This is a genomic window from Massilia sp. CCM 8734, assembly GCF_011682155.1.
Taxonomy (GTDB): Bacteria; Pseudomonadota; Gammaproteobacteria; order Burkholderiales; family Burkholderiaceae_D; genus Telluria_A; species Telluria_A rubra.
Genome location: NZ_WHJI01000016.1, coordinates 1 through 57,671, shown reverse-complemented (window position 1 = coordinate 57,671; position 57,671 = coordinate 1). Strand labels below are relative to the sequence as shown.

Annotated in this window: 32 protein-coding genes (1 of these 32 running past the window's edge); 15 read left to right on the top strand and 17 right to left on the bottom strand. The window is 66.9% G+C overall.

Features of this window, described 5'->3' with window-relative positions; translation table 11 throughout:
• The 9 genes in view from F2P46_RS16495 to F2P46_RS16455 are tightly spaced (at most 51 nt apart) and all read right to left on the bottom strand, a layout consistent with a single transcriptional unit that may run on beyond the window.
• A protein-coding gene (locus F2P46_RS16495) for a DUF4132 domain-containing protein (protein ID WP_166891690.1) crosses the window boundary here: on the bottom strand, positions 1–3,299 show its 5' portion. Its footprint begins 385 nt before the window's first position; only the first 3,299 of its 3,684 coding nucleotides appear in the window; it begins with the start codon at positions 3,297–3,299; the stop codon falls past the left edge of the window.
• A gap of 35 nt (positions 3,300–3,334) precedes the next feature.
• Positions 3,335–7,012, bottom strand: a complete 3,678-nt coding sequence (locus F2P46_RS16490) for a DUF4132 domain-containing protein (protein ID WP_166891688.1) — start codon at positions 7,010–7,012, stop codon at positions 3,335–3,337.
• Between the two features lie 35 nt (positions 7,013–7,047).
• Entirely contained in the window at positions 7,048–10,812 is a 3,765-nt protein-coding gene (locus F2P46_RS16485) for a WGR and DUF4132 domain-containing protein (RefSeq protein WP_166891686.1), read from the bottom strand.
• Positions 10,813–10,849: 37 nt separating this feature from the next.
• Positions 10,850–14,551 (bottom strand): WGR and DUF4132 domain-containing protein, encoded by a 3,702-nt coding sequence (locus F2P46_RS16480; protein ID WP_166891683.1) that lies wholly within the window; start codon positions 14,549–14,551, stop codon positions 10,850–10,852.
• Between the two features lie 36 nt (positions 14,552–14,587).
• Positions 14,588–18,001 carry a DUF4132 domain-containing protein gene (locus tag F2P46_RS16475; RefSeq protein WP_166891681.1) on the bottom strand — a complete coding sequence of 1,138 codons (3,414 nt, stop codon included), beginning with the start codon at positions 17,999–18,001 and terminating at the stop codon, positions 14,588–14,590.
• A 30-nt stretch (positions 18,002–18,031) separates the two neighbouring features.
• On the bottom strand, positions 18,032–21,664 hold the full coding sequence (locus F2P46_RS16470) for a DUF4132 domain-containing protein (protein ID WP_166891679.1): 3,633 nt from the start codon (positions 21,662–21,664) through the stop codon (positions 18,032–18,034).
• A gap of 51 nt (positions 21,665–21,715) precedes the next feature.
• Positions 21,716–25,141 (bottom strand): DUF4132 domain-containing protein, encoded by a 3,426-nt coding sequence (locus tag F2P46_RS16465; protein WP_166891677.1) that lies wholly within the window; start codon positions 25,139–25,141, stop codon positions 21,716–21,718.
• Positions 25,142–25,168: 27 nt separating this feature from the next.
• A complete protein-coding gene (locus tag F2P46_RS16460) occupies positions 25,169–27,877 on the bottom strand; it encodes a DUF4132 domain-containing protein (protein ID WP_166891675.1) in 2,709 nt (902 codons plus the stop codon).
• Entirely contained in the window at positions 27,868–31,566 is a 3,699-nt protein-coding gene (locus F2P46_RS16455) for a WGR and DUF4132 domain-containing protein (protein ID WP_166891673.1), read from the bottom strand. The genes F2P46_RS16460 and F2P46_RS16455 overlap by 10 nt, the downstream gene beginning before the upstream one ends.
• Positions 31,567–31,755: 189 nt before the next feature.
• On the opposite strand from F2P46_RS16455, the gene F2P46_RS16450 reads away from it, so the two are divergent.
• Positions 31,756–32,481: a sel1 repeat family protein gene (locus tag F2P46_RS16450; protein ID WP_166891671.1), complete on the top strand. Its 726-nt coding sequence runs from the start codon at positions 31,756–31,758 to the stop codon at positions 32,479–32,481.
• 34 nt (positions 32,482–32,515) lie between these two features.
• Here the strand turns inward: F2P46_RS16450 and lexA are convergent, their stop codons facing one another.
• A complete protein-coding gene (lexA, locus tag F2P46_RS16445) occupies positions 32,516–33,151 on the bottom strand; it encodes a transcriptional repressor LexA (RefSeq protein WP_166891669.1) in 636 nt (211 codons plus the stop codon).
• 241 nt (positions 33,152–33,392) lie between these two features.
• Here lexA and F2P46_RS16440 point away from each other — a divergent pair, with 241 nt between their 5' ends.
• The 8 genes from F2P46_RS16440 to F2P46_RS16405 all read left to right on the top strand — a co-directional run bounded on the left by F2P46_RS16440 (position 33,393) and on the right by F2P46_RS16405 (position 38,932).
• Positions 33,393–33,839, top strand: a complete 447-nt coding sequence (locus F2P46_RS16440; RefSeq protein WP_166891667.1) for a DUF29 domain-containing protein — start codon at positions 33,393–33,395, stop codon at positions 33,837–33,839.
• Positions 33,840–34,128: 289 nt separating this feature from the next.
• A complete protein-coding gene (gene rpsF / locus F2P46_RS16435) occupies positions 34,129–34,533 on the top strand; it encodes a 30S ribosomal protein S6 (protein ID WP_166891664.1) in 405 nt (134 codons plus the stop codon).
• 40 nt (positions 34,534–34,573) lie between these two features.
• On the top strand, positions 34,574–34,867 hold the full coding sequence (priB, locus tag F2P46_RS16430) for a primosomal replication protein N (RefSeq protein WP_166891660.1): 294 nt from the start codon (positions 34,574–34,576) through the stop codon (positions 34,865–34,867).
• A 34-nt stretch (positions 34,868–34,901) separates the two neighbouring features.
• On the top strand, positions 34,902–35,192 hold the full coding sequence (rpsR, locus tag F2P46_RS16425) for a 30S ribosomal protein S18 (protein WP_008450941.1): 291 nt from the start codon (positions 34,902–34,904) through the stop codon (positions 35,190–35,192).
• Between the two features lie 26 nt (positions 35,193–35,218).
• Positions 35,219–35,671, top strand: a complete 453-nt coding sequence (gene rplI / locus F2P46_RS16420) for a 50S ribosomal protein L9 (RefSeq protein WP_166891657.1) — start codon at positions 35,219–35,221, stop codon at positions 35,669–35,671.
• 141 nt (positions 35,672–35,812) lie between these two features.
• Positions 35,813–37,198 carry a replicative DNA helicase gene (locus F2P46_RS16415; protein ID WP_166891655.1) on the top strand — a complete coding sequence of 462 codons (1,386 nt, stop codon included), beginning with the start codon at positions 35,813–35,815 and terminating at the stop codon, positions 37,196–37,198.
• A gap of 85 nt (positions 37,199–37,283) precedes the next feature.
• Complete coding sequence (locus F2P46_RS16410) at positions 37,284–37,910, top strand: DUF47 domain-containing protein (RefSeq protein ID WP_054263945.1); 627 nt, start codon at positions 37,284–37,286, stop codon at positions 37,908–37,910.
• Positions 37,911–37,921: 11 nt separating this feature from the next.
• A complete protein-coding gene (locus F2P46_RS16405; RefSeq protein ID WP_166891652.1) occupies positions 37,922–38,932 on the top strand; it encodes an inorganic phosphate transporter in 1,011 nt (336 codons plus the stop codon).
• 81 nt (positions 38,933–39,013) lie between these two features.
• Here the strand turns inward: F2P46_RS16405 and F2P46_RS16400 are convergent, their stop codons facing one another.
• Both F2P46_RS16400 and F2P46_RS16395 read right to left on the bottom strand, forming a co-directional pair.
• The gene (locus F2P46_RS16400) at positions 39,014–40,780 is read right to left on the bottom strand and encodes a GspE/PulE family protein (RefSeq protein WP_229509323.1); all 1,767 of its coding nucleotides are present in this window, start codon (positions 40,778–40,780) and stop codon (positions 39,014–39,016) included.
• Between the two features lie 106 nt (positions 40,781–40,886).
• Complete coding sequence (locus tag F2P46_RS16395; protein ID WP_166891648.1) at positions 40,887–41,294, bottom strand: hypothetical protein; 408 nt, start codon at positions 41,292–41,294, stop codon at positions 40,887–40,889.
• Positions 41,295–41,668: 374 nt separating this feature from the next.
• On the opposite strand from F2P46_RS16395, the gene F2P46_RS16390 reads away from it, so the two are divergent.
• On the top strand, positions 41,669–41,833 hold the full coding sequence (locus tag F2P46_RS16390; RefSeq protein ID WP_166891646.1) for a hypothetical protein: 165 nt from the start codon (positions 41,669–41,671) through the stop codon (positions 41,831–41,833).
• 169 nt (positions 41,834–42,002) lie between these two features.
• Here the strand turns inward: F2P46_RS16390 and F2P46_RS16385 are convergent, their stop codons facing one another.
• Entirely contained in the window at positions 42,003–42,359 is a 357-nt protein-coding gene (locus F2P46_RS16385) for an antibiotic biosynthesis monooxygenase (RefSeq protein WP_166891644.1), read from the bottom strand.
• 107 nt (positions 42,360–42,466) lie between these two features.
• Here F2P46_RS16385 and lepB point away from each other — a divergent pair, with 107 nt between their 5' ends.
• On the top strand, positions 42,467–43,378 hold the full coding sequence (lepB, locus tag F2P46_RS16380; RefSeq protein ID WP_166891642.1) for a signal peptidase I: 912 nt from the start codon (positions 42,467–42,469) through the stop codon (positions 43,376–43,378).
• A gap of 18 nt (positions 43,379–43,396) precedes the next feature.
• Here the strand turns inward: lepB and F2P46_RS16375 are convergent, their stop codons facing one another.
• Together F2P46_RS16375 and F2P46_RS16370 are read right to left on the bottom strand one after the other, a co-directional pair.
• Complete coding sequence (locus F2P46_RS16375; RefSeq protein WP_166891639.1) at positions 43,397–45,763, bottom strand: GspE/PulE family protein; 2,367 nt, start codon at positions 45,761–45,763, stop codon at positions 43,397–43,399.
• Between the two features lie 22 nt (positions 45,764–45,785).
• On the bottom strand, positions 45,786–46,676 hold the full coding sequence (locus F2P46_RS16370) for an MBL fold metallo-hydrolase (RefSeq protein ID WP_166891839.1): 891 nt from the start codon (positions 46,674–46,676) through the stop codon (positions 45,786–45,788).
• A gap of 241 nt (positions 46,677–46,917) precedes the next feature.
• Here F2P46_RS16370 and F2P46_RS16365 point away from each other — a divergent pair, with 241 nt between their 5' ends.
• The 4 genes from F2P46_RS16365 (at position 46,918) to F2P46_RS16350 (ending at position 56,270) form a co-directional block, all read left to right on the top strand.
• On the top strand, positions 46,918–49,185 hold the full coding sequence (locus F2P46_RS16365; protein WP_166891637.1) for an adenylate/guanylate cyclase domain-containing protein: 2,268 nt from the start codon (positions 46,918–46,920) through the stop codon (positions 49,183–49,185).
• 236 nt (positions 49,186–49,421) lie between these two features.
• Positions 49,422–50,996, top strand: coding sequence for a ShlB/FhaC/HecB family hemolysin secretion/activation protein (locus tag F2P46_RS16360; protein ID WP_166891635.1), 1,575 nt, complete (start codon positions 49,422–49,424; stop codon positions 50,994–50,996).
• Between the two features lie 11 nt (positions 50,997–51,007).
• Complete coding sequence (locus tag F2P46_RS16355; protein WP_166891632.1) at positions 51,008–55,546, top strand: filamentous hemagglutinin N-terminal domain-containing protein; 4,539 nt, start codon at positions 51,008–51,010, stop codon at positions 55,544–55,546.
• A gap of 28 nt (positions 55,547–55,574) precedes the next feature.
• A complete protein-coding gene (locus F2P46_RS16350; RefSeq protein WP_166891629.1) occupies positions 55,575–56,270 on the top strand; it encodes a FecR family protein in 696 nt (231 codons plus the stop codon).
• A gap of 19 nt (positions 56,271–56,289) precedes the next feature.
• Here F2P46_RS16350 and F2P46_RS16345 read toward each other — a convergent pair whose 3' ends face one another.
• The gene (locus F2P46_RS16345; protein ID WP_166891627.1) at positions 56,290–57,192 is read right to left on the bottom strand and encodes a lipase secretion chaperone; all 903 of its coding nucleotides are present in this window, start codon (positions 57,190–57,192) and stop codon (positions 56,290–56,292) included.
• The gene (locus tag F2P46_RS16340; protein ID WP_166891625.1) at positions 57,189–57,461 is read right to left on the bottom strand and encodes a hypothetical protein; all 273 of its coding nucleotides are present in this window, start codon (positions 57,459–57,461) and stop codon (positions 57,189–57,191) included. The genes F2P46_RS16345 and F2P46_RS16340 overlap by 4 nt, the downstream gene beginning before the upstream one ends.
• Positions 57,462–57,671 lie beyond the last annotated feature (210 nt).

The following is a 57,671-nucleotide window of genomic DNA, read 5'->3' as shown; positions in this document are numbered from 1 at the left end:
GGTTGCACCAGCTCGTAGTCGGCCAGTAGCTGGCCGAAGGCGGCTGCATCCTGCGCCGGCAGGTCGAGCGCATGCGGAATGCCGATGCGGATGTTCTCGCCCTGCGGCAGTTGCCAGGTGTCGTCGGCGGCGTCGGTCCATTCGCTGTCCGGGCCGACCCGGAAGCTGCCCCGCAAACGGCCACCGTGGCTGGCGCCCGGTTCCATGTCATAAGCGCCCCACACCAGCCGCTGCACCAGATGGCGCAGCAGCGGGTGTCCGGCCAGGAAGCATTGGAAGACGACCGGCTCCCAGCGTCGCTGCGAACACATGGCCACCTCCAGGCGCATCAACTGCTGTTCGGCGATGCTGCGCGCATCCTTCTTGAGCCTCTTGAAACGCTCGGTCGCCGCCGCCGACAGGGCGGCGTCGTCGCTCTTGTTCGGCTTGGGCAGGTCCGCCAGGCGCATGCCGCTCGCGTCACGCACGCAGGGCTTGAGCGCTTCGTCGAAGCCGACGCGGAACTGGCGCGGGCCAAAATCGAGCAGCAGGGCGCCGTCGTCATCGAGGCCCAGGTCGGGCGTCAGCCGGTCTTCCAGTTCATCGGTGCTGAGATTGCGCGCTTCGGCGATCTGGCCGATCTTGTCGCGGGCGTTTTCCTGAAGCGCCTTGAACTTGACCTTCTGCGCAATCCCATTGAGCAGCATCAAGGCCAGGTCGGTGCCGATCGCCGCCAGGACATCGAGACCGGCAATGGCCCGCGCGTTCTGGCTTTCGCCCGGCCAGGCGCGGATCAGCGGCGTGAGCTTGCGCGCGCAATCGTCGCCGCCGAACAGGCCCAAGGCCGTGAAGGCCCAGTTGTTTTTGGCGTCGCCACCGGCGTCGGCCCAGGCGCTGAACAAATCCCACGCGAACCGGCTCAGGGAGTCCGGCGTGCACGCTTGCCGCACTTGATCAATACCGGTATAGACACCATCGGCCTGGGGAAAGCGCAGCATGACGCCGATCAGGTCGAGCACCTCGTCGGGAAGTGGCTTGCCGTTGGCGGCCAGGTGCGGGCGCGCCCAGCTGCGCGGCATCCAGAACGCCGGCAGAGCGGCGATGTTGGACGGGAAGCGGTCGAGCGGATCTTCGTGCAGCATGGCGCGCATGGCGGCGTTGACGGCCTCCTGGTCGTAGCGGCCGGCCACCCCGACCAATATGGCTTCGTGGCCGTGCGCTGCCAGCAGGCGCAGTGCGCTGGCGGCGGCGTCGCGCGCGGCGCCGGCCTTGCCGAGTGCCGGGGCGATCAGGCCGCAGGCGGCATGCTCCGGATTGGCCAGCAGCCAGTTGCGCGCGATGTCGCGCGCCGGTTTGGACTTGAGCACCGCCAGCGCGCGCGCCACCGGCGCCGCCAGTTCGACAGCGCCGAAGTACATCGCATACTTCAATTCCTCGGCAGGGCGGCGCTCGCACATCACCACCAGGCCGCCAAGGGCGTCGATCCCCATGCTGCCGATGGCGTGGCCGGGCGAGTTGATATCGTACTTCGCCATGGCGCTCCACACGGCTGCATTAAACGGCGGCGGCAGCTTTGCGATGGCATGTACGCTGTTTGCCATATCGTGACCGGTTTGCCGGTAAGCTTCCCAACGCGCCACCACGCCCGCCACATCGCCGGCGGCGATCGCGCTGGCGTCGTTCGGCGTTGTGAATCCTGTTCCCCCGTATGTATAGATAATGAGGCGCCGTTCGCGCAGCACGCGCTGGCGTTCGGCGTCGCTCCAGCGTTCGACCGGTGCCAGCGGCAGTGGCGCGAGCAGCAGTGCCTTGCTTGCGCTTTTCGCGCGCGCCAGCCACGGCGGGTTGGCCAGCACCGAGGGCAAGTCGCTGGTGTCAGCCGTGTCGGCGGGCGCTTCCAGGCGCCCGGCAAGGCCGTCCAGCACCTTGACCGCCGCTGCCGACAGCCATGGCGTCAACGCGGGCAATGCAGCCAGGTGTTGCGGAACCAGTACGGCCAGCACCGAGCGCGCGGCGCCGGGGGCGCGCTTGTCGGTGGCGATCAATTCGGCCAGGCCGGCGATGGCGGCCAGCGGCCAGCGCGCCGACGCCGACGTCAGGCGCTTGATCGCCTTTTTTGTGGTGATCGACGTCAGTGCGCGGATCGCTTCCGGCGTGCCGATGCTGGCGATGGCGTCAGCGGCGAGGTCGACGCCGGCCCCGTCGCGCAGCGCGGCCACCGCGTCGGCGCCACGGTCCTGGATCGCGGTCGCAATCATCTCCGGCTTGTCGTACCACGTGAACAGGTAGAAGTCGTCGCACGCCTTGATCGTATCGAGCGCGCGCATGCTGGCGGCGTTGCGCACCGTCAGGCGCAACCACGCCATCGAAGTCGGGTAGTGGGGACCGGCGGCGGCGACGATGGCCTCCGACAGGCCCACGGCATCGGGCAGCAGCACGCCGAACAGCGCCCGCCGGTGCTCGGCGAGCGAGGGCAGGGCATCATGGACACGCTGCACGCAGGCGTCCCACACATCCTGTGGCGCACGGGCCAGGTGGGCGCGCAGCGCCAGTTCGGTTTTGCCGAACACGTTTTCGGTCGGCGCAAACCATTGCTCGGCATTGTCGTCGATGCAGATGCCGGGGTTGCGCAGGCCCTGCTGGCGCACGCTGATGCGTTCCATTTGCAGCATGGCGTCGAGGGCGTGCGCGACGCCTTCGCGGGCCACCAAAAAGTCGATGAAGGGCACGCCATCGGACGGCGCCAGCAGGTCGTCGAAGGTGCTCGATAGCGCCAGCAGGACGATGTTCGAGGCGGCGGAACCATCGCGCTGCCCGTGTTCGATGCGCTGCGCCGCTTCCTCCATCGCCGGGCGCCAGCCGGATGAGGAGAGCGCGGGACTGAGCGGAGCGCATTTTCGCGCGTACGCCAGGAATAGGTTCCAGCTGGCGCCAGCGTCGATTGCCCGCGCGGCGCCCGGAAAGCGGCGTGAGGGCAGGGCCAGCGCCATCACCGTGGCCGGCATGTCGATCAACGGCGAGACGGCCAGCCAGGGCGCCATTTCCGACCCGGGCGCAGGTGCAGCCGCCAGTGGCAGTGCCATTAGCACTGGCACCGCCGCCACTGGCGCGCCGGTCGAGGTTTCGGCATAGCCCTTGCCGGTTTTTTCGCGTATCAATTTAGCCATCGCCGCGCCGGCTGTGGCGGCATCAGGATGGTTCTTGGTCTGGACCTTGCCCGCCGTGCCGATCTTGCCGAAGCAGACCGTGACGTCGCCGTTTTCCTGGCTCACTTCCCAGAATTTACTGGAAACGCCATCGCTCAATTCAAATCGCCGCATCGTTCTTCCTGAATGTAAAAGTGTGGTCGCGCCGCTCAGGCGCACAATTCCTGCATGTCGCGTATCAGTTCACTGGCGACGATGGAGCCCAGCGTCGACAAGGGGTAACAAGCCGCTTTGCCGTTGACTGCCTGGCCGTGCGTGACACGCACTTCCTTCAAGCGCTGTTCCGGATCATGCTCCGGCATGCCGACGATCAGGCCGGGATCGAGGTGCAGTTCCAGCAGGCGGCCATCGCCGAGTGGTTTGTAAAACTCGCCGATCCAGCCGCCGTCCTGCGGGTCGCCGCGACGCCAGCCTTTGCTTGTCAGGCCAAGCACGCGTCCCGTTGGCGCCTTCATCGCGTCCCAGCGCGTCAACGCGAGCGCGCCCGCTTCCGCCTCGGTGAGGGTGTACGTGTCGCGCCCGATCTGGGCAAACGGTTGCAGTAGTTCGTAGTCGGAAAACAGCTGGCTGAACGCGCCTGCCTCGGCGGCCGGCAGGTCGAGCGCATGCGGAATGCCGATCATTGCATCCTGCGGCAGGTCGAATGCTTCGTCGGCGGCGCTGGTCAGCGCGCCATCGGGGCCGACACGGAAGCACCCGAGCAGGCGCTCGTCCGGACCCGCCGCGTACACGCCCCACACCAGCCGCTGCACCAGATGGCGCACCAGCGAATGGCCCGCGAGGAATGTGAAGAAGACCTGCGGCTGCCAGCGCCGCTGCGTGCACATCGCCTGCTCCAGGCGCAGCACCTGCTGCGCGGCGATGGTGCGCGCATCCTTCTTGAGCAGCTTGAAGCGCTCTTGCGCCGCGCCGGACAATGCGGCGTCATCGGTTTTCTTCGGCTTGGGCAGGTCGGCCAAGCGCGCGCCGTCGGCGTCGCGTACATACGGTTTAAGCGTTTCGTCGAAGTCGACGCGGAACTGGCGTGGGCCGAAGTCGAGCAGCAAGGCGCCGTCATCGTCCAGGCCCAGGTCGGGCGCGAGGCGGTCTTCCAGTTCGTCGATGCCCAGCTTGCGGGCCTCGGCGATCTGGCCGATCTTCTCGCGTGCGTTGTCCTGCAGGGCCTTGAACTTGACCTTTTGGGCGATCCCGTTGAGCAGCATCAGCGCGGTGTCGGTACCGATTTCGCAGAGAATATCGAGGCCGAGAATGGCGCGCTGGTGCTGGCTCTGGCCCGGCCAGGCGCGGATCAGCGGCGTGAGCTTGCGCGCAATGTCGTCGTTGCCGAACAGGCGCAGGGCGCTGAACGCCCAATTCTCTTTGGCGTCGGCGCCGGCGTCAGTCCACGCGGTGAACAGGTCCCAGGCAAAATCGGCCAGCGAGGCGCTCGTGCAGGCTTGCCGCAAGTGCTCGATGCCGGGGTACACCCCGTCGGTCTGCGGAAAGCGCAGCATCACGCCGATGGGGTCAAGCGCGGCGTCGGGCAAGGCCTTGCCGTTGCAGGTCAGGCGTGGACGGGTCCAGTTGCGTGGCATCCAGAAGGCCGGCAGCGGGCCGATTTTGGCGGGCAGGCGGTCGAGCGGATCTTCGTCGAGCAGGGCGCGCAAGGCCGCGCCGACGTCACCGCGCTGGTAGCGGCTGGCCACATCGGCCAGCACAGCTTCGTGGCCGCCGTCGGCCAGCAGGCGCAGGGCGCGTGCAGCGGCGTCGCGTGCGCCGCCGGCTTTGCCGAGGGCCGGCGCAATCAGGCCGCAGGCGGCGTGCTCCGGATTGGCCAGCAGCCATGTGCGCGCCAGCTCGCGCGCCGTTTTGCTTTTAAGGGTCGCGTAGGCGCGCGCAACCGGCGCCGCCAGTGCGACCGCGCCGAAGTAGCCGGCGTACGGCAGTTCGTCGGCCGGCCGCCGCTCGCACATGCCGACCAGCGCCGGCAGGCCGGCCAGGCCCAACGTGGCAATGGCGTAGCCGGGCGAGTTGATCTCGTATTTGGACATGGCGGCCCACACGGCCGCGTTGAACGGCGCCGGCATGTCGGCAATCGCATGCACGCAGCCTCCGATTTCGTAGCCGCCGATCGAATAGGCTTCCCACAGGGCGACGACTCGGGCCACATCTCCTGCCGCGATGGCTGCAGCCGCGTCGGCGGGGCCGGGATAGCGTTTCCAGTTGTACGGCCAGGCGTTGTAGCGCTTTTGCTTGAGCAGATCCTCGCGCTCGTCCTCGGTCCAGCGTACCAGCGGCGCCAGCTCCAGCGGCGCGAGCGTGAATACGTTGGCGTGCGGCTTGGGCGGCACCAGCCACGGTGGACTTGTCAGTACCGCCGGCAGCTCGGCCAGGTCGGCCAGGTCGGCCGGGGCGGCGACGCGCGCGCCAACGAGATCGAGCAGCAAGGCCGCCGGCGGCGAAAGCCAGGGCTTGACGGCGACGACCGCTTCCGCATGGTCCAGCACCAGGTCGGCCAGCACCGCGCTGGCGGCGGCCGGCGCCTGCTTCGCGGCGGCCAGCTCGGACAGGGCGGCCAGCGCCGCATAAGGCCAGCGCTTCGCCGCCGTCGCCAGGCGCTTGAGCGACTTCTTGCTCGCCTCGCAGGCCAGCGCCAGGGCACGCAGCGCGTCGGGCGTGCTGATATGGGCCAGCGCCTCGCCGGTCGCATCGATGCCGGCGCCGTCCCTCAGCAAGTCGACCGCCTTGACGCCGCGCTCCTGCACCAAGGTGGCCACGGCGGCGGGAAGGTTGTAAAAGAAGTGAACCGCATAGGTGCCGGTGGAAGGCACGAACGGATCGAGCGCCTGCAAGGCTGCCGGCGCGTTCGCGCTCAGGCGCAGCCAGGCGGCCGTGTCGACTTCCTGCTGCGCGAGCGCGAGGGCCAGCGCGTCCGACAGGTCGGGAAGGTCGGGCAGCAGCACGCCGAACAGCGGCTGGCGGCGCACGGGCAATGTCGGCAGCGCCGCGCGGATCATGCCGACGCACTGCTCCCATACCTTCTGCGGCGCGTGCGCCAGGTGCGCGCGCATTGCCAGCTCGGTCGACCCGAAGTCGTCATTCGATGGTGAATACGAGCCAATGCCTTGTTCGCACATGTACCAGCACATGCCGTACTGGTTATTGCGCTCTTCGATACTCACGCGTTCCATGTCGATCAATACCTGCAGCGCATACGGCAAGCCTTTGTCGGCCACCAGGAAGTCGAGGAACGGCGCGCCATCCGACGCCGCCAGCTTGTCTTCGACCAGGGTGGAGATAGCCAGCAGCACCAGGTCGGATGCGGCGGAGCCGCTGCGCACATTGCCGCTGATGCGGGCGACGGCCTCGCGCACGGCGTCCTGGAAGCTTGTGGGTGAGTTGTCTGGGTCGACGTCGGCATAGCGCTGCACGCGCGAGGCGAACAGCGTCCAGCAGGCCGCCGCGTCTGCGTTTGGCGGTGCACCGGGAAAGCGGCGCGAGGCCATGGCCCTGGTCGCGAGGGTGCGCGGCAGGTCGATCAGCGGGGCGACGGCCAGCCATGGCGCCACCGCGCCCGTTGGTGGCGGTGCGGCCGGCAGCGCTGCGGCCAGGGCAACCGGCTCCGGCGTCGGGCGCGCGCCCGGAGTGGTTTCGGCGTAACCCTTGGCGGTCTTTTCGCGAATGAGTTTTTCCATCGCCGCCGCCGCTTTGCCTGCATCGGCGTGTTGCTTGGTCTGGCTGGTGCCGGCGCTGCCGATCCTGCCGTAGCAGACGTTGACGTCTCGGTCGTCCTGGCCTATCTGCCAGAATTTGTCGGACGTCCCATCGCTCAATTCAAATCGCCGCATTCTGTCTCCACAAAGTTCAAGCGCCACCGTACGGTTCACGCGCACAGCGCCTGCATGTCGCGAATCAGTTCACTGGCGGCGATCGCATCGAGCGTCGACAAGGGTTCCGGTTCGTCCACGCCGCCCCAGCTGCCGGGCAAGCCGATAGTGAGCTGCTCGAGGGTCTGCTCAGGAAATTCGTCCACCAGGCCGGCGACGATGCCGGGTTCGAAGCGCAGGTTGACCACGCGGCCGGCGCCGAGCGTCTTGGTAAAGTCCAGGATGCTGCCACCGTCGAGCGGACGGCCGCGTCGCCATCCCTTGTTGACCATGCCCAGCATGCGCCCGGTCGGCACCACCATGTCTTTCCAGCGCATCAGCGCGGTGGCGCCCAGTTCCGCGCCGCTCAGCGCGTAGGTGTCGCGCCCGATCTGGGCGAATGGCTGCATCAGCTCATAGTCGGCGAACAGCTGCGCAAAGGCGGCGGCGTCGCCGGCCGGCAGGTCGATCGCATGCGGGATGCCGATGCGGATGTTCTCACCTTGCGGCAGCGCGAGTGCGTCGTCGGCGGCATCAGTCATGTCGCCTTCGGCGCCGACGCGCAGGCAGGCGAGCAAGCGTCCGCCGTGACTGGCGCCGGTGTCGACTTCATACACGCCCCACACCAGCCGCTGCACCAGGTGGCGCAGCAGCGGATGGCGCACCAGGAAGTCGAGGAACACTTGCGGCTCCCAGCGGCGCTGGGCGCACATGGCCACTTCCAGCCGTACCACCTGCTGGGCGGCGATCGTGCGCGCATCCTTCTTGAGCAGCTTGTAGCGTTCGACCGCCGCCCCGGCCAGTTCGGCGTCGTCGGATTTTTTCGGCTTGGGCAGGTCGGCCAGGCGCGCGCCATCCTCGTCGCGCACGAATGGCTTGAGCGCTTCGTCGAAACCGACCAGGAAGCGGCGCGGCCCGAAGTCGAGCAGCAGCGTGCCTTGTTCGTCCAGGCCCAGGTCGGGCGCGAGCCGGTCTTCCAGTTCTTCGGTGGTCAGCTTGCGCGCTTCGGCGATCTGGCCGATCTTTTCGCGCGCGTTGTCCTGCAAACCCTTGAACTTGACCTTTTGCGCAATGCCATTGAGGAGCATGAGGGCGGTGTCGGTGCCGATCGCGGCCAGCACGTCGAGCCCGGCGACCGCGCGCGCATGCTGGCTTTCGCCAGGCCAGGCGCGGATCATCGGGGTCAACTTGCGCGCCACGTCGTCGTTGCCGAACACGCGCAGCGCGCCGTAGGCCCAGTTTTCTTTCGGGTCGGCGCCGGCGTCGAGCCAGGCGCGGAACAGGTCCCACGCAAAATCGGCCAGCGAGTCCTGCGTGCAGGCCGCGCGCACCAGGTGCAGTCCGGCGTAGACGCCGTCTTCCTGCGGAAAGCGCAGCATGGCGCCGAGCGGATCGAGTGCGCTGTCGGGCAGTACCTTGCCGCTGCCCGCCAGGCGCGGACGGCTCCAGTTGCGCGGCAACCAGAATGCCGGCAGGGGGTCGACCTTGGCCGGATGGCGCTCGAGCGGGTCTTCATCAAGCACGGCCATCACGGCGGCGTCGACCGCATCCTGCTGGTAGCGGCTTGCCGTCTCGAGCACGATCGCGCGGTGTCCGCGCGCCGCCAGCAGTTGCAGGAGGCCGACGGCGGCGGTGCGCGCCGCGCCGGGTTTGCCCAGCGCCGGCGCAATCAGGGCGCAGGCTGCGTACTCCGGATTGGCCAGCAGCCAGCCGCGCGCGATGGCGCGCACGGCTTTGTTCTTGCCGCTGGCGCAGATGCGCGCCATGAGCTGCGCCAGTTCGACGGCGCCGAAGTACATTGCATACGGTAGCTCGTCGACCGGATTGCGATCGCACATGAGCAGCAGCGCCGGCAGGCTCTCTACACCCAGCGTGGCGAAGGCGTAGCCGGGCGAGTTGATCTCGTGCGCGGACATGGCGGTCCACACCGCCGCGTTGAACGGCGCGGGCAGGTCGGCGATGGCATGTACGCAGCCACCGATGTCGTGATTCTCGTCGGCGTATTGCTCCCACAGCGCGACCACGGCCTCCACATCGCCCGCCGCGATGGCGGCGGCCGTGCCTTGCGGGCCGTCGAAGCGCTCGGCGTCGTATGGCCAGGCGTTGTAGCGCTGGTCGGCGAGCAGGCGCTGACGCTGCTGTTCGGTCCAGCGCATGCAGGGCGCGAGCGGCAGCGCTGCCAGCACCAGCGGTTTCGGGGCCGGCTTGGGTGGTGTCATCCACGGCGGGTTGGCCAGCACCGCTGGCAGTTCGTCCGCAGCGGCGCTGTCGAGCGACGCCGCGAATTTGCCGGCCATCTCGGCCAGTAGCCGGGCGGCCGGCGCGGATACCCAGGGCGTCAGCGCGGGCAGCGCGTCGGCATGGTCCAGCACCAGGCTGGCGAGGGTGGCGCGCAAGGCCGGCGGCAAGGCCGGCTCGCTCGAGACCAGCTCCGACAGGGCTGCCAGGGCGGCCAGCGGCCAGCGCTGGGTCGCCAGCGTCAGGCGCTTCAGCGACTTTTTGGTGACGTTGCAGACCCTCGCCAACGCGCGCAGCGCCTCCGGCGTGCCGATGCATGCCAGCGCATCGCCCGCCGCATCGACACCGGCGGCATCCTCGAGCAGCGCGACCGCGTCGACCCCATGTTCGAGCACCATTGCGGCCACCACGGACGGGTTGTCGTAAAACAGGTTGTGCGCGTACTCGTCATATTTTGGCTCGAACGGCTGCACCGCCTGCAGGCTGGCCGGATCGCGCGCGGTCAGGCGCAGCCACCCGCTCGGGTTGTAGGGATGCTGCGCCAGCGTGAGGATCAGCGCGTCCGACAGGGCCGGTTGCTCCGGCAGCAGCAGGGCGCACAGCGGCTGGCGGAATACCGAGAGGGTGGGCAGGCCGTCGCGCAGCAGTTGCGCGCACTGCTGCCACACGTCTTCCGGCGCCCATGCCAGGTGCGAGCGATATGCCAGTTCGGTCGCGCCGAAACCGCCGCGCGACGATCCGTACGAAAGGTCGGTCTCGTCGGATATATACCAATGATTAGTAAAACGGTTGCGCTCCTCGCGGATACTCATGCGCTCCATCCGCAGCAACGCCCCGATGGCGTACGCAAGGCCCTTGTCGGCGACCAGGAAGTCGAGGAAGGGCGCGCCTTGCGCCGGCGCCAGCGTGCTTTCGAAGCGCGTCGACAGCGCCAGCAGGACCGCGTCCGACAGCGCCGAGCCGCTGCGCAGGTCTTGCTCGATCCGCTGCATCGCTTCGGTTACGGCGGCGCGGTATTGTTTATGCGAGTGCTTGGGGTCGGCCGGAACGTAGGCGCGCGCCAGCGACAGGAACAGCGTCCAGCAGGCGTTGGCGTCGGGGTTCGGTTGGCGCCCGGGGAAGCGGCGCGAGGGCAAGGCCTGGGCCGCGAATGCGGCCGGCATGTCGATCAACGCGGCGGCTGCCAGCCACGGTGCGCTGTCGCCCGCTGGTGTTGGCGCAGGCGACGGCGCTTGCGATAGCGGCGGCGCGGCAGGTGCGCGAGCGGGCGCCGTGGCGACCTTGACCACTTTGACCGCCTTCGGCGTTGCCGCGACCGCGATGATGGCGGGCGCACCGGTGTTGACTTCGGCGTAGCCCTTGCCCGTTTTTTCGCGTATCAGCTTGTCCATCGCGGCGCCGGCTTTGGTCGCATCGGCGTGGTTCTTGCACTGGGTTGTGCCGCCGGTGCCGATTTTGCCGTAGCAAACAGTCAGGTCGCTGCCGTCCTGGCTGATTTCCCAAAACTTATTCGAAGTCCCGTCGCTCAATTCAAATCGCCGCATTCTCAGTCCTGTTGTGATGGTGTGCGCGTGCGCCGTCTCAGGCGCGCAAGTGTTCGATGTCGCGTATCAGTTCACTGGCGTCGACCGGGTCGAGCTGCGCCAGCGCTACCGGGTCGCGTGGATAATATCCGAGCTGGTCGCTGCTTCCGACCAGCACCAGCCTGAGGATTTGTTCAGGATGTTCCTCGGTTGCGGCGATCATGATGCCCGGCTCGAAGCTCAATAGCGCCACCCGCCCGTCGGCCATGGCCTTGCTGAAGTCGTGCACGTTGCTGCGTTCTTGCGTGCGGCCGCGCCGCCAGCCCCACTTGCCCAGCCCCAGGATGCCGCCGCTCGCCGCCGGCACGCCATCCCAGCGAAGCAAGCGGTCCGACGTCATCTCGGCGTCGGCAAGTGCATAAGTGTCGCGATCGAGCTGGGAAAACGGCTGCATCAGCTCATAGTCGGTCAACAGCTGCGTAAATGCCGCCAGGTCGGCAGCCGTCATGTCGAGCGGGTGGGGGATGCCGATGCGGATGCCGTCGTCCTGTGGCAGCGCGTATGTGTCGTCGGCGCTATCGGCGAAGGAGCCGTCGGACGCGAGCCGGAAGCACGCTTCGACGCATTCGTCGCGATACGCGGCCCATACCACGCGTTGCGCAAGGTGGCGCACCAGCGCATGGCCGGCCATGAAGGTCATGAAATTTTCCGGCGTCCAGCGACGCCGCGCGCGCATCGCCATTTCCAGCCGCGTCACCTGCTGCGAGGCGATGGCGCGCGCATCTTTCTTGAGCTGCTTGTAGCGCTCTGTGGCCGCGCGCGCCAGTTCGGTGTCGTCGTCCTGGCGCGGCTTGGGCAGGTCGGCCAGGTGCGCGCCGTGTGGGTCGAGCACATAAGGACGCAGCGCTTCGTCGAAGCCGACGAGGAACTGGCGCGCGCCAAAGTCGAGCAGCAGCGTGCCTTGTTCGTCCAACCCCAGTTCGGGCGTGAGGTGGTCTTCCAGTTCGTCGGCGCTCATGCCGCGCGCCTCGGCAATCTGCGCGATTTTTGCGCGCGCGCTCTCTTTCAGCGTTCCGGAATTGAAGCGCTTGACAATGGCGCGCAACTCCAGCAGGGCCACATCGGTGCCGATCGCGCCGAGTACGTCGACCCCGAATGCCGCGCGCGAATGCAGGGCGTCGGCCGGCCACTCGCGCACCAGCGGTCCGAGCTTCCTGGCGATGTCGTCGTCGCCCAGCACGCCCAGGGCGGTGAAGGCCCAGTTCTCGCGGGCGCTGCCGCCATCGTTCTGCCAGGCGATGAACAGATCCCAGGCAAAGGCGGCCAGCGAATCGGGCGTGCATGCCGCGCGAACCTGGGCCAGGCCGGCGTATACGCGCTCCCCTTGCGCAAAGCGCAGCATGGCGCCAAGGGCGTCGATGGCGGCGTCGGGCAGCGCCTTGCCATTGCTGGCCAGGCGCGGACGGGGCCAGCTGCGCGGCGCCCAGAAATCCGGTACGACTGCCAGTTTTGCCGGATACAGGTCGAGCGGATCCTGGTCGAGAAGCGCGCGCAGGGCGGCGCCGACCGCAGGCTGCTGGTAGCGCGCGGCGACCTCCATCAGCAGGGTGTCGTGGCCGGCGGCGGCGAGCATGCGCAAGACGTCGGCCGCTTGCTCGCGCACGCTGCCCGCCTTGCCCAGGGCCGGCGCGATCAGCGCGCAGGCGGTGTGTTCCGGGTACGCCAGCAGCCAGCGCCGGGCTGCGGCGCGCACCGCTCTCGTTTTCAGGGTCGCATAGGCGCGTGCGATAGGCGCCGCCAGTTCGACCGCGGCGATATGGCGGGCGTACACCAGGTCGTCGCCAGGACGCTGCTCGCACATCGTCACCAGGGCCGGCAAGCCGCTCAGGCCCAGGGTTGCCACCGCGTAGCCGGGCGAATTGATCGGGTGCCCGGCCGTGGCGTTCCATACCGCCGCGTTGCAAGGAGCCGGCAGGTCGGCGATGAGATGCACGCAGGCCGCGAAGAACTTGTTGTCTTGCGCCGCTTCCTGCCACATGGCGATCAGGCCGGCGGTGTCGCCGGCAGCGATGGCCGCCGCGCTGTGCGCTGGCGCCGTGGCCCGGGTGGCGTAAGTAAACAGCGTCTCGCGCTCTTCCATGCGCATCGCTTCGCATTCCTCGTCGCTCCAGTGCGCGACGCTCGCCAGAGGCAGCGGCGCCAGCGACATCGCCGCGACCGCCTTTTTGCGCGGCGCCAGCCAGGGTGGATTGGCCAGCACCGGCGGCAGGTCGGCATCGGCGGCAAGCGTGTCGTCGGTGAAGCTGGCGCTGAGCGCATCGAGTACCGCCGCCGCCTGCGCCGTTATCCACGGCCTGAAAGCGGGAAGAACTGCGAGGTGTTCGTAGGCCAGCGTGGCCAGCATCTCGTGGACAGCATGCGGAACCTGCTCCTCGGTGGCGATCAGCTGTGCCAGGCCCGCGATCGCCGCCAGTGGCCAGCGCCGCACGACTTCGCGCAAGCGCTGGCGCGCGTCGACGGCGGGCTGGCGGAAAAATCCGCGGCTGGCCTCCACCAGTTCGCGCCCGAGCGTGTGGATGGCCAGCGGCGTGCCGATCCAGGTGAGCGCCTCGGTGCCCAGCTCAATGGTGGGTGCGGCATGCAACAGCGTGGCGACATCGGCGCCGTGTTCCCGGATCAAGGTGGCCATGACCGTGAGCGCGCTGTCACGATACAGCTCGGTGTCGCGACCGGCGCCCATCACCAGTGCCCTGGCGTTGGCAAGGGTGGCGTACATCTGCGAAAGAGACGCGGGAGGGCGGCAGGTCTCGTTTCCTTGCTCTGGTAAGGGCCGCAGCGCGATAAGTGGCGCGTCGGGTTGGAAGGGCGCCAGATTCACGCGGTAGGCTGCTGGCAAACGCGCCAGACGCTCACCAATCGTTTGCATGCACTGATTCCACGTCTCCTCGTTAGCGTGAACGAGGTGCTGGTGAAGCGCCCGTTTTGTCCTGATACGGTAGTACGTATCGGTCAGCGTCTCATCGCGCCCGATTGCGCGCACCTGCCAGCGCTCGTTGGGCATGGCGGCGCTCGCGCGTATTGAATTGGCGCTCAGTTGTTGCGTGGCGGTTAACATCACGTCGACCGCATAAGGCAGTCCTTTTTCAGCCGCGAGAAAATCGAGGAAAGGAAAGGCGCCATTGAATTCTTTTGGTGACCAGAACTGGGCGGCGATGGCGAACATGATCGTATCCGACAGCATGCTGCCGCTGCGCGTGCCTTGCCGGATGCGCTGCATGGCCTCGTTCAGGCCAGCGTGCAGATGCGTGTCGCAGATGGACATGGCCGGGTCGCCGTACGCGCGCGCGACCTGCAGGTACATGTCCCAGGCGCGGCCGGCGTCGGTAATCGGCGCCGGACCGGGTGCCTGACGCGAGGGCAGGGCCAGCGCGGCCAGGCCGGCCGGCAGGTCGAGCACCGGTCCGCAGGCGAGCCATGGGGCGATGTCGCCGGCCGCAACCGGCGTTGCCGGCGCGGCAGCTGGATTGCCCACCACGGCGATGCCGGCCCCGGCGCCTGCCTCCACATAGCCCTTGGCGGTCTTTTCGCGCACCAGTTTGCCCAGCGCGGCGGCCGCCGTGGCCTCGTCCGCGAAGGTTTTCGGTTTGCTTTGTCCTGCGGTGCCGATCCTGCCGAAGCGGATATGCAGTTCGCAACCGGCTTGCCCGACTTCCCAGAATTTACTGGAAACGCCATCGTCTAATTCAAATCGCCGCATCATGAATGTCCTGGAAAATGGATTTCTGCCGGTGCCGTTTCAGACGCACAGTTGTTGCAGGTCGCGTATCAGTTCACTGGCGGCGACCGGATCGGGCGCCGCCAGCGGCGCACGCTGCTTGCCGGGGCCGGTGAGCAGCACCTGCTTCAAGGTTTGTTCGGGATGCTGGTCGACCATTGCGGCCATGAAGCCCGGTTCGAAGGTCAGTTCGGCCAGCAGGCCGCCCGCCATGGCCTTGCTGGCGTCGCGCACGTAGCTGCGCTCTTGCGTGCGGCCGCGCCGCCAGCTTCGCTTCGTCAGTCCGATCAGGTGCCCGGTCGGCACCACCAGGTCGTCCCAGCGCAGCAAACGGCCCGATGCCATTTCGGCCGCGCTCAGCGCGTACGTATCGCGGCCCATCTGCTGAAACGGCTGCACCAGCTCATAGTCGCCAAACAGCTGGCCGAAGGCCGCCGTGTCGCTGGCCGACATCTGCAGCGCATGTACGATGCCGATGCGGATATCGTCGCCTTGCGCCAGCACGTACGCGTCATCGGCGCCGTCGGTGACGCCGCCATCCTGGCCGACCCGGAAGCAGCTTTCCAGCCGGCCGTCGCGATACACGCCCCAGACAAGACGCCTTACCAGGTGGCGCACCAGCGCATGGCCGGCCAGGCAGGCCAGGAAGATCTCGGGCGTCCAGCGCCGCTGCGTGCACATTGCCATCTCCAGCCGCTGCACCTGGTGCGAGGCGATGCCGCGCACGTCTTTCTTAAGTGTCTTGTAGCGCTCCGTGGCGGCGCGCGCCAGTTCGGCGTCGTCGCCTTGCCTGGGTTTGGGCAGGTCGGCCAGCGGCGCGCCATCCTGGTCGCGTACGTATGGCCTGAGCGCTTCATCGAAGCCGACCGGGAACTGGCGCGGGCCGAAGTCGAGCAGCAGGGCGCCTTGCTCGTCGAGACCGAGTTCGGGCGTCAGGCGGTCTTCCAGTTCGTCGGCGGTCATGTTGCGCGCCGCCGCGACCTGCGTTATCGCCTCGCGCGCTTTTTCGCGCAGGCTCGCCGTGCCGCCGCGTTGCGCGATCGCGCAAAGTAGCATCATGGGGGTCTCGGTGCCGATTGCGGCCAGCACATCGAGGCCGTATCCGGCCCGCGCATGCAAGCCTTCGCCGGGCCAGTCCCGGATCATCGGCGCCAGCTTGCGCGCCAGGTCGTCGTCGCCGAGCACCCCGATGACGGCAAAGGCCCAGTTTTCCTTTGGGTTGCCGAAATCGAGCTCCCAGGCGCTGAACAGGTCCCATGCAAACGCGGCCAGCGAGGCCGGCGTGCAGGCCTGCCGCACCTGGGTGATGCCGGCGTAGACCCGCACGCCCTGGGGAAAACGCAGCATGTCGCCGAGCAGGTCGAGCGCATGGTCGGACAGCGCCTTGCCGTTGCTGGCAAGGCGCGGACGGGTAAACGTGTCCACTCGCCAGAACGCGGGCGCGACGGGGATTTTTGCCGGGACCATCTCGAGCGGGTCCTGGTTCAGCAGCGCGCGCAGGGCGGCGCTTACCGCCGCCTGCTGGTAGCGCCCCGCCACCGCCATCAGCAGGGCGTCGTGGCCAGCCGCCGCCAGCATGCGCAAGACGTCGGCCGCCTGGTCGCAGCCGGCGCCCGGCTTGCCGAGAGCGGGCGCGATCAGGCCGCAGGCGGCGTGTTCGGGATACGCCAGCAACCAGCGGCGCGCGGTGGCGCGTACTTCTTTCGCTTTCAGGACCACGTAGGCGCGCGCCATGGGCGCGGCCAGTTCGACGGCGACGATGTGCCGCATGTAGCCAAGGTCTGCGCCCGGGCGCCGTTCGCACATCGTGACATAACCGGGCAGGCCGTGCAGGCCAAGCGTGGCCACCGCGTAGCCGGGCGATTCGATCTTATGCCCGGCCAGCGCGTTCCACACCGCCGCGTTGTACGGCGCCGGCAGGTCGATAAAGGCGTGAACGCAACTTCCCACGGCGCTGTCGCCCGGCCTCGCATACGCCTGCCACACCGCAAGCACTCCTGCCATGTCGCCTGCGGCGGCGGCTTGAGCGGCATCGCGCGGCACCGTGAACACATCGCTGAAAACGGTAGGGACGCCGTCGCGATCTTCCTGGCGCATCTGCTCGCGTTCCTGGTCGCTCCAGTGTGCGGCCGGCGCCAGTGCGAGCGGTTCCAGCGACAGCGCCTTCGCCTTCTTGCGCGCTTTCAGCCAGGGCGGATTGACCAGCACCGGCGGCAGATCGGCGACGTCGGCGATCTCGCCGGCGCTGGCGATCCTGGCGATGATCGTGTCCAACAGCGCCGCCGCGCTCTCCGACAGCCATGGCTTGAATGCCGGCAGGGCGTCGAGATGGGCCGCCACCAGACCGGCAAGGAGGTCACGCAGCGTGAGCGGCATGTAGCGTTCCGGTGCGACCAACTCGGCCAATGCGGCCAGTGCGGCGTACGGCCAGCGCAGTACCGCCGTGGTGAGCAATTCGAGCGCCCTGCCGCTGTCGCTCGCGAGCACCCGGCACGCCAGGATCTCCACCGCTTCGGGTGTGCCGATCCAGGTCAGGCCCTCGGCGGCGAGATCGATCTGGACCCCGCTGCGCAGCAGCGCCACGGCCTCGGTCCCCAGTTCCAGCACCACCGCCGCCACGGCGGCGGGGACCTCGTAAAATCCATTCGTGCCTTCGTGCGGATTGCCCGATTCGAGCGCCTGCATGCGCACGGATGCACTGGCGGTCGTGTTGAGCCACGAGTCGTTCGAGCGCAGCACGAAGCCGCGTGCGCGCACCAGTGCGTCCGACACGTCGGGCAGGTCCGGCAGCAGGGCGCCCAGCAGCGCCTGGCGCTGTTCGGGCATGCGCGGCACCGCCTCGCGCAGCGTCTGCGCGCATTGCTCCCAGAGCGCCGGGTCGGCGTGACTGAGGTGAGCGCGCAGCGCCAGTTCAGTCGGGGAGAACAACAATGGATGCTGCGAAAACTGCAAGTCGCGGTCGGCCGCGATGTGCCACGTGAGTACGCCGTCCGTATACGTGCGCTTGATCCTCATCTTTTCCAGGCAGGTCAGCAGCACATCGAGTGCGTAGGGCAGTCCTTTTTCCGCCACCAGAAAATCGACGAAGGGCGCGCCTTCCGATGCGTCCAGCTTATCGTAAAACAAGGTGGATACCGCAAGCAGGATCGCGTCGGACATCGGTGTGCCAGCGCGCACGCCCTGCGCAATGCGCCCGGTGGCCTCGATCACGCTATCCTGGAACGGCGCGTCGGACCTGGCGACGTCCAGCGGGCTTTCGTTGCGCGCATGGCTGAGGAACAGCTTCCACGCCTGATCGGCATCGGTGCGCGGCGGCGCACCAGGGAAACGGCGCGAGGAAAGGGCGATTGCGGCCATCGCCGCCGGCACATCGACCAACGGCCCGCAGGAGAGCCAGGGCGCGGTGTCGCCCGAGTTCGAAACGTCATCGCTCAATTCAAATTGCCGCATCATCTGTCCTTCAATTCACATCGCACGCGCGCCTTCGGCGGCGCATAACCGTTCCATATCGCTGATCAACTCACTGAGCATGGCCGCGTCGAGCGAGGACAGTGGCACGCTGCCGCCCATGCGGCCCGGCCCGTCGCCATGCCGCACCACCAGTTGCTCTAGCCTTTGTTCCGCGCTTTCGTTAGCCATGCCCGCAATGATACCCGGCGAAATGCATAGTTCGGCAATGTAGCCGCCGCCGAGCATCTTGGTAAATTCACCGATCGCGCCGCCGTCCCATGCTTCCCCGCGCCGCCAGCCCTGGATGACCAGTCCAAGCACGCTGCCCGTCGGTACGATTTTGCGCCAGCGCTCCAGGGCGTGCAGGCCCTCTTCATCGGCGTCCAGCCGATATGTGTCGCGCCCGAGCTGCGCGAACGGCTGCAGCAGCTGGTAGTCGGCGAGCAGCTGGCCGAAGGCGGCGGCCATGGCCGGCGGCAGGTCCACCGCATGCGGGATGCCGACCAGCGTGTCGTCGCCGTCCGGCAGCGTAAAGCTGTCGTCGGTGGCGTCGCTGAAGGCGCCGTCCACGTCGACCCGGAAGCAGGCCAGCAAAGCGCCGTCGGCGCCATACACGCCCCACACCAGGCGCTGCACCAGATGGCGCAGCAGTGGGTGGCCGGCCAGGAAATCGAGGAACACCCGGCGCGGCCAGCGGCGCTGGGCGCACATCGCGCTCTCCAAGCGCCGCACCTGCTGCGCGGCGAGGGTGCGCGCGTCTTTCTTTAGCAGTTTGTAGCGCTCAACCGCCGCCGCCGACAGATCGGGATCGTCATTCTGCTTCGGTTTGGGCAGGTCGGCCAGGCGCGCGCCGCGCTCGTCGCGCACGAAAGGCTTGAGCGCTTCATCGAAGCCGACCCGGAACTGGCGCGGCCCGAAGTCGAGCAGCAGCGTACCCCGGTCATCGAGGCCCAGATCGGGCGCGAGGCGGTCTTCCAGTTCTTCGGCGCTCAAGCCGCGGACCTCGGCAATGGCGGCGATCTTTTCCTGTGCGCGGTCCTGCAAGGCCTTGAACTTGAGCTTTTGCGCGATGCCGTTGAGATGCAGCAGGGCCGCATCGGTGCCGATCATCGCCAGGATGTCCAGCCCGGCGACGGCGCGGGTGTGCAGTTTTTCTCCGGGCCAGGCGCGCAGCAACGGCGTGAGCTTGCGCGCGCTATCGTCGTTGCCGAGCAGGCCAAGCGCATAAAAGGCCCAGTCCTCCTTCGGTTTGGCGCCGTCCTCGATCCAGGCGCGGAAAAGCTCCCACGCAAAGTCGGCCAGCGAGGCGGGGGTGCAGGCCTGTTTGAGCTCGGTCACGCCGACATACACGCCGTCGCTGTGCGGAAAACGCAGCATGATGCCGATCGCATCGAGCGCCGCGTCGGGCAAGGCCTTGCCGCTGCCGGCCAGCAGGGGACGGGCCCAGACCAGCGGTGTCCAGAACGGCGGCAGTTTGCCGATTTTGGCGGGAAACAGCTGCAGTGGGCTTTCATCGAGCATGCTACCTAGCGCCGCGCAGACCTCAACCTGATCGTAGCGGCGTGCGACCGTCATCAGCAACTCGCGCTGGCCGGCGCCGGCCAGCAGGCGCAGGGCGCGCTGCGCATGGTCGCGGTGCGGGCCGCTCTGGCCCAAGGCCACGGCAATCAGGCCGCACCCCGCATGTTCGGGATGGCGCAGCAGCCAGGCGCGCGCCGTGGCGACCAGGCCGCGCGCCTTGAGCGTGGCGTAGGCACGCGCCACCGGCAGCGCCAGTTCGACGGCGCCGAAGTACAGCGCATAGCCTATGTGCTGGCCCGGGGTGCGGATGCAGGTCTCGACCAGTCCTGGCAGGGTGGCCAGGCCGAGCGTGGCGATGGCCTGTCCGGGGTGGTCCATGCCCATGGCGGCCAGCGCGTTCCACACCCTGGCGTTGACCGGTGCGGGCAGTGCGAGGATCTCCAGCGTGCGTCCCTGGAACGCGCGCTCCGGTAACAGGCAGTCGACCCAGCGCGCCAGGCTGCCGTCGGTATCGGCCGCCGCTACCGCGTCCACCGCCTGCGCCAGCGCCTCCGGCGAAGTAGTCATGTAACCGAGAAAACTGCGCCATTCATCGCGCAACCGCTGGCGTTCTTCCTCGCTCCAGGTTTCGACCGGCGCCAGCGGCAAGGGCGCCAGCGCGAACGGCGGCGCTTCCTTGCGTGCGGGCGCGTGCCATGGCGGGTCGACCAGCACCGCGGGTAGTTCGCTCGCGGCGGCGTAGTCGCGCGCAGTGATGAACTGCGCGGCGGCTACCGACAGCACCTTCCATGCCGGCGCGGGCAGCAGCGCCTTCAAGCCGCTAACGCGGCCGGCATGGACCGGCATGATGCTGGCCAGCACCTGGCGTGCGCGGGCGGGGCCGCAGTGGTCCTTCGCGATCAGTTGGCTCAGCACCGTCATTGCCACATCCGGCCAGCGCTGGCCGGCGGCGCACAGTTGCGTGAACGGTGTCTGGCCCTGGTCGCAGCCCAGTGCCAGCACGGTCATCGATGGCGCGCTGCCGATGCAGGCCAACCCGTGGGCCGCCGCTTCCTTGCCGACGCCATCCTGGAGCGCCTCCAACGCGCCGTCCCCGCGATCCTGGATCGCGCAGGCCACGGCGGTGAGCGACTCGTGAAAAGGTCCCATCGGCCGATACGGCCACGCGCGCAGCGCCTCAAGCGCCTCGGGCGCGGTGGCGTACACCATCAGCCAGGCATCGTTGGCGGACCAGTACATGGACTGGTTATCCCGATACGGCGGCAACATCAAGGCCATTTCGTTGGCCAGCTCGGGTACATCCGGCAGCAGCGCCGCCAGCAAGGGGCGGCGGCGCCTGTCCAGGCCTTGCGCGGCGTTGCGCGCCATCTGCACGCATTGTTCCCAGACGTCTTGCGACGCATGCGCGAGGTGGGTGCGCAGGGCCAGTTCGGTATCGCCGGAAAACTCATCGTCGTAGGTGTCGGGATCGTGAATTTGGTAGAAGCCCTTGCCGTCAATGCTGTCGTACGAGATGACAAAGCGCTGCCTGCGCAGCACGATCTCCATGGCGTACAGCAGGCCCTTGTCGGCCACCAGTACGTCGATGAGCGCATTGTCGCGCGCGAGGTCGAGTCGGGCAGCGATAATGCTTTCGGTCGCCAGCAAAATAGCGTCGGACGCTTCCGAGCCGCGCCGACCGCCGTTGGCAATACGCTCGATGGCTTCGTTGACGGCGGCGAAGTAAATCGACCCCCTCGATCGTGGACGCAGCTCGCAGTGCTGGCGCACGCGTTCCAGGTACAGATTCCATCTGGCGTCGGCGTCCGCGCTCGGAGGCGGCCCGGGGTGACGGCGCGAGGGCAGGGCGTGCGCGGCCAGTTCCGGCGACAGGATGGCCGGTCCGGCGGCACTGGCCACCAGCGGCGCGCTCACCGCCACCGCCAGCACCTCGCCGGCTGCGATTTCGGCATAGCCCTTGGCGGTTTTTTCGCGGATCAGCTTTTCCATCGCGGCGCTGGCCATGGCCTCGTCGGCGTAGTTTTTGCACTGGCGCTGGCCGGCGCTACCGATTTTGCCGAAGCCGATATGAAGATCGTTGCCTTCCTGGTCGACCTGCCAGAATTTGCTCGAAACGTCATCACTCAATTCAAATCGCCGCATCATGTGTCCTGAAAGTTTACTGGTGTCCGCGCCGTCTCAGGCGCACAGATTGTGCATGTCGCGTATCAGCTCACTGGCCGTCACGGGATCTAGCGAGGACAGCGCCACCGGCTGGCCGATGCAGCCCCAGTTGTCGCCTCGCCCGACCCGTACCTCGCCCAGGGTCTGCTGCGGATATTCGCCGGTGAGTCCGGCGATCAGGCCCGGCGTGATGTGCAGTTCGGCCAGGTGGGCCGCGTCGAGCGCCTTGGTGAAGGTGCGGATGCCGCCGCCGTCGCGCACCGGGCCCCGGCGCCAGCCCTTGTTCACCAGGCCCATGACGCGTCCGCTCGGGACCACCTTGCCGTCCCAGCGCGCCAGGGCTTCCCGGCCCGCTTCGGCGACGCCCAACCGGTGCGTGTCGCGGCCGATCTGCGCGAACGGTTGCAGCAGTTCGTAGTCGGCGAACAGGCGCGCGAAGGCGTCGGCGTCGGCGGCGGGCAGGTCGAGCGCGTGCACGATGCCGATCTTGCCCGCGTCGTCGGGCGGCAGGTCGACAGCGTCGTCGTTGGCCGTGGTGAACGTGCCGTCCGGCGCGACCCGGAAGCATGCCAGCAGCGCATCGCCGGCGACGCTGTAGACGCCCCAGACCAGGCGCTGGACCAGGTGGCGCAGCAGCGGGTGGTGGGCCAGGAAGTCGACGAAAACCTGACGTTGCCAGCGCCGCTGCGCGCACATCGCCATTTCCAGCCGCAGCACCTGCTGCGCGGCGATCATGCGCGCGTCCTTCTTGAGCAGCGTGTAGCGTTTATGGGCCGCCGCCGCCAAGGCCGGGTCGTCGGTCTTTTTCGGCTTGGGCAGGTCGGGCAGGCGCGTGCCACCGGTATCGCGCACCCATGGCTTGAGTGCTTCGTCGAAGCCGACGCGGAACTGGCGCGGGCCGAAGTCGAGCAGCAGCACGCCCTGTTCGTCGAGGTCCAGGTCGGGCGCGAGGCGGTCTTCCAGTTCCTCGGCGCTCAAGCCGCGCGCGTCGGCGATGACGGCGATCTTTTCGCGGGCGCGCTCCTGCAAGGCCTTGAACTTGACTTTTTGCGCGATCCCGTTGAGCAGCATCAGGGCGGTATCGCTGCCGATCAGGGCCAGCACGTCCAGGCCGGCGATGGCGCGCGCGCTCAGTTGTTGGCCGGGCCAGGCGCGCAGCAGGGGCGCGAGCCTGCGCGCGCTGTCGTCGTTGCCGATCAGGCCGAGCGCGAAAAAGGCCCAGTTCTCCTTCGGCTGCGCGCCGTCTTCCACCCATGCGCGGAACAGCTCCCACGCAAAATCGGCCAGCGAATCCGGCGTGCACGCTTCTTTGAGCAGGGCCACGCCCGCATAGACGCCGTCGGCATGCGGAAAGCGCAGCATGGCGCCAATGGTGTCGAGCGTGGCGTCGGGCAGCGCCTTGCCGTTGCTTGCCAGCAGAGGGCGGGTCCACAGTTGCGGCGTCCAGAACGACGGCAGGCTGGCGATTTTTGCCGGGTGCAGGTCGAGCGGATCTTCGTCGAGCATGGCGAGCATGGCGCTCGTCACGGCTGCCTGGCCGTAGCGGCTGGCCACGCCCGACAGCAGCGCGCGATGGCCGGCCGCATCGAGCAGGCGCAGCGCGCCGCGCGCCTGGTCACGCGCAGCGCCTGGCTTGCCGAGCGCCGCTGCAATCAGTCCGCAGGCGGCGTGCTCCGGATTGGACAGCAGCCAGTTGCCGGCGCTTGCACGCAGTTCTTTGCGTTTCAGGGTGGCCCAGGCGCGCGCCACCGGCGCGGCCAGTTCGACGGCGCCGAAGTGGTGTGCGTACGCCAGGTCCTGCGCCGGACGCCGCTCGACCATGCTCACCAGGCCAGGCAGCCCTTCCAGGCCGAGCGCCGCAATCGCGTAGCCGGGAAGGTTGACCTCGACCTGCGCCACCACGTTCCAGACCTGCGCGTTAAGCGGCGCGGGCAAGTCGGCGATCATGCGGGCGGCGTCGTTGAGGTGCTTGCCGCCGGCAAGGCAGGCCAGCCAGGCTGCGATGATCGCTTCCGCGCCGGCGGTGGCCTCGGCCGAGATCAGCGGGTCGCTGTAATTGGTGTAGGACGTGACGGTATAACGTGGCTGCCTGCTTAATGTGGCGCGTTGCTCCTCGCTCCAGCGCATGGCCGGCGCCAGCGGCAAAGGCGCGAGCGCCAGCGTGGGCGAGGCCTTTTTTGCCGCCGAAGTCCACGGCGGATTGAGGAGGATGCGCGGCAGGTCGGCCGGGGCGGCGAAGTCGCGCACCGTGCAGTGCTGCGCGGCGGCGTTGGAAAGCACGTGCCATGCGCGCGGCGTGAGCCATGGTTGATACGCCGCCACGCTGGCGGCGTGGCGGGCGACCAGCGCAGCCAAGAACCGGCGCGCGCGCGCCGGACCGCAGTGATCCCTGGCGATCAATTCGCTCAGGACGGCGATTGCCGCTTGCGGCCAGCGTTCGGTCGCAAGGGCGAAACGCGCGCACTGCGCCTCGCCTTCGTTGCACGCCAGCGCCAGCACCGTCAATGACTCGGTGGTGCCGATGCAGGCCAGCGCCGTGGCGGCCGCCTCTTCACGCATCGGTCCGAGTCTCAAGGCCTCGACCGCGTCGACGCCGCGATCGCGCACGATCGTCACGAGCGCTTGTCGCGAGCGGCAGAAGCCGAAATCGGCGTCGTGGCAGGTGCGGCGCCACTGGCGGATCGCCTTCCTCGCGTCGGGCGAGCCGCAATAGGCAAGCAGCCATCCGTATTGGGCCAGCCAGTCCAGTCCATAGTAGCTTGGCGGCGGCTGCAGCGTCAGTGCGATGGCGTCGGCAATCTGCGGTGCATCGGGCAGCAAGGCCGCCAGCAGCGGGCGGCGACAGGTGTAGAGACGCTCTGTCGCCGCGAGGCTGATGCGCACGCATTCTTCCCAGACGTCGTCGGGCGCGAGCGCCAGGTAGCTGCGTAGCGTCAGCTCGGTCGGGTCGTAGGTGTCGTTACGCAGGAAGCCGCGCTGGTCGGATGCGGCGCGCACGCCATAGCCAGCCCTGGTCATCTCGATGGCGGTGCCTTCCATGCCGATCAGTGCTTCAAGCGCATGCGGCAGGCCCCGGTCGGCGACCAGCACGTCGATCAGGGAGGCGCCACCAATGAGCGGAAGATACGGGAAGTTCAGATGACGCTCGACCGCGAGCAGCACCGCGTCGCAGGCCAGAGAGCCGCGCCGTTCGCCGCTGGCGATGCGCGCCGCCGCCTCGCGCACCAGCTGTTGGTCGTCCGAGCCAGCCGGGTCGAGCACGCAGTGGCGGCGCGCCGCAGTTATGAGGCGCTCCCAGATGGCGTCGGTGTCGGGGCGCGGCGCCGGCCCGGGAAAACGGCGCGAGGGCAGCGCTTCGGCCGCGAGTGCGGCGGGAATGTCGACCAACGGGCCGACGTCGAGCCATGGCGCCACGGCGCCGCTTGTATCAGATTGCCGCATCGTTTGCCTTGTGTGGTCGGTGTTCGTTCATGCGCATAAGCGCGCCATCTCGCCAATCAGCTCACTGACGATTACCGCGTCGAGCGACGACAAGGGCGCGCTGTTGCGCATGCCGTCCTGGCCGGGCCGCCAGAGCACCACGGAGCCCAGGGTTTGCTGCGCGTTCTCGCCTGGCATGCCGGCCAGGATGCCGGGCTCGAAGTCCAGGACCGCCGTATAGCCGCCGCCGAGGTCCCTGGCAATTTCCCGCAGCGCGCCGCCATCTTGCATCGGGCCGCGCCGCCAGCCCTGCTCGATCAGGCCGAGAAGGCTCCCGGTCGGCACCATCTTGCCGTACCAGCGACCGAGCGCCTGAAGCTTTTCTTCGCCGTCGTCCAGGAGGTGTGTGTCGCGCCCGATCTGCACAAACGGCTGCAGCAATTCGTAGTCTGCGAACAGCCGGGCGAAGGCGTCGGCATCGGCCGGCGCCAGGTGCAGCGCATGCGGGATGCCGACCACGGCGCCGTCGCCCTGCGGCAGCGTAAAGGCGTTATCGGCCGCGTCGCTCAGGGCGCCTTCGGGCGTGACGCGAAAGCAGGCCTGCAACGGCCCGCCGGCGGCGTCGTACACGCCCCACACGAGGCGCTGGGCCAGGTGGCGCACCAGCGGGTGCCTCACCATGCAGTCGTAAAACACCTGCACCGGCCAGCGCCGCTGCGCGCACATGGCCAGTTCCAGCCGCAGCACCTGCTGGGCGGCGATGGTGCGCGCATCCTTCTTGAGCAGGTTGAAACGCTTGACCGCCGCCGTCGCCAGATCGGCGTCGTCGCTCTTTTTCGGCTTGGGCAGGTCGGCGCTGCGCGTGCCGTCGGCGGCGCGCGCGAATGGCGTGAGCGTTTCGTCGAAGCCGACATGGAACTGGCGCGGACCGAAGTCGAGCAGCAGGGTGCCTTGTTCATCGAGGCCGAGGTCGGGCGCGAGGCGGTCTTGCAGTTCTTCGCGCGTCAGGCCGCGCACGTCGGCGATCTGCGCGATCTTTTCCCTGGCGCGGTCCTGCAGTGGCTTGAACTTGAGTTTTTGGGCGACGCCGTTGAGCAGCATCAAGGCGATGTCGCTGCCGATCCGCGCGAGCACGTCCAGGCCGACGACGGCGCGCGCATGCAGGCCCTGGCCGGGCCAGACGCGCAGCAGGCGGGTAAGCCTGCGCGCGCTCTCGTCGTTGCCGAGCAGGCCGAGTGCGTGGAAAGCCCAGATTTCCTTGCCCCTGGCGCCGTCCTCCGTCCAGGCGCGGAACAGCTCCCACGCAAAATCGGCGAGCGAATCGGGCGTGCACGCCTGCTTGAGTTGGGTGACGCCGGCGTGCACGCCATCAGGGTGCGGGACACGCAGCATGGCGCCAAGCGCATCCATTGCGTCATCGGGCAGCGCCTTGCCACCGGCGGCCAGCAGGGGACGGGTCCACACCAGCGGTGTCCAGAAGGCCGGCAGCTTGCTGCTCCTGGCCGGCTCGGGCCATGATGGCGCGGCCAGCACCGGTGGCAGTTCGCTGGCGGCGGCGCAGTCGCGCATCGTGATGTACTGCGCGGCGGCGACCGACAGCACCTTCCAGGCCGGCGCCGGAATCCATGGCTGCAGGGCGGCTACCCGGTGCGCGTGGGTAGCCACCACGCCGGCCAGCACCTGGCGCCCGCGTTCAGGGCCGCAGTGATCCCTGGCGATCAGTTGGCTCAGCGCCGCCATGGTGGCATCGGGCCAGCGCCGGCCGGCGTCGGCCAGATAGTCGGGCGGCAGCTCGCAGTGGCCCTGCACCAGTGCCATGATCGCTTCCGGGGTGCCAATGCAGGCCAGCGCCTGTACCGTCTGCGCGTACCTTACGCCGTCCTTGAGCGCATCGACAGCATCGGTCCCACGGTCCTGCAATGCGGTGGCGACGGCGCGCGGCGATCGATGAAAGCTGTCGTCGCGCAGAGCCTCGCCGCGCGGCCACAGGCGCAGCGCACGCCGTGCTTCGGGCGAGCTGGCGTAGACGATCAGCCATGCGTAGTTGCCGCACCATTGCGCTCGCCCCTTGTCGTCCGTTTCCGGCTGCAGCATCAGCGCCAGTTCGTTGGCCAGTTCCGGCGCATCGGGCAGCAGCGCGGCCAGCAGCGGGCGGGTGCTGGTATGCAGTTCCTTTGCCGCGTCGCGCGCCATGCCGACGCATTCTTCCCAGATCTGTTGCGGGGCGTGCGCCAGGTGGGCGCGCAGCGCCAGGTCGGTGATGCCATAGGGCTGGCGGGCGCCGTCGGTGTTGGCGTGCACTTCATAGCCGTTTTTATCGGGGCCGGCAGCCGGTTCGAGGCATAGGCGCTGCGCCCGGAGCATGATGTCGAAGGCATACGGCAGACCCTTGTCCGCCACCAGCACGTCGAGAAAAGGACAGCCTTCGGCCGCCGGCCGCCTTTTTTCGTTAATTTTTTCCATCGCCAGCAGGACCGCATCGGTTTCGGGCGTGCCAAGCTGCCTGCGCTTGGCGAGGCGCTCGATGGTGTCGATCACGGCCGGCTGGTGCGCGCAGTCGCCGCCCGCTTGCAGTGTGCAGTTTTCGCGCATCCGGGTCAGGAACAGCACCCATCGCTCCCTGCTGGTCGCGCAAGACGGTGGACCGGGGTGGCGGCGCGAGGGCAGGGCGTGCGCGGCCAGTTCGGGCGGCATGTCGGCCAGCGCGCCGGCCGCCAGCCATGGCGCGATGGAATCGGACGGGGGCGTCACGCGCATAATTGCTCCATTACCCGGATAAATTCGCTGACATCGATCGGGTCGAGCGCGCACAGGCGCGCGTCCTCTTCGACGCGGTAGTGTTCGAGAACCAGCCTGACCAACGTCTGTTCTTCGTCACCGTGGATGAAGCCTGCCGTCAGTCCCGGCGCGATGTGCAGGTGCGCCAGTTTGCCCCGACCGAACCACCTTGAAAATTCGACCGTCTCGCCGCCGCTGCCGATGTTGCGGTGCCAGCCCCGCTCGACCAGGCCAAGCAGGCGCCCGGTGCTGACCACGGCGCCGTCCCAGCGCGCCAGCGCCTTGCCGTCGCGCTCGGCCTGCGTGAGCGTGTGCGTGTCGCGCGCGAGTTGGGCAAACGGCTGCAGCAGTTCGTAGTCGGCGAACAGCTGGGCGAAGGCGGCCAGGACGGCCGGGTCGAATTCGAGCGGGTGCGGGATGCCGATCCGGATATCGTCGCCCGGCGCCAGGGCAAAGGCGTCGTCCGCATGGTCGGTGTAGCCGCCGTCGGGCGCGACGCGAAAACTGGCCAGCAGCTTGCCGTCGCTGTCATACGCGCCCCACACCAGGCGCTGCACCAGATGGCGCAGCAGCGGGTGGCCGGCCAGGAAGTCACGGAAGGCTTGCGTCGTCCAGCGCCGCTGCCCGCACATTGCCTGTTCGAGGCGCAGCACCTGCTGGGCGGCGATGCTGCGCGCATCCTTCTTGAGCAGCTTGTAGCGCGCCACGGCGGCCGTCGCCAGCTCCGCGTCGTCGGTCTTTTTCGGCTTGGGCAGCTCGTCCAGGCGCGCGCCCTGCGCATCGCGCAGGCAGGGCTTGAGCGCCTCGTCGAAGACGACGCGGAACTGACGCGGGCCGAAGTCGAGCTGCATTTCGCCGTGTTCGTCCAGGTCCAGGTCGGGCACCAGGCGGTCTTCCAGTTCTTCGGTGCTCAGTTCGAGCGATGCGGCGATCTCGCCGATTTTGTCGTATGCGTGGTGCCGCAGTGCGTTGAACTTGACCTTTTGGGCGATCCCGTGCAGGAGCATCAGGGCGGTGTCGCTGCCGATCATGGCCAGCACGTCCAGGCCCACCACCGCGCGCGCGTTGAGGCTTTCGCCGGGCCAGGCGCGCACCAGCGGCGCGAGCATGCGCGCGCTGTTGTCGTTGCCAAGCATGCCGAGCGCGTAAAACGCCCAGTTTTCCTTGGTTTCGCCGCCCCGTTCGACCCAGGCGCGAAACAGCTCCCAGGCGAAATCGGCCAGCGAGTCCGGCGTGCAGGCCTGTTTGAGCTGGGTCACGCCGGCGTAAATGCGGTCGGTGTGGGGGAAGCGCAGCATGGCGCCGATGATGTCGAGCGCCGCGTCGGGCAGCGCCTTGCCGTTGCTGGCCAAGAGAGGGCGGGTCCATCCGAGCGGGTCCCAAAACAATGGCAACTTGCCGATCCTGGACGGATGCAGCGTGAGCGGATCTTCATCGAGCATGGCGCGCATGGCGTCGGTGACGGCGGCGTCGCCATAGCGGGCGGCGACGTCCATCAGCACGCCGTCATGGCCGGCGCCGGCCAGCATGCGCAGGGCCTGGCGCGCCTGCTCGCGCGGCGCGCCCGCTTCGCCCAGGGCGGCGGCGGCCAGGCCACAGGCGGCATGTTCCGGATTGCGCAGCAGCCAGTTGCGCGCGCTGGCGATCATCTTTTTCGGCTTGGGCATGGCGTAGGCACGCGCCACCGGCGCTGCCAGTTCGACCGCCCCGAAGTGCAGCGCGTAGGCCAGGTTATCGACCGGCTGCTGTGCGACCAGGAGCACCAGGGCGGGCAAGCCGGCCAGGCCCGTGGCGGCGATGGCGCAGGCCGGGTGGTTGATGTCGGTGGTGGCCAGCGCGTTCCAGACCTGGGCGTTAAGTGGCGCCGGCAGCGCCGCGATCAGGCGCGCGCCTTCTTCCGGTGGATGGTAGGAGCCGGTGCTGGCGCGCCATGCCGCGATCAGCGCATCGGCGTCGCCGGCCGCGATGGCGGCCTCGGCAAACGGCGTAGCCGGGCCGTGGTAGTGAATGCGGCGGGTCTCTTTGCCCAGCTGTTCGCGCTGCTGCGCGCTCCAGCGTTCGACCGGCGCCAGGGGCATCGGGGCCAGCGCCAGCGCGGCTGCGCAGGTCGACTTTTTCGATGGGTTCTTCCAGGGAGGGTTGACCAGCACCGGTGGCAGGTCGGCCGCGTCGGCGATGTCCGGCACGCCCAGGTAGCGCGCGGCGGCGTTCGACAGTACCTTCCACGCACCTGCCGACAGCCACGGCTTGAACGCCGGGACCATGTGGGCGCTGCTGGCGAGCACCTCGGCCAGCGCGCAGCGTGCGAAATGCGGTCCGCAGCCGTCCCTGGCGATCAGTTCGCTCAACACGGCCATCGCCGCTTGCGGCCAGCGCGCGGCCGCAGCGTCAAAACGCGCGGACGAATACGACTTGCCCAGTGTTTCAAGCGCCAGCGCCGTCATCGCTTCGTACGTGCCGATGCAACTGAGCCCGTTCGAGGCCTCCTCGTAGATGGCGTGCGGGGCCAGGAGCGCGACCGCGCCAGCGCCACGGTCGCGCACCACGGTGGCCACGTGCCTGGCCGATTTGCCGATGTTGTACTCACCGCAGCTTGCCGCCTTGGGCCAGCGGCGCAACGCCTTGAGGGCGGCGTCCGATGTGGCGTAGGCCTTGAACCACTCGTATTGTTCGAACCAGGGGGCGGGTGGCTGGCCTTCCGGCGACTGTGTGCCCAGGGTCAGTTCGTTGGCCAGGTCCGGCGCATCGGGCAGCAGGATGGCCAGCATGGGACGGCGCCAGTCGGGCAGCGATGGTGCGGCCTGCCGCATCGACCGCACGCAGTCATTCCAGTCCTCCTCGCTCGCCTGCGCCAGGTGCTCACGCAACAGTATGTCGACCTCGCGGTAGCCGCCGTTTAACCAGCTGTAGCCGCTATTGTCCACGTCGGCGCTGATGGCGTACGCCAGGCCGGAGGGATCGCGCTCTTGGTCGAGGATCATTCCCAGCCGCTGCAGAAACACTGCGACGGCGTAGGGCAAGCCTCTGTCGCTCACCAGGAAGTCGGTGAAGGCGCTGGTGTGCACCTCGTCGTAGCCGGAACCCGTATTCGCTTCCAGCAGCATCATGATGGCGTCCGACATGGGCGAACCGCGCCGCCGGTCCTGGGCGATACGCCCGATGGTTTCGGTCACGGCTTCGCGGTACACGGGATCGGAGAGCTCCGCACTGAATATGCAATGGCGGGTGACCGGCTTGAAGTCGTTCCAGCATGCGCCGGCGTCGATGGCGCGCGCTATGCCGGGAAACCGGCGCGACGGCATTGCCAGCGCTGCTAGTTCGGGCGACATGTCGACCAGCGGCTCGACCGCCAGCCAGGGCGCCGAACCGCCTGGCACGGCGATGGCGGGCGCGATGGGGAGCGGGGCCGGCGGGGCAGCGGGGGCGGGCGGCGCCGGATGCACAGCTGCCAGCGGCTGCGCGGCGCCGGTCTCGGCATAGCCCTTGCCGGTCTTTTCGCGAATCAGTTTGTCGATTGCCGCCACCGCCGTGGCGTGGTCCGGATGGGTCTTGGTTTGCCCTTGTCCCGCCGTGCCCACCTTGCCGTAGCGGACATGGACATCGCAGCCATCCTGCCCGACTTCCCAGAATTTGTTGGACGCGCCTTCGCAACATTCGAAACGTCGCATTGGGCGTCCTAAGCGAGCGTGAAGGGAAGGGGGAACCGGCTGCCGGCGCGCGCCGCGCACGTGTTTCGCTTGCTCATAAGTAATGACAAATGTTGTAAAAAATGATACTTTACGGCAAAGCGGTGCCCCTGTCGAGCCGCGCCAATCCGGTTATGATGCGCATCCGGACATCCCATCGTGAGACATGCAATGAAGAAAACCCTGTTTTGCCTGGCATTGATGCTGGGCGGCGTGGCGCAAGCGGACGAGCTGGCCGACGCCAACGCCCTGTTCGCGAAAAAGTCCTATCCGCAAGCGCTGCAGCTCTACACCAAACTGGCTAATGCCGGCAATGCCGAAGCTCAATTGCACATGGGCGAAATGTATTTTTACGGCGAGGCGGGGACGGTGGACCTGGCCAAGGCCGAAGCCTGGTTCAAGAAATCGGCGGCCAAGGGCAACAAGACCGCCGCCGGCTCGCTCGAGATGATCAAAAAGCGCGACACGCGGCGCGCCGAGCTCGATTACTGGATATCCAAATACGATGGCGCCGAGCTCAGCGCAGGGCAGTTCCGCTGTCCGGCGCCGCGCATTCCGACCATGTCGAAGCAGAACGACGACATCGAGAGCGTGTCGGCCAAGGTCGACGCCTGGCAGGATTGCTACAACGCCTTCGTGCGCAACCTGAACGAAGCGAGCCCGCTGACCAAGCGCATTCCCAAGGACATCGCCGACCTCTTGACCAAGGAAGAAACCGAGCAGTCGCGCCTGCACCTGGAAGGCGTGTATGCCGGCATCGCCGAAAACGCCAAGGTCTCGGCCAAGCTGGTGCTGGCCGACTTCGGCGCCTGGCGCAGCGCCACCGACGCTTATATCAAGGAACACAACCGCATCGTGACCGATGCGGCCGCAACCGCGCCGCGCAAGGGCGACTGAACCAGGCGGGCGCAGCCAGGCTGCGCCCGCGCCCTCAGTTCCAGCTGCGCATCAAGCCCACCGCCAGGCCTTCGAGCGCGAAATCGTCGCTTGCCGGATCGACGTGGATGACCTTGAAGTCCGGGTTTTCGGGCAGCAGTTCGATCAGCGAGCCGGTCTTTTTGTAGCGCTTGACGGTGACGTCGTCACCGATGCGGGCCACCACGATCTGGCCATTCTTGGCGCTGTCGACCTTTTTGACGGCCAGCAAGTCCCCATCCATGATGCCGGCGTCGCGCATCGACCAGCCACGCACCTTGAGCAGGAAATCGGGCCGCGAGGAAAACATCGCCGGGTCCACGCTGTAGGTCGCTTCCACATGTTCCTGCGCCAGGATGGGCGAACCGGCGGCCACGCGCCCGACCAGCGGCAGCGACATGAGCAGGTTCGGCGGCGGCATGGGAATGGCGTCGACGCTCGCGCCGATCAGGCGGATGCCGCGCGAGGTGCCCGGCGAAATTTCGATGGCGCCCTTGCGCGCAAGCGCCTGCAGGTGCTCTTCGGCCGCGTTGGCCGACTTGAAGCCCAGTTCATTGGCGATCTCGGCACGGGTCGGAGGAAAGCCCGTGTTCTCGATCGCATCCTTGATCAGGTTGAGGATTTGTTCTTGCCGTGGTGTGAGCTTGATCATCGATGTGCGGGACTGTGTATATGGACAGACTGTATTTTTGTACAGTATTTCGCGCAATGCAAGGGTTAATTAGCGGAATGGGGAATTATTTGCGACAGCGGCTGTCCAACATCGAGAAGAGGACGCCCCTCGCGGTGCGAAGCAGGGACGTCAAGGCGCAGGGTGACGGCGCAGCAATTGTTCGGCAAGGCATTCTGCCGTAGCGCGACAACGATAGGGGGCTCGATAGAGGAGTGATGTCATGGACCGTCTCACGGTACCACCTGTTGAATATGAGGACGACTTCGTACTGTGGGTCGAGCAGCAGGCGAGTTTGTTAAGTGCAAGGCAGTTCGATCAGCTTGACGTTCATCATCTGATAGAGGAGCTGAGAGCCATGGTGGGCCATCATCGCAGGGAGCTGGGAAGTCGCCTGGAAGTGCTGATGATGCATCTGCTTGAATGCCAGTTTCAGCCCAGCCACAAGTCGCCCAGTTGGCTCAATACGATCGACCACCAGCGTGGCCAGATCGACGAGCTCGTGCGCGAAAGTCCGAGTCTGGTTCCGACCATCGCACACGTGGCCCAGCAACGCTATGCGCGGGCCAGGCGCATGGCCGCCAGGGAAACCGGTCTATCCAGAAACGGATTTCCATTGGCTTTACCCTATAGCGTGCAACAATTGCGCGACGACGACTTCGTGCCGTGACGGGACGGGTCCGCCTGCCTGGGATGCGTGGGGATCATGCCAAGGGCGCCACGGCGGACCAGCCCGGCGTATGAGCGTTGTCGACGTCGCTGCTCGCACTGCAGGCGTGAGCGCCGCTGCCCGGTATCTATCTGCGAGAAAGCGACCGCCGTGCCCGTCGCATGATGGTCCAGGGTAATTCAGGTGTTGCTTGTTGCCCCACTTCACGCTATAATCGCCGGCTTTCCCTTCCCACACTCGTCTTGACGCCGAGGTGGGCATTTGTTTAAACGTCCCTAAGGAGTTATGCATGCGTCATTATGAAATCGTTTTTATCGTCCACCCGGACCAAAGCGAGCAAGTCCCGGCGATGATCGAACGCTACAAAGCCAGCGTAACCACGCGCGGCGGTTCGGTTCACCGTGTTGAAGACTGGGGCCGTCGTCAGATGGCTTACTCGATCCAGAAGCTGCCAAAAGCGCACTACATCTGCCTGAACATCGAATGCGACAACGAGACCCTCGTGGAACTCGAAACCGCGTTCAAATTCAATGATGCCGTGCTGCGTCACCTCACCGTTAAGATGAAGAAGGCTGAAACCACGCCGTCGCCGATGATGAAATCGGTACAACGTGAAGACGCAGCCAAGAGCCACCGCACTGAAGCGCCTGCTCCTGCAGCCGCGCCAGCGCCAGCTCCAGCCGCAGCAGCGTAATTGTTGACAAGATTCCCTGAACGCGAATGACCTCACCTCGGTGAATCAACTCCAGTTCGTAGCCCAGATTTGCGAGCGCGACGTATTGCGCTACACCCCGGCCGGCGTGCCCATCGTGACCGCCACCCTGATGCACAGTTCGCAGCAGATGGAAGCAGGGGTTGCCAGGTTGGTCGAATTCGACATCACCGCGCTTGCCGCGGGCGAGATTTCGGGACGATTCAGCCAGGCCGAATTGGGCGCCGTTCATCAGTTCACGGGATTTCTGGCCAAGAAGAACCGCAGCAGCAAAAGCCTGGTGTTTCACATCATTGATTTCTGTGCCGCCGCCTGAGGCGTCAGCACATTTTTAGATACAGGAGCCTCAAATGGCATTCGGTAAAAAATTCGACAAGAACAAGCTCAAGCTTAAAGAAAAGCGCAAACAACAGAACCCACTGTTCAAGCGTAAGAAATTCTGCCGCTTCACCGCAGCAAACGTTGAACAGGTCGACTACAAAGACGTAGACACCCTGAAAGACTTCGTCCAGGAAAACGGCAAGATCATGCCAGCACGCCTGACCGGTACCAAAGCGCACTACCAGCGCCAGGTTGACACCGCAATCAAGCGCGCCCGCTACCTCGCGCTGCTGCCATACACCGATCTGCACCACGCTTAATCGCTGCGGATAAACTGGAGAACTCTATGCAAATCATTCTGTTGGAAAAAGTTGTTAACGTCGGCAACCTGGGCGATGTTGTTAAAGTCAAAGACGGTTACGCACGTAACTTCCTGATCCCGCAACGCATGGCTCGCCGTGCTACCGCATCGGCTGTCGCTGAATTCGAAGTCAAGCGCGCCGAACTGGAAAAAGCAGCAGCTGCCAAGCTGGCCGCTTCCCAGGCCCAAGGCGACAAGCTGGGCGGCATGACCATCTCGATCGCTCAAAAAGCGGGCGTCGATGGCCGTCTGTTCGGTTCGGTCACCAACTTCGACATCGCTGAAGCGCTGACGAAAGCGGGCTTCGCTGTAGAAAAATCGCAAGTACGCATGCCTACCGGCCCGCTGAAAACGACTGGCGAACACGCTGTTGCAGTCGCTCTGCACACCGACGTCGTGGCCGAGATCACGATCGCTGTTGTTGGCGAAGCTGCTTAAGTAGCGCATGTCACACTGTTGCATTGCAGGCATCATGCTTGCAATGCAACTACGAAAAAGCCGGGTCTTCCCGGCTTTTTTTACGTCCAAATCTCCCCAATTATGTCAGCCAGTTGACCCGAAGCAGGTATAATTCGCGCCATGAACGCACCATCCGATCCGCAGCTCGACGCCCTCCGCATCCCGCCCCATTCCATCGAAGCAGAACAATCTGTGATCGGTGGTTTGCTGCGCGATAACGCCGCGTTCGACCGCATTGCCGACATGATGCATGCGGACGACTTCTATCGCTACGATCACCGCATCATCTTCGAGCAGATCGTCAAGCTGATCAACCAGTCGAAACCGGCCGACGTGATCACCGTGTTCGAGGCGCTCAGCAACATCGCCAAGGCCGAAGATGTGGGCGGCCTGCAGTACCTGAACGCGATGGCGCAGAACACGCCGTCGGCGGCCAACATCCGGCGCTACGCCGAGATCGTGCGCGACCGCGGCGTGCTGCGCAAACTGATCACCGTGGCCGACGAAATCTCGGGCAATGCGTTCAACCCGCAGGGCAAGGAAGTCAAGCAGATGCTCGACGAAGCCGAGTCCAAGATCTTCGCCATCGCCGAACAGGGCGCGCGCGGCTCGCAGGGCTGGATCGCGGTGCAGCCGCTGCTGACCCAAGTGGTCGAGCGCATCGATGAACTCTACAGCCGCGACAACCAGAGCGAAATCACCGGCGTGCCGACCGGCTTCATTGACCTCGACCGCATGACGTCCGGCCTGCAGCCGGGCGACCTGGTGATCGTGGCCGGCCGTCCGTCGATGGGCAAGACCGCCTTCTCGGTCAACATCGGCGAGAACGTCGCCATCGAAGCGGGCCTGCCGGTCGCGATCTTCTCGATGGAGATGGGCGGCACCCAGCTGGCCATGCGTATGCTTGGCTCGGTCGGCCAGCTCGACCAGCACCGCCTGCGCACCGGCCGCCTGAACGACGAAGACTGGCCGCGCCTGACGCACGCGATTCAAAAGATGAACGACGCCCAGTTGTACATCGACGAGACGCCGGCATTGAACCCGATCGAGCTGCGCGCGCGCTCGCGCCGCCTGTCGCGCCAGTGCGGCAAGCTTGGCCTGATCATCATCGACTACATCCAGCTCATGACGGGCAGCCAGCCGGGCGACAACCGCGCCTCCGAGATTTCGGAGATTTCGCGTAGCCTGAAAGGGCTGGCCAAGGAACTGCACTGTCCCGTGATCGCCCTGTCCCAGCTGAACCGCTCGCTGGAACAACGCCCCAACAAACGCCCCATCATGTCCGACTTGCGCGAATCGGGCGCTATCGAGCAGGATGCCGACGTCATCATCTTCCTGTATCGCGATGAGGTCTACAACCCGGATTCGCCCGACAAGGGCACCGCGGAGATCATCATCGGCAAGCAGCGTAACGGTCCGATCGGCTCGATCCGCCTGACCTGGATCGGCCAGTACACCAAGTTCGGTAACTACAGCGGTAACCTGGCGGTCTACCAGGGCGACTAACCCATAACGGCGCCGCCACGAGCGGCGTCCTTCAGCAGTACCACGCAGTAGCAATCACGCTTTAACGCGCTTTAACGGAGAAACCATGTTTGGACGCCTGATGCCCACCGAGGGCAAGTTTTTTGAGCTCTTCAACCAGCACGCCGCACTATGCGTGAAGGGCGCGCATGAAATGGTTGGCCTGATGACCAACTTCGACGACCTCGAAAACCGCGTCCACGCGATCGAAAGCATCGAAAAGCAAGCCGACAAGATCACCTACGCCACGGTCGACATGCTGCACAAGACGTTCATCACCCCGATCGACCGCGACGACATCCACAAGCTGATCACGCGCATGGACGACATCCTCGACCTGATGGAAGACGCAGCGCAGACGGTGTCGCTGTACGACCTCAAGGCGGTGACCCCGGAAGCGAAGCGCCTGGCCGAACTGTGCCTGGCCTGCTGCCAGAAAGTCGAACAAGCCGTCGGCCTGCTGCACAACATGGACAACTCGCAAAAGATCGTCGCCATCTGCGAAGAGATCGACCGCCTCGAGTCCGACGCCGACCATGTGATGCGCGCCGCCATGTCGAAACTGTTCCGCGATGAACCGGACGTGCGCAACCTGATCAAGCTCAAGGCGATCTACGAGATCCTCGAAACCGTGACCGACCGCTGCGAGGATGTTGCCAACATCATCGAAGGCATCATCGTCGAAAACGCGTAAGCGGCGCCAGCATGGAACATATCCAAATCAGCATTTACGTGCTCGGCATGTTGATCGCCCTGGCGCTGCTGTTCGACTTCATGAACGGTTTCCACGACGCGGCCAACGCGATTGCCACGGTCGTCTCGACGGGCGTGCTCAAGCCGCAGAGCGCGGTCGCCATGGCCGCCGTGTTCAACTTCATTGCCATCGGCGTGGTGGGCGTGCACGTCGCCGCCACCCTGAGCAAGGGCACCATCGATCCCAAGGTGGTGGACCAGTACATCATCTTCGGGGCCCTGGTCGGGGCCATCATCTGGAACCTGATCACCTGGTACTACGGCATTCCTTCGTCGTCCTCGCACGCGCTGATCGGCGGCCTGGTGGGCGCGGCGGTGGCCAAGTCCGGCACCGGCGCCCTGATCGGCAGCGGCTTGCTCAAGACCGTCATCTTCATCGTGATCGCCCCCTTGCTCGGCTTTGCGCTCGGCTCGATCATCATGCTGATCGTGGCCTGGGTGTTCGTCAAGTCGACCCCGCGCAAGGTCGATACCTGGTTCCGCCGCGCGCAGTTGTTCTCGGCGGCCGCGTACAGCCTGGGCCACGGCGGCAACGACGCGCAAAAAACCATGGGCATCATCTGGATGCTGCTCATCGCCAGCGGTTACTGCAACCCGGCCGACCCCACCCCGCCAAGCTGGGTGATCATTTCGTGCTACGCGGCGATCAGCTTCGGCACCTTGTTCGGCGGCTGGCGCATCGTCAAGACCATGGGCCAGAAGATCACCAAGCTCAAACCGGTAGGCGGCTTTTGCGCCGAAACCGGCGGCGCGATCACCTTGATCATGTCGAGCTTTTTCGGTATTCCGGTATCGACCACGCACACCATCACCGGCGCCATCGTCGGCGTGGGGGCGTCGCAGAAGATGTCGGCGGTGCGTTGGGGCGTGGCCGGCAATATCGTATGGGCCTGGATTTTCACGATTCCGGCGTCGGCCTTCATGGCGGCGGTGGCATGGTGGATCGGTACCCACATCATGTAAGGGGCACGCGCCCCGGCAAGCAAGACCGCCCGTTCCGACCGGCGGTCTTTTATTTCGTCCGGCGCTAACTTTCGTCCGGCGCTAACGGATGCACACCTGGCGCACCGTGCGCAGGTCGGTCAGGCCCAGCAAGACCTTCTCGATGCCGTCCATTTTCAGGGTCAGCATGCCTTCATCGAGGGCGGCGGCGAGCAGCAGCGCGACCCGGCTGCGCTCCTGCAACAGGCGCTTGATGTGGTCCGAGCCGATCATCAGTTCGTGCAGGCCGATCCGGCCCCGGTAGCCGCCATTGCACCCGGCGCAGCCGCGCGCGCGGTACAAGGTGAAGCGCCCCTCGCCATCGGCATGGCGCGCGCGCCAGGCGGCCAGCACCGTGTCGGGCGCCGCGCCGGCGTGGGCAACTTCGGCGCAGTACTCGCCGGCCAGTTGCGCCATTTCGGCCGCGTCGGGCTGGTAGGCTTCTTTGCACGCGCCGCACAAGCGCCTGGCCAGGCGCTGCGCCAGCACGCCGAGCAGCGCATCGGCGAAGTTGAACGGGTCCATGCCCATGTCGAGCAGGCGCACGATTGATTCCGGCGCGCTGTTGGTGTGCAGGGTGGCCAGCACCAGGTGCCCGGTCAGCGACGCCTCGATGCCGATGCCGACCGTTTCGCGGTCGCGCATTTCGCCAACCATGATCACGTCCGGGTCGGCCCGCAAAAAGGCCCGCATCACGGTCGCGAAGTCGAGCCCCGCCTTGCGGTTGACCTGCACCTGGCGCAAGCCCTTTTGCGTGATCTCGACCGGGTCTTCGGCGGTCCAGATCTTGGTGTCGGGCGTGTTCAGGTGCGCCAGCAGGGAGTGCAGGGTGGTGGTCTTGCCCGAACCGGTCGGCCCGCACACGAAGAACAGGCCGTGCGGCTTGCCGATCGCCGCCAGCAGGCGCGCCAGGTTATGCGGCAGCACGCCCAACTGGTCGAGCGCCATGGCGTCGCCGGCCGGCAGGATGCGCATGACGATGTCCTCCACCCCGCCGGCCGACGGAATGGTCGCCACGCGCAATTCGATGTCGAGCGGGCCGTACTTGCCAAAGCTGATCTTGCCATCCTGCGGCCTGCGCCGCTCGGACGTATCGAGGTCGCACATGATCTTCACGCGCGCGGCGAGGGCGTTGCGGTAGCCGGCCGGGATGTCGATGTAGGGCGCCAGCGCGCCATCCTTGCGAAAGCGGATCGCGGTGCGCCCCTTGCCGGGCAGCGGCTCGATGTGGATGTCGGACGCGCCCTGGCGCCAGGCGTCCATGATCACCTTGTTGACCAGCTTGACCAGTTCATTTTCCACCGCCTGCGAGACCGGCCGGGTGTCTTCGCTGTCGTTCGCGTCGTGCGTCATGCCGGACAAGACTTCGCGCAGGGAGCTGCCGTCGCTGCGCGCGGTGGTGCCGAAGAACTGGTCGACCGTGCGCCGGAATTCGGCGCGCGTGGTGACGCACCAGACGATGCTCGACCTGGGGAAGACCTGGTTGACGATGCGGCTGGCGCGCACCCGTTCCGGGTCGAGCGCGAGCACCAGCAAGCCGTCCTTGTCTTCGTCGAGCGGCAGCCACTGGTTGTCGTCGACGTATTGGGCCTTGAGGTTCTTGAGCAGGGAAACGGGTTTGATACGCCCCGGCGCAAACGCTTCGTAGCGCACCCCGAAATGGCGCGCCAGCGCGTTGCCGATGGCCGCCAGGGGCAGATGCAAGTCCCTCACCAGCACGTCTTCGATGTCGAGCAGGGCCGCATGCGCCGCGTGCCGTGCCTGTTCGAGCTCGGCGGCGGAGACGAGCGCGTCCAGAACCAGCGCGTCGTACTTGCTGTGTGCTTGCATGCGGCCCCCGTCATGGCGCTGGAAAGCCACCATGATGTGGACATTCCGCGGCACCGCGCTTGACCTCGCTCAGGCGTGCGGACGGAACCGGAATCGCCCAGGCGCGTCAGTTAGAGCCGAGCAAGTCGTGGGCGTCGAGGATGGCGTAGATGATGTCCGGATGGCGCTCGAGCGAGCGCCGGATCGCGCTCGGGACCGCCTGACGGGTCTTGCGGCACAGGCCCGGCCGTTCTTCCAGCACAATGCTCAGGCCGCGCGCGCTTTTCACCTCGTTGTGACTGGGCGTGATCTGCAAGACCACCCCGAGCTGACTGCGCAGGCGCTCGCTCAGCTTGTTCAGTTCGACGTAGCTGGCGATGCCGTCGATATGCGCGAGCAGTTTCTTTTCTTCCTCGCGGGTCAGGCGCAGGATGCGCGTGTCGCCGCCGGGCTCGGCCAGCAGGGCGTCGCGCTGGCACACGCAGGCGCCAGGCGGACATTCGGTGCGGATCGGAAAAGGAGGTGCCTGGAGCATGGTGGTCGGATCGCCGCAGCGGGGGAACGGGCCGGATCGATAGAGTAGCCCCGTAGCGGCGTTGCTGTCAAACGGCGGCCGCCGCCCTGGCCCGGGCGCGATGAGGCACGCAATGCCGCCGGCCGGGACGGCATTGCGCATCGGGTAGATTTTTCTTGCCCTTGTTTATGGACATGCTGGGCGCCAGGTTCGAGCCTGCTCACCCCGCTGTATGATGCACGCGCGACATGAGCGATAATTCCGCCACTCACCTTCCATCTTTATTGCTTATGAAATACACATGCCCCCATTGCCAGGTCCCCCTCGGGATATTCCTTGTGGGGCCCGGCCGCCCGCGCGTCAAGCAGGGGGCTTGTCCAGCCTGCGGAAGCAAGGTGAGCATCGGCGCCAACGGTAAACGCGGTGCGATCGTGCTGCCCTTGCTGATCGTATGCAGCTGGTTGGCCTGGGGAAGCGTGCCGCCGGTGATACTCGGGCTGCTGTCAGGGTTTGTGCTGTTGACCACGGTAATGCAGTTGGACAAGCTGCCGCCGGCCTAAGTACCCGCCCATAAATAAGTGTGAGTTTTTGGCGAACATAGCCGGCGCGCTGCGGCGTTGCCCTCCGCTCGCAGTGCTCGCACTGCGTCGCGTCGGGCGCCTTGCATCGCATCCGGCTATGTTCGCCAAAAACTCACACTTATTTCTGCGCGGGTACTTAGCGCGGCCGTCATTGCGCCGCGTGGGCATCGCCCGGCGCAGTGCTCGCGGGCACGTTCATCCTGTGCCCCAGTTCGGCATTTCCGTAAGTACGAATCACTTCGGAAATGACCACGTGATACCCGTCCAGCCACTTCGCCTGCGCCGCCTTGGCTTGCAGATGGGCCGGATGTTGCATCAACGCTTGCAGCGCTTCCAGGCTGTCCCAATAGTACACGTTCGAAAACAAGCCGGTGGCGCGGTTTTCCCACGCTTCTTCACCCAGGTAACCGGGCAGCGACTTGGCCGCCTCGGCAATGGTTTTGTCGAGCTGATGAAACTCGTCGTCGAGATCCTTGGTGCCGAAAATGAAGGTGGAAGCGTACATGGCGTGCCTGGTAATAGTGAACGGCAATTGTGCCATGCCAGCAATTTACTTGTTGGACAATCATAGTTGCGTGAGAGAATGCCGCTTTCTGAATGGATGGAGTGCGCATGAACTGGAAACCGAACAAGTGGATCGCCACCGGCCTGAACCTGGCGACCATGCCACTGGGCCTGGTGTACGCCGGCGCGCCGCGCCTGGGCGCCTTGTTGTTCGGTGGCGCCTTGCTGCTGGCGTGCGCCATCTTCTTCCTGCTTCCGGGGCCGCTGGCCAACGGCGCCATGGTGGTGCTCCAGTTGACCCTGGTGGTGCTCGGCCTGACCTTGGGCTACCGCGTGGCCAGCCGCGCCCCGCCGCGCGCTGTCAGACCGGGCTACACGCGCTGGTATGGATTGCTGGCCATCGCGCTGCTGTACCTGATGGTCGTGGTCGGCCTGCGCGCCTGCTTTTATGAAACCTTTCGCGCACCCTCGACGTCCATGGCGCCGACCATCCGGGCGGGCGCCAACCTGCTGGTGCAGAAATGGGGCTACGGCCATGTGAGCGCCTATGGCATGACCCTGGCGTCGCGTCCGATCTCGGCGCCTCTGAAGCGTGGCGACATCATCGCCTTCGATTTTCCGCTCGACCCGACCCAGCAATACGTCAAGCGCGTGGTGGGCCTGCCGGGCGACAAGGTGCAATACCGCGAGCGTCAGGTATTCGTCAACGGCGGCGCCACGCGCGTGCGCGCGCTCGATGCCTATTTCGAGCCCGACCGCCTCGAAGCGATGCCGCGTTTTGAAAACAGCCTCGACGGCGTGCGCTTCGACACCTTGCTCAACGAGACCGATCCGGGCGCCGGGGAGCGCCTGGTGCGCGACCACGGCTGCGTCTACGAACACCTGGTGCAGGCATGCGAAGTCCCGCCCGGCCACTATTTTGTCATGGGCGACAATCGCGACAACAGCTACGACAGCCGGTTCTGGGGCTTTGTGCGCTCCGACCAGGTGCTGGGCAAGGTGGTGCGCATCATGCAGTAAGGACGGCGCGCGGCCGGCCTACTTGATGCACACCTGGCGCACCATCTTGATGTCGGTGATGCCCGAGAGGACCTTTTCGATGCCATCCATCTTCAGGGTCAGCATGCCGTCTTCCAGCGCCGCCGCCAGCAGGGCGGTCACGCGGCTGTGTTCCTGCAAGAGTTTCTTGACCTTGTCGGTGCCGATCATCAGTTCGTGCAGGCCGACCCTCCCGCGATAGCCCTTGTTGCACTCGGCGCAGCCGACGGCCCGGTACAGGGTGAACTGGCCGTCGGCATTGGCATAGCGGCTGCGCCAGCCGGCCAGCACCTGCGCGCGCCCGGCCTCGGGGTCGCTGACGAAGGCGTCGGTCGCCAGCAGTTCGCTGCAAAATTCGGTGAGCAGCAAGTCCACCTCGGCCGCATCCGGATGGTAGGCCTCTTTGCACGAGGCGCACAGGCGCTTGGCCAGGCGCTGCGCCAGGATGCCGAGCAGCGCATCGGCGAAATTGAACGGGTCCATGCCCATGTCGAGCAGGCGCACGATCGATTCCGGCGCGCTGTTGGTGTGCAACGTCGCCAGCACCAGGTGGCCGGTGAGCGACGCTTCGATGCCCATGCTGACGGTTTCCTTGTCGCGCATTTCGCCGACCATGATCACGTCCGGGTCGGCCCGCAAAAAGGCCCGCATCACGGTCGCAAAATCGAGCCCCGCCTTGCGGTTGACCTGCACCTGGCGCAAGCCCTTTTGCGTGATCTCGACCGGGTCTTCGGCGGTCCAGATCTTGGTGTCCGGGGTGTTCAGGTGGCTGAGCACCGAGTGCAAGGTGGTGGTCTTGCCCGACCCGGTCGGCCCGCACACGAAAAACAGGCCGTACGGTTTTTCGATGGCCGCGCGCAGGCGCTCCAGGTTAAATGGCAACACGCCCAGCTTGTCGAGCGGGATCGGCTCGCCCGCCGCCAGGATGCGCATGACGATGTCCTCCACCCCGCCCGAGGATGGAATGGTCGCCACGCGCAGCTCGATGTCGAGCGGGCCGTATTTCTTGAACTTGATCTTGCCGTCCTGCGGTTTGCGCCGCTCCGAAATATCGAGGTCGCACATGATCTTCACGCGCGCGACCAGCGCATTGCGGTAGCTGGCCGGGATTTCGATGTACGGCACCAGCGAGCCATCCTTGCGAAAGCGGATCCCGGTCTTGCCTTTGCCCGGCAAGGGCTCGATGTGGATGTCCGAGACGCCCTGGCGGTGGGCATCCATGATGACCTTGTTGAGCAGCTTGACCAGTTCGTTTTCGACGGCGGCCGAGACCTCCAGTGTACCGTCTCCGTCGACCTCGTCCTGGTCCATCCCGGAGAGCAGTTCGCCCACCGAGCCGCCCACGGCGTCGACGGCGGCGCCGAAGAATTGTTCGGCGGTGCGCCGGAAGTCCTCGCGCGTGGTGACGCGGTACAGCACTTTGGCCTTGGGGAAGATCTGGTTGACGATCTTGCTGGCATGGATGCGCTCCGGGTCGAGCGCCATCACCAGCAGGCCCTCGGCGCTTTCTTCGAGCGGCAGCCACTGGTTTTCCTCGACATATTGCGCCTTGAGGTTGCGCAGCAGTTCGGTCGGCTTGATCCGGTCCGGCTTGTACGGCTCGTACGGGGTGACGAAGAACTTCGACAGGGAGTCGCCGATGGCCGCCGCGCGCACCTGGAACTCCTTGGACAGCACCTCCTCGATATCGAGGTTCTTCTTGCGCGCCGAACGCGTGGCCAGTTCCAGTTCGGGCGCCGACAGCACCGCCTCGTGCACCAGCCCGACGTACTTGGTGCGCATCGTCTGCGGCGGCTTGAGGCGCTGGCTGAAGGCCACCGACAAGGTCTCGCACAGGTCTTGCGCGCCTTCCACGCACACCGGCGAGAACGGTCCGCCCTTGCGGTTGTTGATGAACTGGATCACGCCGAGCAGCTCGTTCGACTGCACCGTCAGCAGCGGCGCGACCAGCATTTCGCGCGTGCGGTAGCCGGTGCGCTGGTCCACCCCGCTCTGGAAGTGCAGGCCCGGCGCGAGGCGCTGCAGCTCTTGCTCGTCGTAGGCGTCGCGAATGTTCAGGGCCTTGCGGCTCAGGGCCACGAAACCGGCGATCGAACTGGGCGAAATCGACAGACGCAGTTCGCGAAACGTCGTCAGTCCGGTCTTGACCTTGGAAACGATATGGTCTTTTTCGGGCGTGACCGCGTACAGGGTGAAGCGGTCGCAGTCGAACAGGTCGCAAAAATCCATGCCCAGGTCGAGCATGATTTCATCGAGATTGGCGGTCGCGTGAATCTTGTTGGTGACCGCCTGCAGCCTTTTGGAAAAATCCAGGCGCGCGCCGGTGTCGTCGTCGCCTCCTTGCTTGCCGCTTGCCGCATCGTTCATGGTGTCGTCGCTTTCGGCTGGTTCAGTTCAATGTCACTTCCAGGCCTTCGTAGGCCAGCACCACCGACAGGCCGTCCGGCAGCGGCCCGTGGCGCAGGAGGGCGTCGGCGAAGACCGCTTCGAGTTCGTCGTCGCTGCGGGTCGGTTCGTGGTGGGTGCAGTACAGGGTGCGCGCGCCGACCCGCACCGCGCTGGCGATGGCCGCGTCGAAGGTGCCGTGCCCCCAGCCGCGCTTGGACGGGTATTCGTCGCGCGTGTACGAGCAGTCATGGACCAGCGCGTCGACGCCGTGCATGGCGCGGTCGATGGCCAGCTGGCGCTGTTCGATCTCGCGCTGGCAGCTCGCGTGGCGCGGGTCGGGTTCCGGATACGGGTTGAAGAAAGGCTCGTGGTCGCCCGTGAAAAACAGCGACTTGCCGTTGCAGCTGATGCGGTAGCCCAGGTTGCTCACAGGGTGGTTCATGACCACGTTCTCGACGACCGCGTCGCCCACCGAGACGGCCACCCCGACCTCGAGCGTATGGTAGTCGATGGTGGCCGCCATCTGCGCTTCGCCGACCGGAAAATAGCTGTTTTGCAGCTGCACGCCCATGATGTGTTCGATGCCCTGGCCGGACGCCTCGTCGCGCGCGCCGTGCAGGCGTATCCGGCTGCTGGGGAGGAACAGCGGCGTGAAAAATGGCAGGCCGTGGATATGGTCCCAGTGGCTGTGGGTGATGAAAATATTCGCCGTCACCGGCAAGCGCGTGAGCAGGTCCTGGGCCAGCGCAAAAATGCCGGTGCCGCCGTCGAGGATGATCAGGGTGCCGTCGTCGGTGCCCACTTCGATGCAGGTGGTGTTGCCGCCGTAGCGCGCGGTGCGCGGCCCCGGCGAAGGAATCGAGCCGCGCACGCCCCAGAAGCGCAATTTCATGTCGTCACTCTCATGGCCGGAACCGTCGATGTTGCAATTACGGTCGATCATAGCGGTTTTGCCTGCGCGTGGCTGCACATTTTGCCCTCGCAATCGAGCGTCCCCGCTTTCGTGCCGTTTTGCCCACGCTTTTTTGCGCACCGGTGTACAGGGCCGGCGAGCGGCGCTACACTCATCCAGATAGCCATGCGCCCTGGCGCGACCTTCCGACGGACGGGTGAATCTTCATGCAAGCTGCAAAATGATGAGCAAGCGCGCACGCCGGCTGCGTAAATACGCCCCGCGCTGGCTGCTCGGGCTCGCGCTCACCGCGTTGGCGGCGCTGTCCACGCTGGGCTTTTTTCACAGCGATTCGGTCGAGCGCATGGACGGCTTCGTGGCCGGCCTGCGCATGCGCATCGAGGCGCCCGTGCTCGACGCGCGCATCGTCATTGTCGATATCGATGAAAAGAGCCTGGCCGCGCTCGGGCGCTTTCCGTGGAGCCGCGATATCCAGGCCAAGCTGGTGACCCAACTGACGCGCCATTACGGCGCCGGCGCGGTCGGTTTCGACATCTCCTTTCCGGAACCCGATACCTCGTCCGGCTACGCCGTGCTCGAACGCCTGGCCGGCGCCGAACTGGCCGGGGTGGACGGCCTGAAGGCGCAACTGGCGCGCCTGAAAGCGGGCATGGATTACGACGGCTTGCTGGTCGACGCGCTGCGCGGGCAGAACGTGGTGCTCGGCTACAACGTCTCGGACAAGCTGCGCAAGGGCGTGCTGCCGGCGCCGGCATTTACCGTCGAGAGCCTGAACGGGCGCGAACTGCTGGCCTACACGGCCCACGGCTACGAAGCCAATATCGCCCGCCTGCAGCAGGCCGCCGCCGGCGCCGGCATCTTTACCGCCTCCACCGACGCCGATGGCGTGATCCGCTCGTCGATCCTGTTGCAGCGCATCGGCGAGGCGTATTATCCCTCGCTGTCGCTGGCCACCGCCGCCGTGTACCTGAAGGCGCGCGCCATCGCGCCGTATTTCGACACCACCGTCGAGCAGTTGTCGCAGGCCGAAAAAGACAGCGGCGCGGTGCCGTCGATCTCGCTCTTTTTGCCGCGCGGGCAGATGCGCATTCCGGTGGGCGAAGGGCTCACTACCTATGTGCAGTTCCGTGGCCGCGGCGGCCCGGCCGGCGGCGCGTTTCGCTACGTCTCGGCGCTCGACGTGCTCACCGGCGCGGTGCCGCCGGCGCAGCTCAAGGGCGCGCTGGTGCTGGTCGGCTCGACCGCGCCCGGCATCAACGACCTGCGCGCCACGCCCGTCAATCCCGAGTTCCCCGGGGTGGAAGTGCACGCCAACCTGCTCAAGTCGATCCTCGACAACGACTTCAAGTCGCGTCCCGCCGCCGCCTATCTGTTCGAGTGCGCTCTGGTGCTGGCCTTCGGCCTGGTGCTGTCGCTGGCGCCGGCCCTGCTGGCGCCGCTGCGCGCGGTGCTGCTGACGGCGACGGCGCTGGCGGCGGCCATCGGCCTCAATTTCTACCTCTACTACGAAGCCGGCATGGTGCTCGGCGCCGCCGTGCTGGTGCTGCTGATCCTGGCCCTGTTCGTGCTCAACCTGGGCTTCGGCTACTTTGTCGAGGTGCGCAAAAGCCACGCCCTGGTGTCGCGCTTTCGCGAGTACGTCGCGCCCGAGCTGGTGGCCGAAATGGCTGACAATCCCGAGCAGTACACCATGGAGGGCGAAAGCCGCGAACTGAGCGTGCTGTTCGTCGACGTGCGCGGTTTCACCACCATTTCGGAAGGACTCGACCCGAAAACCCTGCGCGAATACATCAATCTGTACCTGACGGCCATGTCGGAAGACATCCGCGACAGCCATTGCGGCACGCTCGACAAATACATCGGCGACGCCGTCATGGCCTTCTGGGGTGCGCCGGTGTCCTTTGCCGACCATGCCCGGCGCGCCGTGGCCACCGCCTTGCTGATGCAGGCCAGCGCGGCGCGCCTGGACGCGCAGTTCCAGGTGCGCGGCTGGCCGCCCTTGCAGATCGGGATCGGCATCAACAGCGGCATGATGCACGTCGGCGACATGGGCTCGCGCATCCGCCGCGCCTACACCGTCATGGGCGACGCGGTCAACCTGGCCGCGCGCCTGGAAGGCGTCACCAAGGTGTACGGGGCCGGCATCGTGGTGGGGGAGGCTACGCGCGCCGCCGCTCCCGGCTTCGCCTGGCGCGAACTGGACCTGGTGCGGGTCAAGGGCAAGCATGCGCCGGTTGCCATCTTCGAGCCGCTCGGCATGGCAGCCGCGCTCGAGCCGGCGGCGGCGGCGCGGCTGGCGCGCTGGCACACGGCGCTGGCGCTGCTGCGCGCGCGCGACTGGGAGGCGGCCGGCGCCATGCTGGCGGTGCTCGCGGACGAGGAGCCGCTCTGCCGGCTGTATCGCCTGTACCTGGAGCGCGTCGCGCTGTACCGCGCCGATCCGCCTGGCGCCGGCTGGGATGGCGTGACCGTGTTCGACACCAAGTGAGCGCTGCCGTGCCACGCCCGGCGCGCCGCGGGCCGCGCATTTGTCATTCTCATATTCCTCTGACGCCTGCCTGCAACGCTTTTAAAAAAAGCGCCGGTTCCGTTCAACATTTGAGCCGTATCGGCCGGGGCCGGCATTACACTTATTGAATACGCGTAACAAAGTTGCCACTTTTATCATTCTCATCATTGGGATAAGACCATGCCACTTTCCCCCGTCGCCGTCAGGGCAACGCCATGAATGTTCCTTTTGCGCGCCTCATCGCCGGCGCCGCGCTCGCCGCGGCGGTCGGCGCCGCCTGGGCCGCCGATCCGGTGTCCGAGCCGATCCGTTTCGACATCAGCCGCTACGAGGTGGCCGGCAATACCTTGCTCGGCCAGGCCGAGATCGACGCCGCGCTCGCTCCTTACACCGGCGCCGGGCGCGACTTCGGCGACGTCCAGCGCGCGCTCGAAGCGCTCGAAGCGCTGTACCACGCGCGCGGCTACCAGGTGGTTACGGTCCAGTTGCCGGAACAGGAGCTCAAGGGCGGCGCGGTGCGCCTGACCGTGACCCAGCCCACCATCGGACGGATCGAGGTGCGCGGCAACCGCGTGTTTGACGAAGCCAATGTGCGGCGCAGCCTGCCCACCCTGCAAGCCGGGCGCACGCCCGACCTGGACCGGGTCTCGTCGAACCTGCGCATGGCCAACGAGAACCCGGCGCGCAAGATCCGGATGACCTTGCAAAGTGGCAGCTCCGACGACACGGTCGACGCCGTGCTCGACGTCAGCGATGGCAAGCCGTGGACCGCGATGCTCAATGTCGACAACAGCGGCAACGCACAGACCGGCAAGACCCACGTCAGCGCCATCGTGCAACACGCCAACCTGTGGGGGCGCGACCATGTCGGCAGCCTGCAGTACACCACCAGCGCCGAAGAACCGAGCAAGGTCAGCGTGTACGGGGCCGGCTACCATATTCCGCTGTATGAACTGGGCGACTCGGTCGACCTGTACGCCAGCTACTCGGATGTCGATTCCGGCACCATCACGGCCGGCATCGTCAACCTGGCGGTGAGCGGCAAGGGCAGCATGGCCGGGATGCGCTACAACCAGGGCCTGGCGCGGCGCGGCAAGCTCGATGCGCGCCTGGTGTACGGGATCGACTACAAGGCTTACAAGAACAGCGTGCTGTTCTTCGGCCAGAACGTCGGCAACGACGTCACCGTCCATCCGCTCAGCGTGACCTGGGTGGCCAGCCTGCCGTGGGCCGGCGGCGAAGCGAATGTGTCGCTCGGCGTGGCGCGCAACCTTCCCGGCGGCAGCCGTGGCGGCCAGGCCGACCTCGAACGCGCGCGCGCCGGCGCCAAAGCCGGCTACGGCATGCTGCGCTTCGCCGGCGCTTTCAGCCGCGCGCTGGCCAAGGACTGGCAGGCGCGCGTGCTGCTCAACGGCCAGTGGAGCGGCGACGCGCTGGTGCCGGGCGAGCAGTTCGGCGCCGGTGGCGCCAGTTCGGTGCGGGGCCTGGAAGAGCGCGCGCTGTCGACCGATTCCGGGGTGCTGGCCAACCTGGAGCTGTACACGCCCAACTGGTGCGGCGCGCGCTGGCAATGCCGCATGCTGGCGTTTTACGATGCCGCCCACGGCCGCCGCAACGAGGCGCTGGCCGGCGAATATGCGCGCGCCACGGTCTCTGGCGCCGGCCTCGGCTGGCGCGTGGCCATGGGCAGTTCGATGACCATGCAGCTCGACTACGGCCATGTGCTGCGCAGCGACGCTGGCGCCACCCGCAACAATAAACTGCACGTCCGTGTGGGCCTGGCCTACTAGAGGTAAACACCATGAAGACCACGACAAACACCCCCACCGGCCCAGCCCTGCGCCTGCTGTGCGCCTGCCTGCTGCTGGCCACGGGCCTGGCGCGCGGGGCGCCGCAGTCGCCGCAAGTGCTGGCCGGGCAGGCCAGCTTCGGCCAGCAGGGCAATGTATTTTCGATCACGAATACGCCCAACACCATCATTCAATGGCAAAGCTTTTCGGTCAATGCCGGCGACATCACGCGCTTCATCCAGCAGGACAGCAACAGCGCGGTGCTCAACCGCATCGTCGGGCAAGACCCGAGCCGCATCCTGGGGGCGCTGCAATCGAACGGGCAGGTGTTCCTGATTAACCCGAACGGGGTGCTGTTCGGGCGCGATGCGCGCATCGATGTCAATGGCTTGACGGCGTCGAGCCTGAACCTGTCGAACGCCGACTTCTTGGCCGGCAAGCGCAACTTCAGCGCGGCGCCGGGCGCCGCGGCGGTGCGCAACGAGGGCAGCATCAGCACGCCGTCCGGCGGCCATGTGTTCCTGATCGCGCCCAACGTGGAGAACAGCGGCGTCATTCATTCGCCCCAGGGCGAGGTGGTGCTGGCGGCTGGCCACAGCGTGCAACTGGTCGATTCGCGCAATCCCGACTTGCATGTGGTGGTGTCGGCCCCGGCCAGCGAAGCGCTCAACCTGGGGCGCATCGTGGCCGAGGGCGGCAAGGTTGGTATCTATGGCGCCCTGGTGCGCCAGCGCGGCGCGCTCAGCGCCGACAGCGCGCGCGTGGGCGAGCATGGCCAGATCGTGTTCAAGGCCAGCGCCGACGCCTTGCTGGAGGCGGGCAGCGTCACCAGCGCCCGGGGCGGCTCGCTCAGCGTGCAGGGCGAGCGGGTCGGCATGACGGGCGACGCCCGCATCGACGCGGCCGGCGGCAGCGTGCTGCTGGGCGGCGGCTGGCAGGGCAAAAATGCGCTGGTGCGCAACGCGCGCCAGACCGTGATGGGCAAAAACGCGGCCATCGACGCCGACGGCGGCACGGTGGTGCTGTGGTCCGATGGCGCCACGCGCGCCAACGGCCGCATCACGGCGCGCGGCGGGCAGGTGGAAACCTCGGGCCGCCAGCTCGATGTCCATGGCGTGCGGGTGGAGGCGCGCGGCTGGCTGCTCGATCCCTACGATGTCACGATCGGCAATAACGGCAGCACGGTGTTGCTCGACGCGGTCGATGACTTTGCCGACGGCATGCCCGGCACTGGCGTGACCCTGCTCGACGTGGCCATGCTCAACTCGGCCGCGCCGGGCACCGCCATCAAGGTGCAAGCCACGCACGACGTGCTGGTGGACGGCGCCATTACGCGCCCGGCCGGCAGCGCCGGCAGCCTGACGATCGACGCCGGCAACCACATCACCATCAACGCGCCGGTATCGACCTCGGGCGGGGCGCTGACCCTGAACGCGAATGCGTCGGCCTATGCCAGCGGCAGCGGCGGGGTGTTCGTCAACAGCACCGTCAGCACCGGCGGCGGGGCGGTCAGCATGAGCGGCGACTCGGTCTATATCGGCGCGGGCGGCGGCGCCGTCGTCAACAGCGGCAGCGGCAGCATGGTGTTTGTGGCCAGCAAGCAGTTCACCCTGAACAGCAATTCGACGCTGCAAGGCGGCGCCGCCATCGCCATCGTGTCCGACCAGGTCAGCATGCCGGGCGGCATGATCGGCCCGGCGGGCAGCGCCAGGCCGGTGGTCAGCATCGCGCCGCTCACGCCGGGACGCCCGATCGAGATTGCCAACGGCGGCCTGTCGCAGTCGATCCTGCGCCTGTCGCCGTTCGACCTGAACCCGATCCATTCAAGCGAGCTGATCATCGGCGGCGACAGTTATGAAGGCGTCATCAGCGTCAATGGGCAACTGGGCGGCGCATCGACCCCGCTGGAAACGCAAGCCCTCAGTTTGCGTAGCGGCGGCACCATCAGCGTGACCGCGCCGCTGATCATGCTGCCCGGGACCGGCAGCGTGCTCACCCTGGCGCGCCACGGCTATGCCGATGGGGCGGTGATCACCACGGCCAACGGCATGCTCAGCGCCGACCATATCGCGATCAACTCCGACGCGATGACCCTGGGCGGCCTGATCACGTCCACCGGCGCCGCTGGCGGCAGCGTGACCCTGGCGCCGCATGACGGCGCGACCATCATCCACGCCGGCGCGAACGCGGTCGATGGCCCTGCGCAGCTGGGCTTGAGCGACAGCGAACTGAAACTGGTCACGGCCGATAAGCTCATCATTGGCGGGCAAGCCAACCAGACCGGCGCGCTGGACGTGACCGGCCTGCTCGACATGTCGGGCAACCTGAACGCCGGCAGCAAGCTGGCGCTGATCGCCGGCGCCGGCAACCTGACCTTGCACGGCGCCGTCATCACACCCGGTTCGCTGTACCTGTCCGGGGCGAGCATCGCCAATACGAGCACGGCGCCGGCGCGCGCCAGCGCCATTGGCTTGAGCGCGCGCGGGCAGATCGGTTCGTCCGGCGCCACGCCGTCGCCGTTCTATACGCAAACCTCGGCGCTGACGGCGGACAACGCCACCGATGGCGGCACCAGCGACATCGATATCAGCAATACCGGCACCCTGAGCCTGGGCAGCGTGACCCAGACCGGCCCGGCCAACGTCAGTCCGATCACGGTGGCCAACAAGGGCGGCATGACGGTCATGGCCGGCGGGCAGGGCGTGCGCAGCAATGGCGGCGCGATCAGCTTGAGCACCGCCAGCCCGCTGACCATCGATGGCAGCGTGGCGTCCAACGGCGGCGCGCTGGCGCTTACGGCCGGCAACGGCGGCACCCTGACCGTGGGGCCGACCGGCAGCGTCGCGTCCGGCGCCGGCAACATGAGCTTGCAGGGCGGGGCGATCATCAACAACGGCAGCCTGAGCGCCACGTCCGGCAATATCACCCTGAGCGCGCCGACGGTGAGCGGCAGCGGCACGGCCACCAGCGTCAGCGGCACCGTGACGGGCACCGGTCCGGGCACGATTCCGGCGACACCGACCGTCGAGTCGTGCATCGCCACCCCGTCGCAAAGCGCCTGCGCGGGCATCCTGGCGCAAGCGTTCCAAAGCTGCCTGGGCAATCCGGCGATCTCGTATTGCGCTTCCCTGCTGCCGAGCCTGAGCACTTGCGTGAGCAAACCGGCCACGGCCGGTTGCAGCGTGGTATTGCCGAGCCTGGCCCAGTGCGAGGCCGTGCCATCGACCGCTGGTTGCGGCGCGGTGCTGCCGAACCTGGCCCAATGCCTGGCCGCGCCGGCCACGGCGGGCTGCTCTGCGGTCTTGCCGAGCCTTGCGACTTGCGGCGCGGCCCCGGCGACGCCCGGTTGCGCCGTCGTGTTGCCGAGCCTGGCCGTATGTACGAGCGCGCCGGCCACCGCCGGCTGCGCGGCGGTGTTGCCGACCTTGCAGGCCTGTATCGCCGCGCCCGCCACCGCGGGTTGCAGCGCGGTCTTGCCGACCCTGGCCGCGTGCGTGGCCAATCCGGCCGCCAGCGGTTGCGGCGCCGTGCTGCCGAGCCTTGCCCAGTGCGTGAGCACCCCGTCGCTCGCCGGTTGCAGCGCGGTGCTGCCGACCCTTGCCCAATGCGTCGCCGCACCAAGCCAGGCCGGCTGCAATGCGGTATTGCCGACCCTGGCCCAATGCGTCGCCGCACCAAGCCAGGCCGGCTGCGCCGTGGTCTTGCCAAGCCTTGCCCAGTGCGTCGCCGTACCGACCCTGCCCGGTTGCGCTTCGGTGCTGCCGACCCTGTCCCAGTGCATTGCCGCACCGTTCCAGTCCGGTTGCATCGCGGTGCTGCCCAGCCTGAACCAATGCGTGGCCGCGCCAGCCCTGGCCGGTTGCAGCGTGGTGTTGCCAACCCTGGCGCAGTGCGTATCGGTGCCCGGCACTGCCGGCTGCGCCGTGGTCTTGCCCGCCCTGAACCAGTGCGTCGCCAATCCCGCCGTGCCGGGGTGCGGGGTAGTACTGCCGGGCCTGGCTAGCTGCAGCGCCAATCCGGCGCTGGCGGGCTGCTCGGCCGTGCTGCCGAGCGTGTCGCAGTGCAGCGCCACGCCAACGCTGGCCGGCTGTGTTGCGGTGCTGCCGTCGCTGCCGCAATGCGTGGCCGCGCCCTCGGCGCCTGGCTGCGTCGCGGTCTTGCCGTCGCTCGGACAGTGCGTCACTACGCCAACGGCCGCCGGTTGCGGCGCGGTGCTGCCGACCCTGGCGCAATGCGTAGGTAGTCCCACCTTGCAAGGTTGTGCGGTGGTGCTGCCGCCAGTCAATGCCTGCGTGGCGAATCCGGCCGCGCCGGGCTGCGCGGTGGTGACGCCGCCCACCGGGCTTGCAGCGGGCGAGGCCGTGACGCAGGCGATCCAGGACAGCGTCTATCTGATCAATACAGCGACCAGCCAGGCCACGTTGCCGGGCAGCACGCAGGCCCAGGCGCCGCTCGGCAAGGAGCTCTCGGAAACACAGGTAGCCAAGGCCGCCACGGGTACAACTCAAGGAGATGCAAGTGAACTGCGCAAAAAGACGTATTGCAATTAAGGCGCTTGCGGGTTTCCTGCTGAGCTGCATGGGGACGGCGGCGTGGGCGGGGCAAGTGGCCGGCACGGTCATCAACCTGAGCGGGCCGTTGATGGTCAAGAAGGCCGATGGCGCGGTCAAGGTGCTGGCCGTCAGGTCGGAAGTGGAGTCGGGCGACACGCTCATGTCGCAAAAGAACACCTACGCCCAGATCAGGTTCATCGACAACAGCGAAATGACGCTGCGCCCGGATACCACTTTCGTGATCGAAGCGTTTGCCTATGACGGCGCCAAGCCCGAAGCCGACAGCGCCAGCTTCAGCCTGGTCCAGGGCGGCTTGCGTTCGCTGACCGGGTTGCTCGGCAAGCGCAACAAGGAAAAGTTTTCGCTCAAGACGCCGGCCGCCACCATCGGCATTCGCGGCACCACCTTTATCGCCCAGTACGTCGCGCCGGGCGTGCCGCCCAGGAGCGGGTCTACGCCCGGCGGCCTGCCGGCCCAGCCGCCAGGCTTGTATCTGAGTGTGTTCGACGGCGCCATCATCGTGAGCAATAAGGGGGGCAGCAGCAATTTTTCGGCCGGGCAGTTCGGCTTTACGCCCAGCTTGACGGTCGCGCCGGTGTCGATTCCGGTCAGCCCCGTCATCCGGTTTTCGCCGCCGCCATCGTTTTCGGTGTCGCAGGCGCCGGGCGCCAACAGCGCGTCCAAGGGCGCCACGCAGGGCGTCGATTGCGAAGTGCGCTGACGGCGCGCACGGCGCCGGGTCAACGCGTTGCGCCAGCCTGCGCGCGCAAGCGCTCCAGGTTGTAGGCGCGCGCGGCCGGCAGTTCCTGTTCCGAATACAGGCCGCGCAGCAGGCTGTCCACATCGGCGCCCGGCCGCATGGCCGCGAGGAAGGCGGCGCTGCGCTGTTCCCAGTCCGCTCGCACCTGTTCCGTGTCCTGCAGTTGCTGCGCGCGGTCCGCGCCGAGCACCTGCTGGCGCAAGGTGGCGACCTGCGCTTCGGGAGCGCCGGCGCGGCGCAATGCCGCCACGTTCTCGCGCAGGCGCTCCTGCGCCGGATCGGCGGCCACCACGCTGTGCGGCGACTCGGGGGCGCCCGGACGCGTGGCGGCCAGGTCGGCGCGCATCTGTTTTTCTTCTTTTTCATACATGGACGCGGCCAGCCGCTCGCCGAAGTGCGCCACGCGCAAGGCGTGCAACTGGTCCAGCGCCAGCTCGGGCGTGAGGGCGGCATCAAGGCGCTGGCGCTCGCCCAGGTCCGTTTCCAGGTCGCGGTAAGCCACGTAATTGCGCAGCAGCTGCGCCAGCTCGCGCGCAGCGTCGGGGGGCAGGCCCGCCGCGAGGTCGTTTTCAAGTTTGTCGATCTCGGCGCGGCCGGGATGGCGCGCCAGGCTTGCCAGCAGGACGTCGAGCAGGACGCTGGTGCGTTCGTCGATGGCCAGCTTGCCGTCGGCACCGAGCCGGAACGCCGGCGCGCGACCCGGCGGCTCCGGCATCGCGCCGAACCCCGCGCTGGTTTCGGCCAGCACGGTGAAGCTGCGCTCGACCGCCTGTCCGGTGCGCTGTTCGGGCGTGAGCGGCGCTTCGGTGGCCGGGGCACGGTACAGCACCGCGCCAGCGGCCAGCACGGCCACCGTGCAGGCCAGCGCGGCCCGGATGTTCATTGGGCTTGTTCCTGTTGCACCACGCGCTCGGTCGTGACGCGGATCGTGGTGCGCGTCTTGAGCGCCTCGATGCGCTGGTCGAGCCGTTCCTGCATGAGCTGGGTGCGCAAGCCGAGCCGCAGTTCGGCCAGCGCCGGCTTGGGCAGGTGTTTGGTGGCGATCAATTGCACCACTTGCCAGCCGCCCTGTGGCAGCGGGCGTTCGATGGCCTGGCCCGCGCTCATTCCGGCCACTTGCTGGGCCAGGGCGCTATCGATCTGCGCCGCCATCAGCCAGGCTGGCGCGGGCAGGGTGGCTGCTTTGGCCGCGCTGGAGTAGCGCCTGGCGACCTGCGCAAAGCGCTTGCCCTGGCCTAGCCTGAATTTTGCATAAAAAAGGGCAAGAATGCCGTAAGTGATTGATAAAATGTGAGTTATCCATAAAACACAATTTCAACACGAACGCACCTTGCCCGGCATGAATTCTACCTCAGAGCAGCT

Bases quoted from the DNA above. Each gene is read 5' to 3' on its own strand.
- F2P46_RS16490 (WP_166891688.1), bottom strand. From the start codon at position 7,012: ATGCGGCGATTTGAATTGAGCGATGGGACGTCCGACAAATTCTGGCAG.
- F2P46_RS16485 (WP_166891686.1), bottom strand. From the start codon at position 10,812: ATGCGGCGATTTGAATTGAGCGACGGGACTTCGAATAAGTTTTGGGAA.
- F2P46_RS16480 (WP_166891683.1), bottom strand. From the start codon at position 14,551: ATGATGCGGCGATTTGAATTAGACGATGGCGTTTCCAGTAAATTCTGG.
- F2P46_RS16465 (WP_166891677.1), bottom strand. From the start codon at position 25,141: ATGCGGCAATCTGATACAAGCGGCGCCGTGGCGCCATGGCTCGACGTC.
- F2P46_RS16460 (WP_166891675.1), bottom strand. From the start codon at position 27,877: ATGCGCGTGACGCCCCCGTCCGATTCCATCGCGCCATGGCTGGCGGCC.
- F2P46_RS16455 (WP_166891673.1), bottom strand. From the start codon at position 31,566: ATGCGACGTTTCGAATGTTGCGAAGGCGCGTCCAACAAATTCTGGGAA.
- F2P46_RS16450 (WP_166891671.1), top strand. From the start codon at position 31,756: ATGAAGAAAACCCTGTTTTGCCTGGCATTGATGCTGGGCGGCGTGGCG.
- lexA (WP_166891669.1), bottom strand. From the start codon at position 33,151: ATGATCAAGCTCACACCACGGCAAGAACAAATCCTCAACCTGATCAAG.
- F2P46_RS16440 (WP_166891667.1), top strand. From the start codon at position 33,393: ATGGACCGTCTCACGGTACCACCTGTTGAATATGAGGACGACTTCGTA.
- rpsF (WP_166891664.1), top strand. From the start codon at position 34,129: ATGCGTCATTATGAAATCGTTTTTATCGTCCACCCGGACCAAAGCGAG.
- rpsR (WP_008450941.1), top strand. From the start codon at position 34,902: ATGGCATTCGGTAAAAAATTCGACAAGAACAAGCTCAAGCTTAAAGAA.
- rplI (WP_166891657.1), top strand. From the start codon at position 35,219: ATGCAAATCATTCTGTTGGAAAAAGTTGTTAACGTCGGCAACCTGGGC.
- F2P46_RS16415 (WP_166891655.1), top strand. From the start codon at position 35,813: ATGAACGCACCATCCGATCCGCAGCTCGACGCCCTCCGCATCCCGCCC.
- F2P46_RS16410 (WP_054263945.1), top strand. From the start codon at position 37,284: ATGTTTGGACGCCTGATGCCCACCGAGGGCAAGTTTTTTGAGCTCTTC.
- F2P46_RS16405 (WP_166891652.1), top strand. From the start codon at position 37,922: ATGGAACATATCCAAATCAGCATTTACGTGCTCGGCATGTTGATCGCC.
- F2P46_RS16400 (WP_229509323.1), bottom strand. From the start codon at position 40,780: ATGCAAGCACACAGCAAGTACGACGCGCTGGTTCTGGACGCGCTCGTC.
- F2P46_RS16395 (WP_166891648.1), bottom strand. From the start codon at position 41,294: ATGCTCCAGGCACCTCCTTTTCCGATCCGCACCGAATGTCCGCCTGGC.
- F2P46_RS16385 (WP_166891644.1), bottom strand. From the start codon at position 42,359: ATGTACGCTTCCACCTTCATTTTCGGCACCAAGGATCTCGACGACGAG.
- lepB (WP_166891642.1), top strand. From the start codon at position 42,467: ATGAACTGGAAACCGAACAAGTGGATCGCCACCGGCCTGAACCTGGCG.
- F2P46_RS16375 (WP_166891639.1), bottom strand. From the start codon at position 45,763: ATGAACGATGCGGCAAGCGGCAAGCAAGGAGGCGACGACGACACCGGC.
- F2P46_RS16370 (WP_166891839.1), bottom strand. From the start codon at position 46,676: ATGAAATTGCGCTTCTGGGGCGTGCGCGGCTCGATTCCTTCGCCGGGG.
- F2P46_RS16365 (WP_166891637.1), top strand. From the start codon at position 46,918: ATGATGAGCAAGCGCGCACGCCGGCTGCGTAAATACGCCCCGCGCTGG.
- F2P46_RS16360 (WP_166891635.1), top strand. From the start codon at position 49,422: ATGAATGTTCCTTTTGCGCGCCTCATCGCCGGCGCCGCGCTCGCCGCG.
- F2P46_RS16355 (WP_166891632.1), top strand. From the start codon at position 51,008: ATGAAGACCACGACAAACACCCCCACCGGCCCAGCCCTGCGCCTGCTG.
- F2P46_RS16350 (WP_166891629.1), top strand. From the start codon at position 55,575: ATGGGGACGGCGGCGTGGGCGGGGCAAGTGGCCGGCACGGTCATCAAC.
- F2P46_RS16345 (WP_166891627.1), bottom strand. From the start codon at position 57,192: ATGAACATCCGGGCCGCGCTGGCCTGCACGGTGGCCGTGCTGGCCGCT.
- F2P46_RS16340 (WP_166891625.1), bottom strand. From the start codon at position 57,461: ATGGCGGCGCAGATCGATAGCGCCCTGGCCCAGCAAGTGGCCGGAATG.